Below are 41,307 nucleotides of genomic sequence, written 5' to 3'. Positions count from 1 at the left end.
TTTCGGGACACGCCGTGAATCCATCCATGGAGGCTCGTAGGCGACATCCATGTCGCCTACGGTCCCGAAAGGGCCCAGGCCCCGCAGGCCCCACATTCCCGCGCGACCGGATGGCATAAGCCACGTCGCGGCTGCAGGCATCCTGCCGGGCCTCGTTCGTCCGCCTCGCGCGCCATCGAGAAGAGCCAGCGCCGTCTGCGGCAACCCGACAGACCACCGGCCGGGGCTGTGGCTTTTTCCCTATCCGACCCCGGCGCGTGCCACCGAAGTGGGGAAACGGAGGCGCCCGGCGCCGGCGTGGCGTAGAGGGGCGTCAGCGGGCCATGGATGGCCCGCGGCGGCGAATCGGACAGGACGTCTGCTGAGCCGTGACGCCCCTCTACGCCACGCCGGGGCCCGCACCGCGAGCCGCACCTGCCACCGCATTCCGCCATGCATCCCTTACGCGCCTCACCATCCTCTTGCACCCAACCACTGTTAGTAGTAATACTACTAACCATGGACCTGACCGAAACCCAGCAAGCCATCCTGGCGATGATCGCCGAGCGCATCGAAGGCGAGGGCGTCCCCCCGTCCCAGACCGAGATCGCCCGTGCCTTCGGTTTCAAGGGCGTGCGTGCCGCGCAGTACCACCTGGAGGCGTTGGAGCAGGCCGGCGTCATCCGCCGGGTGCCCGGCCAGGCGCGCGGCATTCGCCTGGTGGCGCCGGCCGCCGAGGCCGCCGCGCCACCTTCCGCCGCCAACGACGAGACCCTGCGCGCCGACGACGTGCTGCGGCTGCCGGTGCTGGGCCGGGTCGCGGCCGGCCTGCCGATCGGCGCGGATATCGGCTCGGAAGATTTCGTGGTGCTCGATCGCGTGTTCTTCTCCCCCGCGCCGGATTACCTGCTGAAGGTGCAGGGCGATTCGATGATCGACGAGGGCATCTTCGACGGCGACCTCATCGGCGTGCACCGCACCCGCGATGCCCGCTCCGGCCAGATCGTGGTGGCGCGCATCGATGAGGAGATCACCGTCAAGCTGCTGAAGATCGGCAAGGACCGCATCCGCCTGCTGCCCCGCAACCCGGACTACGCACCGATCGAAGTGCTGCCGGACCAGGACTTCGCCATCGAAGGCCTGTACTGCGGATTGCTCAGGCCCAATCGTTGAGCCGGCGTCCCAGTCGCCGGGCCGTCTTTTTCCGACGGCAGGCCAAGGCCCAGGCCGCTACCGCGGGCCACCCTAGAAAAATAAATTGAATGCGTCGCCGGCAATCTCAGCCTTTGCGATACGCGACCCGTAGATTGACGCCATACCGAAATCACTGACGAGGACCACCCAGATGGACGAGAACAAGAAGCGCGCCCTTTCCGCCGCCCTGAGCCAGATCGAAAAGCAGTTCGGCAAGGGCTCGGTGATGCGCATGGGCGATCGGGTCGTCGAGCCCGTGGAGGCTATTCCGACCGGCTCGCTGATGCTGGATATCGCCCTGGGCATCGGCGGCCTGCCGAAGGGCCGCGTGGTCGAAATCTATGGGCCGGAGTCCTCGGGCAAGACCACCCTGACCCTGCAGGCCATCGCCGAGTGCCAGAAGATGGGCGGCACCGCGGCCTTCATCGACGCCGAGCACGCGCTGGATCCGATCTACGCCGCCAAGCTGGGCGTCAACGTCGACGACCTGTTGCTGTCCCAGCCCGATACCGGTGAGCAGGCGCTGGAAATTGCCGACATGCTGGTGCGTTCGGGTTCGGTGGACATCCTGGTCATCGACTCCGTCGCCGCGTTGACGCCGAAGGCGGAAATCGAAGGCGAGATGGGCGACCAGCTGCCGGGCCTGCAGGCCCGCCTGATGAGCCAGGCGCTGCGCAAGCTGACCGGCAACATCAAGCGCTCCAACACGCTGGTGATCTTCATCAACCAGCTGCGCATGAAGATCGGCGTGATGATGCCGGGCCAGAGCCCGGAAACCACCACCGGCGGCAACGCGCTGAAGTTCTACGCCTCGGTGCGCCTGGATATCCGCCGCATCGGTGCGATCAAGAAGGGCGACGAGATCATCGGCAACCAGACCAAGATCAAGGTGGTCAAGAACAAGCTGGCGCCTCCCTTCAAGCAGGTGGTCACCGAAATCCTCTACGGCGAGGGCATCAGCCGCGAAGGCGAGCTGATCGACATGGGCGTGGATGCCAAGCTCGTCGAGAAGGCGGGTGCCTGGTACAGCTACGGTGACGAGCGGATTGGCCAGGGCAAGGACAACGCCCGCGGCTATCTGCGCGACAACCCGCAGGTGGCGGCCAAGCTCGAAGCCGAGCTGCGCGAGAAGTTCCAGCCGGCCGAGGCGGCGCGCGGAGAAGGCGACGGCGACGACGAGTAAGTTTTCACCTATCGCGGGGCGGCGGAGTCAGTGCCGTCGTTCCCGCGGTAGCTTTTATGCAAGCCAGGAGGGCAGGCGCCACGGAGGGCGCGATGTCTTTGGATCACGGTGGGGGCATTCATGAACGACGAGGCGTCTGGCCGTCGTCGCGGTCGTCGGCCACGACCAGAACCCACGCCCGTGCAGCGGGCGCTCGGCCTGCTGGTGCGGCGCGAGCATTCGCGGCAGGAACTGGTGCGCAAGCTTCGCGTTCGCGGCGTGGAGGCGGAGGACGCGGACGCCGCCGTTGCACGGCTGGCGGGCGAGGGCTGGCAAGACGACACCCGTTTCGCCGAATCCCTGGTGCGTGCCCGCGCCGCCAGTGGATATGGGCCGCTGCACGTGCGCGCCGAGCTCGGCACGCATGGCCTGGACCGGGACGCGGTGGCCGCGGCCATGGAGACCTACGAAGGCGATTGGCGCGAGAATGCCCGCGACCTGGTCCGCCGCCGCTTTGGCGAGGCCGGGCCCCAGGACCTGGCGCAGCGGCGCAAGGCCGCCGACCTGCTGGCGCGCCGGGGCTTCGATGCGGACACCATCCGCGCGGCGAGCCGTTTCGATCCTGACGACTGAGCGGCCCAGGCCTGATAACCTTGGCGGTTTAGGTTGTACGGTACGTTCCGCCACCCCATATGGGAGGGAGGACACCGGCCACCGCCGCCCGCCTGACTGCCAGCCTCATGAACGCACCTGCCAAATTCACCACCTCCCAGATCCGCGCCGACTTCCTCGAGTTCTTCAAGGGGAAAGGCCACACCATCGTGCCGTCTGCGCCGCTGGTGCCGGGCAACGACCCGACGCTGCTGTTCACCAATTCCGGCATGGTGCAGTTCAAGGACGTGTTCCTCGGGGCCGAGAAGCGCAGCTACGTGCGCGCGGCGGACGTGCAGCGCTGCCTGCGCGCCGGCGGCAAGCACAACGATCTCGACTCGGTGGGCTACACCGCGCGCCACCACACCTTCTTCGAGATGCTCGGCAACTGGTCGTTCGGCGACTACTTCAAGAAGGACGCCATCGCCTGGGCCTGGGAGTTGCTGACCCAGGTGTTCAAGCTGCCGGCCGAGCGCCTGCTGGTGACGGTCTACCACACCGACGACGAGGCCTATGCGCTGTGGCGCGACATGGTCGGCGTGCCGGAAAACCGCATCGTGCGCATCGGCGACAACAAGGGTGCGCCCTACGCTTCGGACAACTTCTGGCAGATGGCCGATACCGGCCCCTGCGGCCCATGCACGGAAATCTTCTACGACCACGGCGCGCATATCGCCGGCGGCCCCCCCGGCTCGCCGGACGAGGATGGCGATCGTTTCATCGAGATCTGGAACCTGGTGTTCATGCAGTTCGACCGCCAGCCCGACGGCACGCTGATGCCGCTGCCGGCGCCGTGCGTGGACACCGGCATGGGCCTGGAACGCCTGGCGGCGATCCTGCAGCACGTGCACAGCAACTATGAGATCGACCTGTTCCAGACGCTGATCCGCCACGCCTCCGAGCTGACGGGCACTGCGGACCTGGAGAACAAGTCGCTGCGCGTGATCGCCGATCACATCCGCGCGTGCTCGTTCCTCATCGTCGATGGCGTGTTGCCGTCCAACGAAGGCCGCGGCTACGTCCTGCGCCGCATCATCCGCCGCGCCCTGCGCCATGGCTGGATGCTGGGCGTGCGCCAGCCGTTCTTCCACAAGATGGTCGGCACCCTGTCGGACCTGATGGGCGAGGCTTACCCGGAACTGCCCGCCGCACGCGACACCGTGGAGCGTGCGCTCAAGGCGGAAGAGGAGCGCTTCGCCGAAACGCTCGATGCCGGCATGAAGATCTTCGACGAGATCGCCTCGCGCTCCGGCCTCACCATCGCCGGCGCCGACGCGTTCCGGCTCTACGACACCTATGGCTTCCCGGTTGACCTGACCGCGGACATCGCGCGTGAGCGCGGGCTGGAGGTCGACATGGCTGGCTTCGAGACCTCGATGGAGCAGCAGCGCGAGACCGCGCGCGCGGCCGGCAAGTTCGGCGGTGGCACCGCGTTGCCGGCCGAGCTGGTCGCCCAGCTCAGCCCCACGCGCTTCCTCGGCTACGACCAGCTGGAGGCCGGCGAGCTGAAGGTCGTGGCGTTGCTCAAGGGCGGCCGCCCGGTGGAGACCATCGGCGCGGGCGACGAGGCCATCGTGCTGACCGACCGCACGCCGTTCTACGCCGAATCCGGCGGCCAGGTCGGCGATACCGGCCGCCTGTCCGGCGCCGGCATCGACTTCGCCGTCGAGGACACCCACAAGTTCGCCGGCCAGTTCCACGGCCACGTCGGTCGCTTGGTGACCGGCTCGCTGCGCGTGGGCGACGTGCTGTCGGGCAGCGTCGATGGCGCGCGCCGCGGTGCCACCATCCTCAACCACTCCGCCACCCACCTGTTGCACGCCGCGCTGCGCGAGGTGCTGGGCACCCATGTGCAGCAGAAGGGCTCGCTGGTGGCGCCCGATCGCCTGCGCTTCGACTTCTCGCATTTCCAGCCGCTGACCGCCGACGAACTGGCGGTGATCGAGCGCAAGGTCAATGCGCAGGTGCGTGCGAACAGCGCCGCCGAAGTGCACGACATGGGCATGCAGGAAGCGCTGGATTTCGGCGCGATGGCGTTGTTCGGCGAGAAGTACGGCGAACGCGTGCGCGTGCTGAAGATGGGCGATTATTCAACCGAACTGTGTGGCGGCACGCACGTGTCGCGCACGGGTGACATCGGCCTGTTCAAGATCACCAGCGAAGGCGGTGTGTCCGCGGGCGTGCGCCGCATCGAGGCGGTGACCGGGCAGGGCGCGCTGGATTACGTCAGCGACGAGGAGCGCCGCCTGCACGAGGCAGCCGAACTGGTCGGTGGCAGCGCGCAGGACGTGGTGGACAAGATCCGCCAGCTCGGCGAGCGCCAGAAGCGCCTGGAACGCGAACTGGAGGCATTGAAGGCCAAGGTGGCCTCCGGGGCCACGGCCGATCTCGGCAGCCAGGCGGTGGACGTGGGCGGCATCAAGGTGCTCGCCGTGCGCCTGGAAGGTTTCGATGCCAAGGCGTTGCGCGATGCGATGGATCGCTTGAAGCAGCAGCTCGGCGATGCGGTGATCCTGCTGGCCGGCGTGCAGGACGGCAAGGTCGCCTTGGTCGCTGGTGTGAATGGCGCCGCAACGGGCAAGGTCAAGGCGGGGGAACTCCTGTCCCATGTCGCCAGTCAGATCGGTGGCAAGGGCGGCGGCCGCCCGGATCTCGCCCAGGGTGGTGGCGAGGACGGGCCCGCCCTTGCGCCCGCCCTGCAGGGCGTGCTCGCCTGGGTCAATCCTCACTTGGCCTGAACGCTGCGCCCGCGAACCTTGATGGGGGGCAGGGGCGTAGTTAACATTCCTGCTCTTTATTCCCTTTATCCGCGACGCCTTCGGGAGTCGCGTGCTGGCGGCACCGCCGGCCCTTGGAGATTCTGGACATGTTGATCCTTACTCGCCGCGTTGGCGAAACCCTGATGATCGGTGACTCGGTCACGGTCACAGTGCTGGGCGTGAAGGGCAATCAGGTGCGCATCGGCATCACCGCGCCGAAGGACGTGGCGGTGCATCGCGAAGAAATCTATCAGCGCATCCAGCGAGGCGACGAGCCGGTAGCGTCGGGTGCGGGCGGTCACGACGAATCCGGCACCTGATGCGCGATAAAGGGTTTACCTCGACCCCCTCTTCCCGGTATTCTTCGCGGCCTGTCGCGTAACACCGCTGACAGGACGCAAAAACCCGGAGTGATGCCCGAGAGGCCGAAGGGGCTCCCCTGCTAAGGGAGTATAGGGTCAAAAGCTCTATCGAGGGTTCGAATCCCTCTCACTCCGCCACGATGAAAGCCGCTGCCTGCAGCGGCTTTTTTCATGCCCGCGCCACGGCGCCGGGTCCTCCGGCGGAGCGCGCCGCGCCGGCCGAGGCGCATGAAAAAAGCCGCCCGAAGGCGGCTTTCCAGTGCAGGCGAACACGCGCTCAGGCGTCCTCGCCATCCTCCTCGTCATCCTCTTCTTCCAGCTCGCCTTCGGCGCCAATGATCGCCACGCCTTCATCATCGGCGCCTTCGCGGATCAGGGTAAAGAAAGCGTCGAAGCGGTAGACCTGCAACTGCGGCACTTCCTCGAAACCGTAGTGGGTGCAGATCTCGCGGAAACGGGCGTAGACCGCGCGCCAGACCGTCGCGTCGATCTCCTCGGCACCGAACCAGGCGTACAGGTCGTCCCAGGCGCAGGTGGCGGCGCCGTAGCGGGCGACGCGATCGATCAGCTGGGAGAAGGCAACATCGTGATGCGTGAGCATGGCGGCTCCAGGTGGAAGAGACCGGCATGGAAGCAAGTCGAGCGGGCGAAGTAAAGCCTTCGCGTACCACGCGCAGAAGGCGCCGCGTCGCGGCGCCCTCTGCGCAGCCGGCTTAGTGCCAGCCCTGCAGCGGCAGGTCGAACAGCAGGAACTCAGCGTCGTTCGCGTTGGCGAACACCAGCAGCGACTCGTCGCTCACCTGCACCGCATCGCCGGCGGCCAGCGCCACGCCGTTGACCTCCAGTGTGCCGCGCGCCACCTGCACGTAGGCGCCGCGACCGTTCTCCAGCGCGTACTCCACGCGGTCCGCGCCATCGAGGATCGACGCATACAGGCGCGCGTCCTGGTGGATCTTCAGCGCCCCCTCGGCGGCGTCGGGCGAGGCAATCAACCGCAGCCGGCCGCGCTTGTCCTCGGGGCTGAAGTGCTTCTCCTCGTAGCTCGGGGTGATGCCGTTGCGCTCGGGGATCACCCAGATCTGCAGGAAGTGCACCGCCTCGCGCTGCGAGCCGTTGAACTCACTGTGGGTCACGCCGCTGCCGGCGCTCATGCGCTGGACATCGCCGTAGTGCAGCACCGAGCCGGTGCCCATGCTGTCCTTGTGCTCCAGCGCGCCATCCAGCACGTAGGAGATGATCTCCATGTCGCGATGGCCGTGGGTGCCGAAGCCTTCGGCCGGCTTCACCCGGTCTTCGTTGATCACCCGCAGCGGCCCGAAGCCCATGTAGCGGGGGTCGTGGTAGTGGGCGAAGGAGAAGGTGTGGCGCGAGGACAGCCAGCCATGTTCGGCGCGGCCCCGGGCATCGCTCTTGCGGATCTGCAGCATGATCGTTCTCCTTGATGTTCGATGGTGTCGATCGGAGGCGTTTCCTCCTTGGCGATAAGTCTGTGCGCTTCATGAGGAAAGAAAAAGCGAGTAGATTCGAGCGCCATCATCGATGGATTCGAACATGAAGCTGAGCCTGGAAGCCTTGCAGATCCTCGACGCCATCGACCGCCGCGGCTCGTTCGCCGGGGCGGCCAAGGTGCTCTACAAGGTGCCCTCCACGATCTCCTACACCGTGGCCAAGCTGGAGGAAGACCTGGGCGTGCAGCTGTTCGAGCGGCTCGGCCCCAAGGCCACGCCGACCGAGGCCGGGCGGGAGTTGCTCAAGGAGGGCCGGCACCTGTTGCGCGCCGCCGAGGAGCTGGAGGTGCGCGTGCGCCGGGTCGCCTCGGGCTGGGAATCGGAATTCGCGCTGGGCCTGGATTCGCTGTTCCCGCCGGCCCTGCTGGCCGAGGACATCGCCGCCTTCTACGGCGTGGCCGACAGCACGCGCCTGCGGCTGGTGGGCGAGTCGCTGTCGGGCACCTGGGAGGCGCTGCTGGACCGCCGCGCCGACCTGGTCGTGGCGGCGGGCGAGGGGCCCAGTGGTGGCGGCTACGTGGTGGAGCCGCTGGGCACGGTGCGCTTCGTCTTCGCGGTGGCGCCCACGCATCCCCTGGCCGGGCGGGCGCACGTCGACGCCGCCGAGCTGGCCCTGCACCGCGCGGTGGCCGTGGCCGACTCGGCGCGGCGGCTGCTGCCGCGCACCGTGGGCCTGCAATCGGCGCAGGACGTGCTCAGCGTGCCGGACATGCAGGCCAAGTACGTGCTGCAACAGGCCGGGCTCGGCTGCGGCTTCCTGCCCGAGCCCTGCGCGCGGGCCGCGCTGGCGGCCGGTACGCTGGTCGCGGTGGAGGTCGAGCAACCCAAGCCGGACGAGACCTTCTACCTGGCCTGGCGCACCGGCGAGCAGGGCGAGGCGCTGGCGTGGTGGCTGCGCCGCCTGCGCGCGCCGGGGCTTTTCGAGGCGTGGCTGGGCCGCCTCGCCGGAACGGATCATCCCGCCACGCCGGCTGGCCCGGCGCGATAATGCCCCCACGCTGCGGCAGTCCCTACTGGAAATTCCCATGCACGCCCTGGTCGAGCAGTTCGGTTTGACGCTGGTCTTCGTCAATGTGCTCGCGCTCGCGCTGGGCTTGCCCGTGCCGGCGATGCCGACGCTGGTACTGGTCGGCGCCACCTACACGCTTCAGGGCGGGCCGGCTGCCTGGGCGGCCCTGCTCGCGGCCTGGCTGTTGTCCATCAGCGCCAGCCTCATTGGCGACACCGCGTGGTTCCTCGCCGGCCGCCGCTATGGCAACCGCACGCTGCAATCGCTGTGCCGGCTGTCGCTCTCTCGCGACACCTGCATGAAAAAGACCGAGCGCTTCTACGGCCGGCTGGGTATCCGCGTGCTGGCGTTCGCCAAGTTCGTGCCCGGCCTTTCGCTGGTGTCGGTGCCGCTGGCCGGCGCGATGCAGGTGCGGATGCGTCCGTTCCTGGGCTACGACACGCTGGGCGCGGCGCTGTGGGCCGCCGTCGGGCTGGGGCTGGGCGTGGTATTCGCCGGGCAGGTCGACTACGTGCTCGACCTCCTCTCCGATCTGGGCACGCGCGCGTTCGGCGTGGTCGGCATCGCGCTGGCGCTGTACGTGGCGTGGCGCGGATGGCGTCGCCACCAGCTGATGCGTTCGCTGGAAGCGGCGCGCATCAGCGTGGATGAGCTTTATGCATTGATGCAGGACCCGCAGCATGCGCCGACGGTGCTGGACATCCGCGCGCCGGGTTATCGCGACCTGGAGCCGTACACGATTCCCGGCGCGCAGTTCGCCGACGAGCGCCAGCTCGCCGACATCCTCGCGCGCGTGCCGCGCGAGCGCGGGGTGGTGATTTTCTGCGCGTGCCCGAACGAAGTGTCGGCCGCGTGGCTGGCGGCACGGCTGCGCGAACATCGCTACCAGGATGTGCGCCCGTTGCTCGGCGGCCTGGATGCGTGGCGCGCGGCCGGCTATGAAACCCTCGCGCTCGCCCCGGTGGTCGCCGACGATGCATTGCCGCCGCCGGCATTGATGACCTGACGCACGCACCGCGTTCGCTTCAATTCGCAAGCGCAAAAAAAAAGACGACGAGGTAAACTCGTCGTCTTTCTTGACTAAATGGCGCGCCCGGAGAGATTCGAACTCCCGACCGCCTGGTTCGTAGCCAGGTACTCTATCCAACTGAGCTACGGGCGCGTCGTCAGGAGGAGAATTATGCGGGACTATGCGGTGGTCGTCAACGGTCCGTAACAAAAAATTTTCACGCGGTGTCCCGGACCAGCCGGGCGGCTACCGCGGCGGGTGTTTTCATCCATGAAAAATGGTCCGCGCGGGCGCCCAACGCCGCGGCCGACAGCACGTCCAACCGTGTTTCGCCGGCCATCTTCGCAGTGAGCGCGCGCATCGAACTGGCCGGCGCCATCCAGTCGTTCGCCAGCACCACGCTGTCGACCGGAATCGACAGCTGCGCCAATCCCGCTTCCAGGTCCGCGTCCAGGCCCTTGGCCGCGTAGCGGTTGCTCAAACCCACGCGTGCCCAGTCGGCGATCAACCCGCGTGCCTCGGTGCCGCCGAAGCCCACGCGACGGCCGGGCAGCACGCCGTGGCGGCGCGCCAGCCACGGCAGGAAGCGGTAGACCAGCGGCAACGCATAGCGCAGCGGCGCGGGAAAGCTGCGCCACCACGGCATGCCGCTGGCAACCAACCACACGCGTGCGAAAGCATGCGGATGCAACGCGGCGTGGCAGCACGCGAGCTGTCCGCCCAGGCTGTGGCCACCGATCAGCGAGGGAATGCCGGGCGCGATGTCGCACAGCACCTGCTGGCTGGCCGGCAGGTCGATGGTGAGGATCTCCCGGTAGCCCCAATCGCACGCACGCGAAGGCCGCAAGCTGCTCCTGCCATTGCCGCGCCACTCGTGCAGCACCACCGCGATGCCGTGCGCGGCGAGTGCATCGGCGAAGGCTTCGTAGTGGCGCGCGGCCACGCCCAGCGCCGGCAACCACAGCAGCGCCGCGCGCGGCGACGCCGGCACGCGCGCGATGAGTTTCCAGCGATGGCCGTCGTGGCCAGCGGCTTCGATCTCCCGCGGGGCCGCCGTCATTCGTGGCGGGCCGCGCCGAAGTGGTCGAGCACGAGCACTTCGCCGCGACCGGGGCGATAACCGCCCTGCAACGCACGGGCGACGTAGTCGATCGCCGCCTCGCAGGCGTTAGCCAGCGACAGCCCGTTGCACAGCTGCGCGGCGATCGCCGAAGCCAGCGTGCAGCCGGTGCCGTGCGCGTCGATCGGCAGGCGCGCATGGATGTATTCGTGCTGCGTCACGCCGTCGTCGAAGCGGTCGATCACGCGCTGGCCTTCGAACAGGTGCCCGCCCTTGAGCAGCACTGCCGTGGCGCCGAGGTCGAGCAGTTCGGCGCAGGCGCGCTCGGCGGCGCCGGCATCGGCGATGCGGTGGCCCAGCAGCAGTTCGGCCTCGGGAATGTTCGGCGTGATCAGCGTGGCCATCGGCAGCAGGCGCTGGCGCAGCGCGTCGAGCGCGTCGTCGGCGAGCAGCTTGGCGCCACTGGTGGCCACCATCACCGGGTCGAGCACGATGAAGGGCGGGCGGTGGCGTTGGAGCGCGTCGGCCACCGCATCGATCACCTCGGCGTTGGCGAGCATGCCCAGCTTCACCGCCTGGATCTCGAAGTCCTCGAAGCAGGCGTCGATCTGCGCGCGCAGGAACTCGATGGGCGGCACGTGCACCGCAGTGACCCCGCGGGTGTGCTGCGCGGTCAGCGCGGCGAGCGCGGACAGGCCGTGCACGCGATGCGCGGCGAAGGTCTTCAGGTCGGCCTGGATGCCGGCGCCGCCGCCGGAATCGGAGCCCGCGATGGTCAGGGCGGAAAGGACTTGGGCACTCATGCGGCGATTGTGCACCCGGCGGCGGCAGGGCGCATCACGCCGCTCGGCGCGCGCGTGCCAGTGTCCATTGCCGCCACGCCACGTAGCCGCCGCCGGCGATGCCGGTGATGGCTGCCGGCACGTACAACGCGCGGTAGTGCCATGCGGCGAACAGCCAGGCGCCGACGAGGCTGCCGCCCAGGAAGCCGCTGATGATCAGCCCGCTCAGCGTGAGCCGGCGCATCGGCAACGGCAGGCCGCGCAGCAGGTGGCCCAGGCCGATGCCCAGGTCGGTGAACATGCCGCTGAGGTGCGTGGTGCGGATCAGCGCGCCGCTGTAGGTGGTGGCCAGCGCGTTCTGCACGCCGCAGGCCATCGCCGCCAGCCATGCGCCGCCCATGCCGTGGCGTTCGAACAGCGGCACCGCCGCCAGCAGCAGCGCCGATTCCAGCAGCAGCGCCACGCCGTAGCGTCGTCCCAGCCGCAGCGTGCTGTCCTGGATGATGAGGCCGCTGCACATCGCGCCCAGGCTGAAGGCGATCAGCACGCCCCACAGGAAACCCACGCCGGGCCAGTCGCCCTGCGCCAGCGCCACGCCGAGCAGGCTGGTGGTGCCGGTGAGGTGGCTCACCACCTGGTGCGCGAAGCCGAGGTAGCCGATGACGTTGACCATGCCGGCCACGGCCGACAACGTCACCGCGCCGACCCACACCCAGGCGGGCAGGGCCTTCATCGGCGTCCGCCCCGGCCTGCGTGTCGCATCCTGCGCATGCGTTCGCTCAGGGTGGGCCGTTGCGTTCGACCGCCGAGAAGGTGCCGGTCTGCGGGTCGAAGATCGCGCCCCAGAACTGCGCGCCGCCATCGCACACGCGGATCGCCGTGCGCGCCGGGTCCAGCTCGCTGTCTTCCGGCAGGTGGAAGGCATTGATGTAGATCAGGCGCTTGTCGCCGGTTTCGATGCCCACGTACTGGCGGTCGAAGTCACCGGGGTTGGGAATCTGCGGCTGCAGCTGCGCCAGTGCCGCTTCCAACTGGTCCACCTGCTGCCGGCTCGGCGCCCAGTAGCCGGTGACCTCGCCGGGATGGCGCGCCGGGCTGTCGCGCGAGCAGGTATCGAGCACCTGCGCGGCGATGACCGGGCGGGTGATGACCCACGATTGGCCGGCGCGCACCGTGGTCGGCACGGTGCTGCCCGGTACGCCGCCGGTGGTGGCGCAGCCGGCGGCGAGGGTGGCCGCCAGCAGCAGCGGCGGCAGGCGAAGCAGTTTCACAGGACCTCCGAGGCATAGTCGGCCAGGCGCGAACGCTCGCCCCGGCGCAGGGTGACATGCGCACTGTGCGGCCAGTTCTTGAAACGGTCCACCGCATAGGTGAGGCCGGAGGTCGTTTCGGTCAGGTAGGGCGTGTCGATCTGCTCCACGTTGCCCAGGCACACGATCTTGGTGCCCGGGCCGGCGCGGGTGATCAGCGTCTTCATCTGCTTGGGCGTGAGGTTCTGTGCCTCGTCCAGGATGAGGTAGCGCGAGAGGAAGGTGCGCCCGCGCATGAAGTTCATCGAGCGGATCTTGATGCGGCTGGCAAGCAGGTCGTTGGTGGCCGCGCGGCCCCAGGCGCCGCCTTCCTGGTTGTGGGTGAGCACTTCCAGGTTGTCGGTCAGCGCGCCCATCCACGGCGTCATCTTTTCCTCTTCGGTGCCGGGCAGGAAGCCGATGTCCTCGCCCACGCTCACCGTCGCGCGGGTCATGATGATCTCGCGGTAGCGCTGCTGGTCCATCGTCTGCGCCAGGCCGGCGGCGAGCGCCAGCAGCGTCTTGCCGGTGCCGGCGGTGCCGAGCAGGGTGACGAAGTCGATTTCCGGGTCCATCAGCGCGTTGAGCGCGAAGTTCTGCTCGCGGTTGCGCGCGGTGATGCCCCACACCGCATGCTGGCCACCGCGGTAGTCGTCCACCAGCGAGAGCGTCGCCTTGCCGTCGCCGCCCACACGCGCCACGCGCAGTTCCACCTCGTCTTCGCCGGGCAGGTACAGGTACTGGTTCGGGTGCCAGTCCTCGTCGTCGGCCAGCACCACTTCGTAATGCGTGCGGCCCTTGTCCGACCAGCTGCGCAGGTCCTGGTTGTGCTTCTGCCAGAAGTTCTCCGGCAGTTCGACCGCGCCGGTGAACAGCAGGCTGAAATCATCCAGTGCGCGGTCGTTCTCGTAGTCCTCGGCCACCAGGCCGCTGATGGAGGCCTTGATGCGCAGGTTGATGTCCTTGGACACCAGCACCACCGGCACGTCCGGGTGCTCCTCGCGCAGTTGCAGCACCGCGGCCAGGATCTTGTTGTCCGGCACGACCTCGCCGAAGCTGCGGCCCGGCGCGGTGGGCGTGGTCTGGAAATGCAGCTTGCCGATCTGGCCCTGGCGCTTGAGCTGGATACCCTGCGGATGGGTGAGCGTGATGCCGGACTGAATCTGCTCGGCGCTGGCGCCGTCCAGCAGTTCGTCGAGGAAGCGGCTGACCTGGCGCGCGTTGCGGCTGACTTCGGACATGCCCTTCTTGGCATTGTCCAGCTCCTCGATCACCTGCATCGGCAGGAAGACGTCGTGCTCCTCGAACTTGAACAGCGCGGTGGGGTCGTGCATCAGCACATTGGTGTCCAGCACGTAGATGCGCTTGCCTCGGGTCATCATGTGTTCCTGGAAAAAGGACAGGGGCGAGCCATCACGGCCTGCGGGGCAGGGTGATGGCAAGTTCGGGTCGCGAGGGGTGTCACTTCTGCTTGTGCGCCTTCAGGGCCTGGAGAACCGCTTCCGCGTGGCCGGCCACCTTGACCTTGCGCCACGCCTGCACGATACGACTATCCGGCGAAATGAGGAAGGTGCTGCGTTCCACCCCCAGCACCTGTCGCCCATACATGTTCTTCATGCGGATCACGTCGAAGGCCTTGCACAGGGCCTCGTCGCCGTCGCTCACCAGCGGGAAGGCGAAACCCTGCTTGGCACAGAAATTGTCGTGCGAGCGCACCGAGTCGCGCGAAACGCCCAGCACCGCGGCGCCTTCGGCGGCGAATTCGGGCAGCAAGGCGTTGAAGTCCAGGCCTTCGGTGGTGCAGCCCGGCGTGCTGTCCTTGGGGTAGAAGTACAGCACCAGCCAGCGGCCGGCGTAGTCGGCGAGGGTGGCGTGCGCGCCGCCGGACAGGGCTAGCGGCAGGGTGAGGGTGGTGCGGTCGATCTGGGTGCTTTCGGTCATCGGGAACGGGTCCTGCGGGTAGGGCGATGTGGCATGGCCCTACATATACCGCGAACCGTGTCCGTGGCCACCCCATCCGGGGCGGCGGCGATCAGAACTTCATCGGGTCCATGATCGCGTCCAGGTTCAGGTGGTCGCAGAACTCGAGGAAATCGTCGCGCAGGGCGGCGATGTGCATGTTCGCCGGCACGCCGATGGTGACCTGCGCGGAGAACATCTCCGCCCCGGTCTGCATGGCGCGGTAGCGCGTGCTCTGCAGGTTCTCGATGGTGATGCCCTGGCGGTCGAAGAAGTCGGCCAGCTGGAACAGGATGCCCGGCTTGTCGGCGGCGATCACTTCCACGATGTAAGGCAGCAGGTTGGACTGCGCCTGCTTCGGCCCGGTGCGGTACCACACCAGCTTCAGGCCTTCCTCGCGCTCGAGCCGGCCAAGCATGGCTTCCAGCTTGGCCACCGAGTCCCAGGAGCCGGTCGCCAGCGCGGTCACCGACACGTCCCGGCCCACCGTGGACAGGCGAGCATCGACCAGGTTGCAGCCGCTATCGGCGATGCGACGGGTCACGGGCAGCAGCGGGGACTCCGGATGCGTCGTGTAGGCGTTGATCAGGAGGTGGTTTTCGGTCGGCGAAGGCCGGGGCGCGGTATCGGTCAAAGGGGGTTCCGGCATTGCGAACAGGCTGAATGGCGTCGGGACGGGCCGCGACGCAGCGCGCAGCATACTTGCCCGTGCTTTCGCGCCGCAAGTAACATTCGGGATGCCCTTGCGTCCGCCGGCTGGCGGAACGCCCAGGGCCCGCCCTTCTTCCCTCTCCCGCAAGAGTCAACGCCGCCTTGTCCCTCTCCGGCATCATCACCGCCCTGGCCACCCCTTTCGCCGCCAATGGCGATCTCGACCTCGACGCCTGGCAGCGCCTGCTGGACAAACAGATCGAAGGCGGCATCCAGGGCGTGGTCGTGGCCGGTTCGACCGGCGAGGCCTCGACGCTGGCCGACGAGGAATACGACGAACTGCTGCGCCGCGCCGTCGCCCGCATCGGCGGCCGCGTGCCGGTGCTGGCCGGTACCGGCCTGTCCGGCACCGCGCGCACCGTGGCGCAGACGCGCCGCGCCGCGGCCAACGGCGCGCAGTACGCGCTGGTCGTCACGCCGCCCTACGTGCGCCCGACCCAGGAAGGCCTGAAGGCGCACTTCCTGGCCGTGGCCGAGGAGGGTGGCCTGCCGGTGGTGCTGTACAACGTGCCCGGCCGCACCGGCTGCGACCTGCTACCGGACACCGTGGCCGCGCTGGCGAGCCACCCGAACATCGTGGGCATCAAGGAAGCGCGCAGCGAACCGGAGCGCATGGCGGCCCTGTTGCCGCTGCGTGGCGCCGGCTTTGCCGTACTCAGCGGCGACGACGGCACCGCCGCGCGCGCCATGCTGGCCGGCGCCGACGGCGTGATCTCCGTCGGTTCCAACGTGCTGCCCGCCGGCTACCGCCGCCTGTGCGACCTGGCCCGCGGCGGCCAGCAGGACGCGGCCACCGCCTGGGATGCGCGCCTGGCGCCCTACCATGCCTTCTGCGGCGTGGAATCCAACCCGATCCCGGTCAAGGCGCTGCTGCAGCGCCAGGGCCTGGGGCATGGCCTGCGCCTGCCGTTGACGACGCTGTCGGCACCCCATCATGCCGAGGCCGACCGCCTTGCCGCCGACGCATCCGCGTTGGAAGCACTTTCCAGCCGCGAAGCAATCGCGGCCTGACCCAGGAGATTTACCGATGCGTCATCCCGTTCGTTCCGCCCGCGTGCTGCCGTTGATCGCGCTGGTGGTCGCTGCCAGCGGTTGCAGCTGGTTCCACAAGGATGCCCGCGGCGACTACGCGCTGCCGGCGGAGAGCCGTCCGCTGGAAGTGCCGCCGGACCTGAACCTGCCCGACACCTCCGGCGCGATGAAGGTGCCGACCCTGGCCTCGGCCACGCAGCCGGCCAACGCGCCGTCCGCCGCTTCGCAGCAGGCGGCCACCAAGAGCGGCTTCGTCGTCAAGGGCGATCGCGACGCGGTGTTCTCGGCCGTGGGCGACGCGCTGGCCGACATCCCGGGCCTGACCATCGCCAGCCGCGCGCAGCTGCTGGGTTCCTACGATGTCAGCTACGAAGGCAACAACTTCCTGGTGCGCGTGGTCCAGACCGATGGCGGCAGCTACGTGTCGGCGGTCGACCCGCGCGGCCTGCCGGCCGTGGCCGAGGCCCCGGTCAAGCTGATCGCCACGCTGAAGACCAAGCTGGGCGGCTGAGCAACAACTGGCCGCAAACGCGAACGGGCGCCGAAAGGCGCCCGTTTTCGTTGCAGCCCGCCGCGCGGCTCAGCGCTGCAGCAGCGGCAGCTTGTCCGGCTTGCCATCCCATTCGGCGGCGTCGGCGGCCGGCTCCTTGCGCACGGTGAGCACCGGCCAGGCCTTGGCCAGCTCGGCATTGAGCGCGACGAACTGCTCCTGCCCGGCGGGCACGTCGTCCTCGGGGTAGATCGCGTTGGCCGGGCACTCCGGCTCGCACAGCGTGCAGTCGATGCATTCGTCCGGATCGATCACCAGGAAGTTCGGGCCTTCATGGAAGCAATCGACCGGGCAGACTTCCACGCAGTCGGTGTATTTGCACTTGATGCAGTTTTCGGTGACGACGAAAGGCATGTTGGAATCCGGCGATAAGCCGCGCAATTCTAGAACAGTCGGGCCGGGGACGGGTGAGGGCACGCCCCGCCGGCCCCGGCGAGATCAAGCCGGGGCGATGCCGCGCGCGGACGCCATCGCATGCAGGCCGCGCGCGGCCAGGTCCTCGCCGTGCGCGTGCGCGCCGATGTCCAGCAGCGCCAGCGCGTGCGCATAGCGCGCGCCCAACCCCGCGCTGCCGACCAGGTGCACGTCGCGTGGCGCCGGCGTGCGGTGGCGGATTTCGTGCCCGATCAGCAGGCCCGACAGGTACGAGGCCAGTGCGTCGCCCGGCAGCCGCTCGAACAGCGCCAGCGTGCGGGTGCCGAACAGGTGGTGGCTCAGCCCGCCGTCCTCGCCGCTGCGCGCCACGCCTTGCGCGAACGCCGCCTCGTCGAAGGCGTGGCCGTCGTCGGTCATCAGGCGGCCGAGCAGGCTGTGCTGGCGCAGCACCGCGTACAGCTCGCCGGTCATCACGGTGGCGAACTCGACGATGCGTCCGTCTTCCAGCCACGCCCATTTGCTGTGCGTGCCCGGCAGGCAGACCAGGTGGCGGCCGCCGCCCAGCGCGGCCGCCAGGCCGACCAACTGGGTTTCCTCGCCGCGCATCACGTCGGGCACGCCGGCGCCGGCATGGCACGCCACGCCTGGCACGAACCACAGCGTGCGGCCGGGCAACCGCGCATCGGTGTGCGCGTGCATCGCCGCGGCCAGCGCGCCGGCATCGGCCGGGCAGGGCAGGTAGGGCAGTTCGATCCAGCCGTTGCGGCTGCCGATCATGCCGCACAGCACGATCTCGCCCGGCCATTCGCCGACCAGTTCGGCCAGCACGTCGGCAAAGCTCCCGTCGCAGGCGAGGATGCCGCGCGGATCGCGGCGCTGTTCCAGGATGCTGCCGTCCTCCGCGAGCCGGTAGGCGCGCAGGCTGCTGGTTCCCCAGTCGACCGCGATCATGCCGAGGCCACGCGGCCTTCCGGCAAGCCAGCCACGCCCGGCGCGCATACGAACAGGCCGCCGGCCTGCGGGGTGTTCCGCAGTTCGTCTTCGGTGTGGTCCAGGCGCGAGCTGATGATGTAGAGCTGGTCCAGCGCGGGGCCGCCGAAGGCCACGCAGGTCGGGTTCTTCACCGGCACCGCCACGCTGCGCTCCAGCGTGCCATCGGCGCGGTAGCGCTGCACGCGCCAGGCGCGCCATTGCGCGTTCCACAGCAGGCCTTCGGCATCGATGCCCGACCCGTCGGGCTCGGCGTCGGTGCGGTCCAGGCGCGCGAACTCGCGCACGTTGGCGGCTTGCGCGGTGGCGGCGTCGTAATCGCAGCACAGGATGCGCGGGCTGACCGAGTCGCACCAGTACATGGTGCGGCCATCGTGGCTGAAGCAGATCGAATTGGGGATCGACACGCCCGGCAGCGGCAGCCGGCGCAGGCCATGGCGCAGCGAGTACTGGTAGAAGCTACCGCGCGCGGCCTTGTGTTCGTGCTCGTCCATGGTGCCGAACACGAGGCAGCCATCGCGGTCCACGCGGCCGTCGTTGCTGCGCGTGTGCGGCTGGTCGGTTTCCACCTCGGCCAGCAGGGTGAACGGCAGCGCGTCGGCTTCCAGGTCCGGCGTCACCACGCCAATGGACTTGGCCAGCACCACCAGCAGGCGGCCGTCTTCGACCAGGCCCAGGCAACCGGGACGGTCGGGCAGGGCCCAGTCGCGGGTCACGCCGCTGTCCGGCACGTGCGCCCACAGCCGGCGGCGGCTGATGTCGATCCAGAACAGCGCCTGGCGGCGTTCGTCCCAGATCACGCCTTCGCCGTGCTCGCAGCGGCTGTCCACCGCGAGCGTGGCCTGCAGCGGGGCGGCGCTCACCATTCGGCGATGCTGCCGTCGGCGTGGCGCCACACCGGGTTGCGCCAGTCCGGCGGATTCTGGTTCGCGCGCACAAGCATCTCCTCGTCGATCTCCACGCCCAGGCCGGGCTTGGGCAATGCGGCAATACTGCCACCGATGCAGCGGAAATCGTCCTTGTTGACGACGTAGTCGAGCAGGTCGGCGCCTTCGTTGTAGTGGATGCCGATGCTCTGCTCCTGCAACACGGCGTTGTGTGCGACGAAGTCCAGCTGCAGGCAGGCCGCCAGCGCCACCGGGCCGAGCGGGCAGTGCGGCGCCAGCGCCACGTCGTAGGCTTCGGCCATCGCGGCGATCTTCACGCACTCGGTGATGCCGCCGGCGTGGGAGAGGTCCGGCTGCAGCATCGACAGCCCGCCGGCCGCCAGCACGTGCTTGAACTCGAAGCGCGAGTACATGCGCTCGCCGGCCGCCAGCGGGATCGGGCTGGCCGCAGCCAGGCGCGGGTAGTATTCGGCCAGTTCCGGCAGCACCGGCTCCTCGACGAACAGCGGCTTGAACGGCTCCAGTTCGCGCAGCAGCACCTTGGCCATCGGCGCGCCGACGCGGCCGTGGAAGTCGATGCCGAAGTCGATCTCGTAGCCGAACGCGGCGCGGATCTCGGCCACCTTGGCCACCGCCGCATCGACCGCGCGCGGGCTGTCGATCAGCTTCATTTCCTCGGTGCCGTTGAACTTGAACGTGTCAAAGCCCAGTTCGCGGTAGCCGCGCATCTGCGCGATGATGTCCGCCGGCCGGTCGCCGCCCACCCAGCGGTAGGTCTTCATGGTGTCGCGCACCAGGCCGCCGAGCAACTCGTACACCGGCTTGCCGAGCGCCTTGCCCTTGATGTCCCACAGGGCCTGGTCGATACCGGCGATGGCGCTCATCAGGATCGCGCCGCCACGGTAGAAGCCTGCGCGGTACAGCGTCTGCCACAGGTCGTTGATGCGCGCCGGGTCCTTGCCGACCACATAGCCGGCCAGCTCGTGCACGGCGGCCTCCACGCTGCGCGCGCGGCCCTCGATGACCGGTTCGCCCCAGCCGGTGATGCCCTCGTCGGTCTCGACCTTGAGGAACAGCCAGCGCGGCGCGGCGTGGTAGGTGGTGAGGCGGGTGATCTTCATCCCTGGGTTTCCTGGAAGGCACGCACGAACGCGGCGGCCTGGGTCTGGGTGGTGTCGAGGGGTTGCCCGGGGCGGTACAGCTCGCCACCGATGCCGGCGCCGGCGGCGCCATGGGAGAGGAATCCGGCCAGGCTGGCCGGGCTGACGCCGCCGACGACGTACACCGGCACGTGCGGCGGCAACACCGAACGCAGTGCGCGGACATGCCCGCTGCCGTAGGTGGCGGCGGGGAACAGCTTGAGGATCTGGGCGCCGGCGTCGATGGCGTCGAACGCCTCGCTGGCGGTGGCAAAGCCGGCCACCACCAGCAGCCCGCGCTCGACCGCATGGCGGATCAGCGACGGCCGCGTATTGGGCGTGACGATGAAGCGCGCGCCGAGGCCGGCCAGCGTATCGACGTCTTCGTTGCGCAGCACGGTGCCGGCGCCGATCCAGGCGCGCTCGCCAAACTGGCGCTGCGCCAGCGCGATGCTCTCGGCCCAGCGCGGCGAATTGAGCGGAATCTCGATGGCGTCGAAACCCGCCTCGATCAGCGCGCCCACGTGCGCCGGCGTTTCTTCCGGCGTGATGCCGCGCAGGATGGCGACCAGCGGCAGCTTGAACGGGCTGGTGTGCGGAACGTTCGGCGGGGTCATGGGCTTACTCGTGATAGAGCTGGGAGCGGCCGCCATCGACGAGGATGTCGGTGGCGTTGATGAAGCGCGCTTCGTCGCTGGCCAGGAACAGGGCGGTGTAGGCCACTTCCTCCGGCGTGCCGATGCGCTTGGGCGGCAGCAGGTTGGCCTGCTCCTGGCGCTTGGCCTCCGGGTCGGGGCTGCTGGCGAACCAGGCCTCGATGCGCGGCACCAGGATCAGCCCCGGCGAAATGGAATTCACGCGGATGCCGCGCGCGGCGTACTCGATGCCCAGCGCGCGCGTCAGGCCGATCAGCCCATGCTTGGCGACCGGGTAGGGAAACGCATGCGGGATGATCTTGTGGCCGTGCACCGAGGCGATGTTGACGATGCTGCCCGCCTGCTGCTCGACCATCGCCGGCAGCACGGCGCGGCACAGGTTCCAGGCCCCCTTGAGGTTGAGGTCCAGGCAGCGCTGCCACTCGCTGTCGGGCAGTTCGAGCGGGTCGGAGAACACGTCGGCGCCGGCATTGTTGACCAGCGCGTCGATGCGGCCGGTGCGCTCGCGCACCGCGGCAACGGCCGCTTCGATGCCGGCCACGTCGGTGATGTCGACCTGGTGGTAGGCCACGCGCGCATCGGCCTGGGCCGGCGCATTGCGGTCGAAGCCGGCCACCTGCGCGCCATGCTCGGCGAACAGCCGGGCGGTGGCCGCGCCGATGCCGCTGGCGGCGCCGGTGACGATGACGGACTTGCCCTGCAGGCGGGCGGCGCTCATGCGCAAGCCTCCGGCGGGCCCGGGTGACGGCCGCGACGCGGCAAGGGGTGGATCCCCATCTGGTTCCTCCTGACTTTCCTGGCGTCGGCGCGTTGCCACCCCGGCGTGGGGGAGGGGTGGGTCGCGCCTGTTATGGCCGCCGATCCGGAGGTGGGGGTCTCCTGATTCAGCGTCCGATAGCCTCGCGCGGGCGAGATATGTGCGGCAAATGAAATTTTCGGCATATTCTATTCCCCTGGCGAATACGGCTGTCCTATAAAGAATCCTTTCATGGCATCTCCCAGCACCCCCTGGTTCAACGCATCGCGCCTCAAGACCCGCCAACTGCTCCTGCTGCTGCACCTGTACGAACAGCGTTCGGTACTGCGCGCGGCCGAGGCGGCCAGCATGACCCAGCCGGCGGCCTCCAAGCTGCTGGCGGAAATGGAGGACCTGCTGGGGGTCAAGCTGTTCGAGCGCCATGCGCGCGGCGTGGAGCCGACCTGGTACGGCCAGGTGCTGGTGCGCCGGGCCCGCGCGGCGATGTCGGAGATCGGCCGCGCGCAGGAGGAGATCGCCGCGCTGCGCAGCGGGCGCATGGGCCAGGCCTCGATCGGCACGGTGGTCAACCCGGGTACCACGCTGGTGCCGCAGGCCATTGCCGAGGTGAAGCGCGAATTCCCCGACATCCTGATCCGCGTGGAGATGGATTACAGCCGGCACCTGGTGGCCAAGCTGCTGGACGGCCAGCTGGACATCGTGATCGGCCGCATCATGGGCCCGGAAGGCGCGGGCGAACTGGACTTCGAGCCGCTGGCCGACGAGCCGCATTCGGTCATCGCCCGGGCGGGCCACCCGCTGGCCAACCGCGGCACGCTGCAGCATGCCGACCTGGTGCGCTACGGCTGGGTCCTGCCGCCGGCCGACAGCGTGTTGCGTTCGCGCCTGGATTCGATGTTCCTGGAGCACGGCGTGCAGGCGCCGATGAACGTGATCGAGACCGCCTCGCTGCCGGTGACCACCAACCTGCTGCGCGGCAGCGACCTGCTCACCGCGCTGCCGGTGGACTCGGTGGCGCCGCTGATCCAGGCCAAGCTGCTGACCGTGCTGCCGATCGAGCTGGGCGTGCGGATGGAGTCGTTCGGCATCATCCTGCGCCGGGACTACGTGTTGCCGCCTGGCGCCGACCGCATCCTGCAGGCATTGCGCAGCACCGCGCGGCGCCTTTACCCGGATACGCGCGCGTAAACCGGTAACCGTTTTCCCCCGCGCATGACGCGCAGCCATTCCAGGACGGCATAGCGCGCGCCAATTTTTTCATTGGTGCGCGTCGTGTGGCCCTGCGTATACGTCGGCTGCGGAAGGCGGCCGAAGCGACGTCCAAGTCGGGCACACCGATCCGCCGCCACAGGGGGCATGCCACGCGAGCGCGTCGGCATGGCGAGGCGGCGCGACGGCCTTCCGCGCACATCACAACGCCATTCATCGTTCGTCCTGGGAGGGAACCGCGATGTCGATCGTATTGAGCCGTATGCCGGCAGGGCCGCGCGTGCGTCGTAATCACCTGGTTCGTTGTTCGCGCGGCGTGCTCGCCGCGGCCATCGCGCTGCAACTGGCCGCGCCTGCCTGGGCGCAGGATGCCGGCGTGCAGGACACCGCGGCCGACAACGCCAAGCCCCGCACTTCCACCGGCCAGGGCGGCAAGCGCGAGGCGGTGGACCTGGACACGGTGGAGGTGCGCGGCGTGAAAGCCAGCCTGATCGCCTCGCAGGTGATCAAGCGCGACTCGGAGCAGATCGTCGATTCGGTGAGCGCCGAGGACATCGGCGCGCTGCCCGACCGCAGCGTCACCGAGACGTTGCAGCGCGTCTCGGGCGTGACCATCGACCATTTCATGGCGCGCAACGACCCGGACCATTTCTCCGCCGAAGGTTCGGGCGTGATGATCCGCGGCCTGACCCAGGTGCGCGGCGAACTCAACGGGCGCGATATCTTCAGCGCCGCCAGCGGGCGCGGGCTGAGCTTCGAGGACGTGCCAGCCGAGCTGATGGCCGGCGTGGACGTGTACAAGAACCCGTCGGCGGAGATCATCGAGGGCGGCCTGGGCGGCACGGTGAACCTGCGCACGCGCAAGCCGTTCGACCAGGAAGGCGCGTTGATCGGCGGCACCGCCGACGTCAACTACGGCGACTTCAGCAAGGAATACAAGCCCTCGGCCTCGTTCCTGTACTCCAATCGCTGGCAGACCGGCATCGGCGAGATGGGGTTGCTGGTGGACGTGGCGCATTCGGAACTGGCCACGCGTTCGGACGGCATCCAGGTGGAGCCATTCGTGCGCCGCACCGATGACGCGGTGCGCGCCGGCACCGATTTCGACCAGGTCTACGTGCCCGGCGGCATCAACTGGCGCGAGCTGGATTTCAACCGCAAGCGCGACGGCGTGGGCGCGGCGTTCCAGTGGCGCCCGAGCGATGCCACCGAGGTCTACGTGCAATACCTGCGTTCGAAGTACGACATGAACTGGCAGGAGCGCGCCGCGTTCTTCAACGACACCAGCGATGCCATCGTACCGGCGGCCGGCACCACGTTCGAGTACGACGACCGCGGCGTGTTCGTCAGTGGCTCGCCGGTGTCCAGTTCCTGGCGCGGCAACCTCACCACCGATGGCGTGCGCTTCAACACCGACAACCGCTATGCGCAGCAGAAGACGACGACTTCGGATCTGTCGGCCGGCTTCAGCCATTACCTCAACGACAACCTGGTGCTGAAGGGCGACATGCAGCTGGTGCAGTCCAAGAGCGACAACCTGGACTTCACCGTCTTCACCGCCACCTACCTGCCGGGCCTGCGCTACGACCTTTCCGGCCGCTACCCGAGCGTGGCGATCGACGATCCCGCTTACGCGGCCGACCCGGCCAACTATTTCTGGGCCGCGGCGATGGACCACCTGGCGCAGAATCGGGGCCGGCAGTTGTCCACCCGCGTGGACCTGGAATACACCTTCCAGGACAGCAGCTGGCTGCGCTTTGCGCGCTTCGGCCTGCGCGCCACCGACCGCACGCAGACCAACAAGAATTCCGGCTACAACTGGGGCGTGCTGAGCGACAACTGGGCCACCCTCCCGACGACGGCGAGCGGCCTGGCCACGCTGGATGCGTACCTGGACGGCTCGGCGCACCTGTACACGTTCCCGAATTTCTTCCGCGGCAAGGTGAACCTGCCGGGCAACCTGCAGTTCCCGCTCGATTCGCTGCCCAGGCACTACACGGCGACCTCGCAGATGCTCCAGCAGTTCTACGACCTGCGCGGGTGGGGCTGGGCCCCGGACCAATACAACCTGCAGGACACCAACCGCCAGTTCGAGCGCACCGAGGCGGCCTATGCAGCGGTGTACTTCGGCAACGACGAGGCGCTGGGCGTTCCGGTGGACGGCAACGTCGGCGTACGCGTCGTGCAGACCAAGACCCAGGCCGATGGCTATGGCCTCTATCCGGACCTGTCGGCGACGGCGGCCTCGGACGCGCTGAAGGCGCTGTACCACGGGCAATACTTCAGCGCCAACTCGCGCGGCCAGTACACCGACGTACTGCCCAGCCTCAACGTGCGCTTCAAGCTGCGCGAGGACCTGCAATGGCGCATCGCCGCCTCGCGCGCGATGGCGCGGCCGGATTTCACGCAGCTGCAGGCCTACCTGCAACTGGCGGCGACGACCGAGGACGATGGCACGGTCTCAGAGTGGACGGGCACCGCCGGCAACCCGGACCTGAAGCCGATGACGGCCAACCAGTTCGACACGGCGCTGGAGTGGTACTTCGACAACAGCGACCTGCTGTATGCGACGCTGTTCTACAAGGACGTGAAGAACTATTTCTCCACGCAGACGCGCACGGAAACCTACGGCGGCCAGGATTGGCTGGTGACGCGCCCGTACAACATGGACAAGGGCCGCATCCAGGGCTTCGAGCTGGGCTACACGCAGTTCTTCGATTCGCTGCCGGGCTGGCTGAGCGGCTTTGGCGTGACCGGCAACTTCACCTTCGTGGACAGCTCGGGCGGGGTGAACACGGCCACCGATCCGTACAGCAACACGACGGTGACGGGGGTGAAGCTGCCGCTGGAGGGCTTGTCGCGGCGCAGCTACAACGTTGCGGGCATCTACGAGAAGGGGCCCTGGTCGATCCGGCTGGCCTACAACTGGCGTTCGCGCTACCTGCTGACGACGAGCGATGCGGCCACGCATCTGCCGACCTGGGCGGACGACTACGGCCAGCTCGACGGCTCTGCGTTCTATCGCTTCGACGACCACTGGCAGTTGGGCATCCAGGCCAACAACCTCACCGATTCGACGACCAAGGTGCTGATGGGGCCGACGTCCTACGCGGATGGGGAGGTGGATACGCGGTTGTACACGCGCGGATGGTTCGTCAACGACCGGCGGTATTCGTTGGTGCTGCGGGCTAGTTGGTAGGTGGGGGTTTGGGTGGGGCCGCTTCGCGGCCCCTTTTTATGTCTGGATTCGCGATGCATGGCTTGCATGGCTTGCGCGGCTTGAACAGCTCGCACATCTTGCACGGCGCCCGGTGGCGGACCCTTGCCGGGACACGCCGTGAATCCATCCATGGAGGCTCGTAGGCGACATCCATGTCGCCTACGGTCCCGGCAAGGGTCCGCCACCGGACGCCCGATCGTCCACCGAGACCGATCGAAGATCAAAAACACGGCCGCTTCGATGAGTGCCCGCGGGTGTTACCGCGACGCATGGCTTATCCGCATGAACGAGAAGTGGTCTGAGGGTGGTTGTTTTTGAAGTTCGGTCCGTGGTGTGGAGGGATCGGGCATTCGGTGGCGCCCCCGGTTCGGGACCGTAGGCGACATGGATGTCGCCTACGAGCCCCCATGGATGGGTTCACGGCGTGTCCCGAACCGGGGGCGCCACCGGATGCCGCGCGACGCCCCCGCAGGGCCGTGTCTCAGCAAGCCGGCGCACCAGCCGCCAAAGCCACCACATCCGCGACCCATTGCCACGCCTGACCGATACGGCAACGGCAGGACATCCGCGCAGCCATCGCCAGGACAGCCATCCAACCGCTGTATACGAAATGTTTATACTTCGCGCCCAATATTTCATTGGTATGGCATGGGAGGCCGAGCCTATCCTGCCGCCGCAGCTGAACATGGGTAGGGGACCATCCGTCCCGAACCCGCGCCGATACCGACGCCATTAGAGCCTGGGCCGGACCAGCCGCAGACAAAAATCGAGGGCAGGGCACGCATCCCGTGTGACCACCGCCAAAAAATTCAGTACATGCGTCCTGGGAGGGAGCACCATGTCAGTGCAATACCGCCACGTTCCGGCAGGCTCGGTCGTGGGTTCGCGTTCGATCCGCAACTTCCGTCGTTCGGTCATGGCTGTCAGCGTCGCCGCGCTGCTGAGCGCGCAGGCCTACGCCCAGGACGCCACCCAGGAAGACAAGCCGGCCGATACCGCCGCCACCCAGCTCGATACCGTCCAGGTCACCGGCACCCGCAGCTCGGTCACCAAGGCCCAGCTCGTCAAGCAGAACGCCGAGCAGATCGTCGACTCCATCGTCGCCGAGGATATCGGCAAGCTCCCCGACAATAACGTCGCCGAAGCCCTGCAGCGCATCTCCGGCATCCAGATCGCCCGCAGCTACGGCGAAGGCAGCACCATCGCCATCCGCGGCCTCACCCAGGTCCGCACCGAGCTCAACGGCCGCGACATCTTCACCGCCAACGACGGCCGCGGCCTGAGCCTGGAAGACGTCTCGGCCGAACTGCTCGCCGGCGTCAACGTCTACAAGAACCCCTCGGCCGACATGATCGAAGGCGGCCTGGGCGGCACCGTCGACCTGCGCACCCGCCTGCCGTTCGACTACGACGGCATGAAGATCGCCGGCAGCGCCCAGTACAACTACTACGACCTGGCCGACAAGGGCGAGACCGCGTTCTCCGGCCTGTTCTCCGACCGCTGGCAGACCGGCATCGGCGAGATCGGCCTGCTGGTGAACCTCTCCCAGCAGGATGGCTCGTTCCGCCAGGACACCATCTCCATCGAACCGTGGTACACCCAGACCAACATTCCCGGCTACGAAGGCCAGGAGGTCTACGTTCCGCACGGCGCCGGCATCAATACCACCGAAGGCGACCGCAAGCGCAAGACCGGCGCGGCCGCCCTGCAGTGGCGCCCGAACGACGACGTGGAGGTCTACGCGCAGGTGATGCGCTCGGACTACGACTTCCAGTGGCATGACTACTCGATCTTCGGCTACAGCAGCGGCGCGGACATGATCCCGGCCGCCGGCGCCAACGACTTCGTGGTCAACGACCGCAACGAGTTCGTCAAGGGCACCTTCCAGAACACCCCGGTCGACTCGAACACCAGCCTCACCACCCGCCACTCGATCACCACCGATTACTCGGCCGGTGCGACCTGGCGCGTCAACGACCGCCTGAACCTGAGCACCGACTTCCAGTACGTCGATGCCACCACCAAGGGCACCCGCTACATCGTGGCCACCGGCCTGGATGAAGTGGCCGCAGGCAACGCCCTGTACACCATGGACCTGAGCGGCGACCTGCCCAGCCTGGTCTTCACCGGCAAGGATGGCAGTGCCAACTACCTGGGCAACCCGGCCAACTACGTCGGCTGGAAGTGGCACCTGGACAACAAGGACGACAACAAGGCCAAGCAGTTCGCCTGGCGCACCGACATGGACCTGGCGTTCGACGACGGCTTCGCCCGCAGCTTCAAGGCCGGCGTGCGCTACACCGACCGCGACGCGACCAACAAGGGCAACGTATGGCGCTTCATGTGCCTCAACGGCTGTGCCGGCGCCGCGTTCTCCGACTACCCCAGCGTGCAGCTGGTGCAGAACCCGATCAACGACTTCTTCCGCGGCGACAGCTTCCTGTTCGGGCCGACCTACACCGCGGCCGACTCGGCGGTGGAGAACTACGAGCAGACCCTGAAGGCGTTCGGCGCCGACCCGCTGGTGTTCGGCCCCAACAACATCAACACCCAGGGCGAGAAGACCTACACCGCGTACGGCCTGCTGCGCTTCGGCGTGGACGACGCCTCGGTGCCGTTCGACGGCAACATCGGCGTGCGCATCGTGCGCACCGAGGTCAGCTCCAACGGCGTGCGCACCGCGACCGACGCCGAGGGTGGCGGCCTGCTGCCGATCTCGGTCGACAAGACCTACACCGAAGTGCTGCCGAGCCTGAACCTGCGCTGGTTCCTCAAGGACAACCTGCAGTGGCGCTTCGCCGCCTCGCGCGGCATCTCGCGCCCCACGTTCGACAAGATGAACCCGAACCTCAGCCTGAGCACGACCGATACCGGCACCGGCACGCTGCGCACCGGTTCAGCGGGTAACCCCGACCTCGACCCGATGACCGCCGACCAGTTCGACACCGCGCTGGAGTGGTACTTCGGCAAGGGCTCGATGGTGTACGGCACGGTGTTCTACAAGAAGGTCAAGGGCTTCATCGCCAACGCGGTGTTCGAAGAGGTCTACGACGGCCAGCTGTGGGAAATCAGCCGCCCGGTCAACGGCGACGAAGGCACCATCAAGGGCGCCGAAATCGGCTACACCCAGTTCTTCGATTTCCTGCCGGGTTGGCTGAGCGGCTTCGGCCTGCAGACCAACTACACCTACGTCGATTCGGAAGCCCCGAGCCCGAACGCGACCGATACCAACGGCAACCAGTTGGTTGTGCCGCTGGAAGGCCTGTCGAAGAACAGCTACAACGTGATCCTCAGCTACGAGCTGCCGAAGTTCCAGGCCCGCGTGGCCTACAACTGGCGCAGCGACTGGCTGGTGACCACCGCCGGCAACGGCACCGGCAACCTGCCGGTCTACAACAAGGGCTTCGGCCAGCTGGATGCCTCGATCCGCTACAACATCAACGATGTGTGGTCGGTCTCGCTGGACGGCACCAACCTGCTGGATACCCGCAACGAAAGCTACACGGGCTTCGAATCCCGTTACCGCGACTTCGTGATCAACGACCGTCGCTACGGCTTCACCGTGCGGGCCAGCTACTGAACGCGCCGTAGGAAGTGCGTCTCCGATCCGGCGTGCCTCGCGCCGCCGGATCGGTGTTTTACCCTCCGATGGCCCCGCCATCGGCCAGCTAGGGGAGCCTGACGACCGATGGGCAAGTCCATGCCCCGTGCCTGCCAGACTTTTGCCGACGCGTGCCGAAGCCTCGCGTGGCTCGGGCTGTTGTGGCTGTGCGCCGTGCCCGCCTGGGCGGTGGATGCGGTGCCGTATCAATGGCGCAGCGTGGCCATCGGTGGCGGCGGGTTCGTCAGCGGCCTGCTGTTCCACCCCACCGAACCGGGGCTGCTGTATGCGCGCACCGATGTCGGCGGCGCCTATCGCTGGGACGACGCCCAGCAGCGCTGGATCGCGCTGACCGACTGGATCGGCGCCGAGGACGAGAACCTCATGGGCATCGACGGCATGGCCGTCGATCCGAACGACCCGGACGCGCTTTACCTGGCCGCCGGCACCTACATGCACGAACGCGCCGGCAACGCGGCGATCCTGCGTTCGCACGACCGCGGCCGCACGTTCGCGCGCACCGACCTGCCGTTCAAGCTCGGCGGCAACGAACTGGGGCGCGGCAACGGCGAGCGCATCGCGGTCGATCCGCACGACGGGCGCATCCTGTTCCTGGGCTCGCGCGATTCCGGCCTGTGGCGCAGTACCGACCGCGGTGAAAGCTGGCAGCGCGTGGCCGCGTTCCCCGAAGCGGCCACCGCGCCGGGTTCGCGGGCGCGCAACCATGTCGGCCACGAGCAGAAGATCGGCATCGTGTTCATCGCCTTCGATGCGGCCAGCGGCCAACCCGGCCGCGCGACGCCCCGCCTGTATGCCGGCGTCTCCACGACCGGGCAAAGCGTGTTCGTCTCCGAAGACGGCGGCGCGCACTGGCAGCCGGTCCCCGGCCAGCCGACGCGGTTCCGCCCCAGCCACATGGTGCCCGGCGGCGACGGCAGCTGGTACCTCACCTACGGCGACGAACCCGGCCCGGACCTGATGGCCAACGGCGCGCTGTGGAAATACCAGCCGCGCAGCGGCCGCTGGACCGATATCAGCCCCGCGCCGCAGCCGGCGCAGGGCCCCGGCTTCGGGTGGGGCGCCGTCGCGGTGGACCCGCACGACCCGCGCGTGCTGCTCGCCAGCACCTTCCGCCGCTATTCGCCGCGCGACGACCTGTTCCGCAGCCTGGACGGTGGCAGCACCTGGCGGCCGCTGTTCGACCAATCCGAATTCGATCATTCCCTTGCACCGTGGACGGTACAGGCCACGCCCCACTGGATGGCCTCGGTGGTCATCGATCCCCACGACAGCGACCACGCGCTGTTCGTCACCGGCTACGGCATCTGGGCCTCGCGCAACCTGGGCGCCGCCGACGACGGCCACACCCCCCTGCAATGGTGGTTCCAGGACGCCGGCCTGGAAGAGACGGTTCCCCTCGACCTGCACAGCCCGATGGCCGGCGCGCACCTGCTCAGCGCGCTGGGCGACATCGACGGCTTCCGCCACGACGACCTCGACCGCGCGCAGATGCAGTACGACGGCCCGCGCCTGACCAACGGCGAGAGCATCGATGCCGCCGGCCAGCAGCCGCAGGTGGTGGTACGCAGCGGCACCGTGCGCAACCGGCGCCACAACGAAATCCGCGCGCAGTTCTCGCGCGACGGCGGCGCGCACTGGCAGGCGTTCGCCAGCGAACCGCCGCAAGGCGAGGGCGCCGGCCACCTGGCGATCGCCGCCGACGGCCGGCGCGTGATCTGGGCGCCGGTCAACGCACAAGGCGCGTGGGCCACCGACGACTTCGGCGCGCATTGGCAGGCCGTGCGCGGCGTGCCGGCGACGATCCTCATCGAGGCCGACCGCGTCGATCCGCGGCGCTGGTACGGCGTGGATGCCGCGACCGGCGATTTCTTCACCAGCACCGACGGCGGCGCTTCCTTCACCGATACCGGCCTGCAGGTCGGCACGCCATCGCGCGTGGAGCGCACGCGCCCGCAGCTGCGGCCCGATCCCTGGCGCGCGGGCGTGGTGTATCTCGCCAGCCCGCAGGCCGGCGTGCAGCGCTGGCAGGACGGCCAGCTGCGCACGCTGGCGACGATGGAAGAGGCGCGCGCGCTCGGCCTGGGCGCGCCGCTGGCGGCGGGCGCACCGCCGGTGTTGTACCTGGCCGGCCGCATCGACGGATTGAGCGGGGTGTTCCGCTCGACCGACGAGGGGGCACACTGGCAGCGCATCGACGACGACGCGCACCGGTTCGGCCGCCCCTACGCCATCACCGGCGACCCGCGCCTGCCCGGGCGGGTGTATTTCGCGACCGGTGGCCGTGGCATTTTCTATGGAGATCCCCGATGACGTTCCCGTTCCGCCGTGTCCTCCTGGCCGCCGCCTGCTGCGCGGCCTTGCCGGCCGCCGCCGCGCCGCGCCTGCCGCTGCTGTTCGGCGAAGGCGCCGTGCTGCAGCGCGACCAGCCTATCCCGGTGTGGGGCTGGGCCACGCCCGGCGCCACGCTCACCGTGCGCCTGGATGGCCAGCAGGCCACGGCGAAGGCCGATGCGCGCGGCCAATGGCAGGCCACCTTGCCGGCGCACCGCGCCGGTGGCCCCTACGTGCTGCAGGTGCAGGGCGACGGCGGCACGCTGAAGGTGGATGACATCCTCCTCGGCGATGTGTGGCTGGCGAGCGGGCAGTCGAACATGGAATTCCCGCTGGTGAAGTCCGACGGCGGTCCGGCCGCGGTGGCCTCGGCGGCCGACGCGAAGATCCGCCATTTCAAGGTGCCCAAGTCGTGGTCGGCCAAGCCGGAGGACGAACTGGCCGGCGGCAGCTGGCAGGCCGCCAGTCCCGCCAACGCGGCCGAATTCTCCGCGGTGGGCTATTACTTCGCGCAGGACCTGCGGCGCAGCACCGGCGTGCCGATCGGCATCATCGACAGCACCTGGGGCGGCAGCGCCATCGAGGCGTGGATGGACGCCGCGTCGCAGGGTATCGACGCGGCGGCGCTGGCGCGGCAGGGCGAGCAGATGCGCCAACGCGACGAAGCCGCGCTGGTGGCCACGCGCGAGAAGCTGGCGCGCTACGCCCTGCCGGAAGGGCAGAGCAGCGAGGGCTGGCGTGAACCGCAGTACGACGACAGCGGCTGGGACAGCATCCGCGTGCCGGCGAACTGGGAAGCCGCCGGCTATGCCGGCATGGATGGCGTGGCATGGTACCGCACGTCCTTCACCCTGAGCGCGGAAGAAGCGCGCCGCGGCGTGACCGTGGGCGTGGCGCGCGTGGACGATACCGATACCACCTACGTCAACGGCCAGCGCGTGGGGCACATCGAAAACAGTTACGACACGCTGCGCGCCTATGCCGTGCCGCCGAGCGCGCTGCGCGCCGGCCGCAACGTACTGGCCGTGCAGGTGGTGGACACCGGCGGCGGTGGCGGCATCCACGGCGAAGCCGACGAGCTGTACGTGCAGCCGGCCGGCGGCCAGCGCCGCCCGTTCGACGGTGCCTGGAAGTTCCGCCCCGCGCAGGGCACGGTCGGCATGATCGACGACAAGAACCAGCAGCCCACGCTGCTCTACAACGTGATGATCCACCCGCTACAGCGCTTCCCGGTGCGCGGCGTCATCTGGTACCAGGGCGAGAGCAACGCCAAGCTCGCCGGCAACGCGGCGCTGCGCTATCGCGAGCAATTCCCCACGATGATCCGCAGCTGGCGCGCGGACCGCCACGCGCCGCAGCTGCCGTTCCTGTGGGTGCAGCTGGCGAACTTCGATGACAAATCCGACAACGGCGACATCAGCCCGTGGTCGATCCTGCGCGAATCGCAATCCAGGACGCTGTCGCTGCCGGCCACCGGCCAGGCGGTGACCCTCGACATCGGCAATCGCGACGACATCCACCCCACCAACAAGCGCGAGGTTGGCCACCGCCTGGCGCTGGCGGCCCGCCACGTCGCCTATGGCGAAACGCTGGTCTACAGCGGCCCGGTGTTCACCAGCGCGCAGTTCGCCGACGGCGCGGCCACGCTGGGCTTCGACCTGCAGGGCAGCGCGCTGGCCGTGCGTGGCGGCGGCGCGCTGGAAGGCTTCGCCGTGGCCGGGGCCGACCGCAAGTTCCATCCCGCGCAGGCACGCATCGAAGGCGAACGCGTGGTCGTGCGCAGCGACGCGGTGCCCACGCCGGTCGCCGTGCGCTATGCCTGGCAGGGCAGCCCGAGCGCCAATCTCGTCAACCGCGAGCAGCTGCCTGCTTCGCCGTTCCGATCCGACAGCTGGTAAACGGAGACCTTCCGCATGATGCCCACTTCCTCCCGCTCCCCCCGCGCCCTGCGCCGCCTGGCCCTGCCGGCGATGCTGCTGCTGGCGCTGTCGGCCTGCCAGCGCGCCGAACAGGCGGCGCCGGCCAGCGCCGATGCGCCGGCCGCCGCCCAGCAGCCGCAGGGCCAGGAGGCGCCGATCCCGCAGTTGGTCAGCGAGGACGGCAAGCACGCGCTGCTCGTGGACGGCAAGCCGTACCTCATCTTGGGCGCGCAGGTGAACAATTCGTCCAACTATCCCGCAGCCCTGGAGCAGGTGTGGCCGGCGGTCGCCGACATCGGCGCCAACACGGTGCAGGTGCCGATTGCCTGGGAACAGGTCGAAGCGGAAGAGGGCAAGTTCGATTTCTCCTTCGTCGATACCTTGCTGAAGCAGGCGCGCGAACATGACGTGCGCCTGGTGCTGCTGTGGTTCGGCACCTGGAAGAACAACGGCCCGGCCTACACGCCGCACTGGGTGAAGACCGACAACCAGCGCTTCCCGCGCGTGGTCACCGCCGACGGCCGCAGCATCGGCTCGCTCTCGCCGCTGGGCAAGGAAACGCTGGACGCCGACCGCAAGGCGTTCGTCGCGCTGATGAAGCACCTCAAGCAGGCCGACCCGCAGCGCACCGTCATCATGGTGCAGCCGGAGAACGAGCCGGGCACCTACGGCAGCGTGCGCGACTTCTCGCCCATGGCGCAGGAGGCCTTCAACGGCCCGGTGCCGGACGCCCTGCTGAAGAAGCTCGGCAAGCAGCCTGGCACCTGGTCGCAGGTGTTCGGTGGCGATGCGGACGAGTTCTTCCACGCCTGGCACATCGCGCGCTTCATCGACCAGGTGGCCGAGGCCGGCAAGGCCGAATACCCGCTGCCGATGTACGTCAACGGCGCGCTGCGCGGCCCGTTCAACCCCGGCCAGCCGGGCAAGTACGCCAGCGGCGGCCCGACCGACAACGTGCTCGACGTATGGAAGGCCGCCGGCCCGCACATCGACCTGCTGGCGCCGGACATCTACATGCCCGAATACCTGATGTACACCACGGTGCTGGAGCGTTACGCACGGCCGGACAACCCGTTGTTCGTGGCCGAGACCGGCAACCGGGCCGAGTACGCGCGATACCTGTTCCCGACGCTGGGCCACGACGGCATCGGCTGGTCGGCGTTCGGCATCGACTACACGCGCTACAGCAACTATCCGCTGGGCGCCAAGCACGTGGACAAGGACGCGCTGGCGCCGTTCGCGCTCGGCTATCGGCTGGTGAAGCGGGGCTTGCCGGCGTTCGCGCAGGCCTCCCGCGAAGGCAAGCTGCACGGCGTGGCCGAGCAGCCGGGCCAGGCGGTGCAGGAAATCGCGCTCAATGCGCGCTGGTCGGCGACGGTCACGTACGGCGTGCCGCAGTTCTGGTTCCAGGGCGAGCCGCCGGGCAATCCCGAGCCGGTGGGCGCGGCGCTGATCGCCGAGCTGGGCCCGGACGAATTCCTGGTCACCGCCTACCACGCGCGCGTGACCCTGCACCCGGCCAGCGAGGCCACCGCCAACATGGTCTACGACCGCGTCGAGGAAGGGTATTACGACGCGCAGGGCCAGTGGGTGTTCCAGCGCAACTGGAACGGCGACCAGACCGATTACGGCGTCAATTTCTCCAGTGCCGACACGCTGCTGAAGATCAAGCTGGCGACCTGGAAGTAAATCCAAAAGGCGCGCCGGCAAGCATCGACGCGCCGCTCACGCATTACCGATAGGGAGAGAACATGCGACACGGCAATCAGGGTATCCAGCGGCGCACGCTGGCGCAGGGGCTGGCGATCGCGCTGGCGGGCTTGGCGCTGGCCGGCACCGCAGGCGCGCAGGAAGTGCAGCGCAACGCCGAAGGCGTGGTGGTCAAGCCGGCGCAGGCCGGCGCGGCCGCGGTGCGGCTGCAGGTGGTCGATGAGGGCATCATCCGTGTCAGCGCCGATCCGAAGGGCGAGTTCAAGCGCTCGGAGAGCCTGATGCGCGTGCCGGCCGGCAAGCCGGTGCCTGCCTTCCAGGTGGCCGAGCAGGCGGGAGAAGTGCAGCTGAAGACCGCCCAGGTCACCGCGCATGTCTCCACCGCCGATGGCCATGTCAGCTTCACCGATGCCAACGGCAAGGAAATCCTTTCCGAAGTGGCCGGCGGCCGCACGTTCACCCCGATCCAAGTCGACGGCAAGGACGGCCTGCTGAGCACGCGCCAGCGCTTCAGCTCGCCCGACGGCGAGGGCCTGTACGGCTTCGGCCAGCACCAGCAGGGCTGGATGGACCAGAAGGGCCGCAACGTCGAGCTGCTGCAGAGCAATATCGACCTGGCCGTGCCGTTCCTCGTCTCCAGCCGCAACTACGGCATCCTGTGGGACAACAATTCGATCACCCGCCTGGGCGACCCGCGCGGCCTGCAGCCGTTGAACAAGTCCCTCAAGCTGTATGACGCCAAGGGCAAGCCCGGCGCGCTCACCGCGCGCTACGCGGTCAACGGCAAGCAGGTGGTGGAGCGCCGCGAAAGCGAGGTCAACTACCAGTACATCAAGGACCTGGTGAAGTTCCCCGCCAAGGGCAAGCCGGCCAAGGAAGGGCGTGCGACGGTCAGCTGGGAAGGCGACATCGAGGCGCTCAGCGGCGGCGAGCACAGCTTCTCGCTGTATTCGAGCGAATACGCCAAGCTGTGGGTGGACGGCAAGCTGGTTCTGGACCGCTGGCGCCAGAACTGGAACCCGTGGCACCACGAGTTCACCCTGGAACTGGCCCCGGGCAAGCGCCACCACGTCAAGGTGGAGTGGGACCTGATCGACCCGAGCTACATCGCGCTGCTGCATCGCGACCCGTTGCCGGCGGCCGAGGCCAAGGACCTGTCGCTGTGGTCGGAAGCCGGCCAGATCATCGACTACTACTTCGTGGCCGGCGCCAATGCCGACCAGGTCATTGGCGGCTATCGCGAACTCACCGGCAAGGCCGTGCTGCTGCCCAAGTGGGCCTACGGCTTCTGGCAGAGCCGCGAGCGCTACAAGAACCAGAAGGAGATGGAGGACGTGGTGGCCGAATACCGCCGCCGCGACCTGCCGCTGGACAACATCGTGCTCGACTGGTCGTACTGGCCGGTGGATGCGTGGGGCTCGCACGATTTCGACAAGCAGTTCTGGCCCGACCCGGATGCGATGGTCAAGTATTTCCATGACCACAACACCCACCTGATGATCTCCATCTGGCCGAAGTTCTACCCGAACACGGAGAACTACAAGGAGCTGGCGTCCAAGGGCTACATGTTCACCAAGAACGTGGAGGCCGGCGAGCTGGACTGGATCGGCAAGGGCTACCTCAACGCGTTCTACGATCCCTTCGCCGTGGAGGCGCAGAAGATCTACTGGCGCCAGATCAACGAGAAGCTCAACAGCAAGGGCATCGACGCCTGGTGGATGGACGCCGACGAGCCGGACATCCATTCCAACCTGGACATCGACACCCGCAAGGAACGCCTGACGCCCAACGCGCTGGGTTCCTCGACCGAGTACTTCAACGCCTATCCGCTGCCGCACACCCACGGCGTGTACGAGGGCGACCGAGAGGCCGACAACAAGCGCGTGTTCATCCTCTCGCGCAAGGGCTATGCCGGCACGCAGCGCAATGCAGTGGCGGTATGGAGCGGGGATATCGTCTCGCGCTGGGACAACATGAAGGAGCAGATCTCCGCCGGCGTGAACACCTCGATGTCGGGCCTGCCGAACTGGACCTTCGACATCGGCGGCTTCTCGGTGGAGAAGCGCTACGAGGACCAGGACCCGGCGCACCTGCCGGAATGGCGCGAGCTGCAGACGCGCTGGTTCCAGTTCGGCGCATTCGTGCCGCTGTTCCGCTCGCACGGCCAGTTCCCGTACCGCGAGATTTGGAACATCGCGCCGGAAGGCACGCCGCACTACGCCTCGATGGCCTACTACGACCGCCTGCGCTACACGCTGATGCCGTACATCTACACGCTGGCCGGCGACACCTACCACCGCGACGGCGTGATCATGCGCGGGCTGGTGATGGACTTCCCGAACGACGCCAAGGTCGCCGACCTCAACGACGAATACCTGTTCGGCCCGGCGTTCCTGGTCGCGCCGGTGAGCGAGTTCGGGGCCACCTCGCGCCCGGTGTACCTGCCGGCCGGCACCTCGTGGCTGGACTTCTACACCGGCCAGCGTTACGAGGGCGGCCAGTCGATCACCGCCGCCGCGCCGATCGAGCGCATGCCGCTGTTCGTGCGTGCCGGCGCCATCGTGCCGACCGGCCCGGTGCAGCAGTACGTCGACCAGCAGGCCGACGCGCCGGTGACGATCGTGGTGTACACCGGTGCGGATGGCACGTTCTCGCTGTACGAGGACGATGGCCTGGGCTACGGCTACGAGAAGGGCGAGTTCAGCCGTATCCCGCTGGCGTGGGACGAGGCCAAGGGCGAGTTGCGCATCGGCGCGCGCGAAGGCCAATGGCCGGGCATGCAGGCCAAGCGCACGTTCAAGGTGCGCTTCGTCAGCGGCCCGCGCGAGGACGCCGGCCAGCTGGAGCCGAAGGCCGACGCTCAGGTGCAGTACGCCGGCAAGGCGGTCGTCGTGAAGCGCAAGTAAGCGGAGCGATCCCTTGGCCTTGGAACTGAGTCGTCGCGAACTGTGCAAGGCCGTGGGCCTGGGGGCTGCCGCGCTGGCGGCGGCCCCTGGCGCACTGGCGGCGCGCCGTCCCCTCCCGACGGTGCCGCCGCCGGTGCCGCCGCCGGTGGCGCCACCCGGCGAACTGGTGTTGTGGTATCCGCGCCCGGCCACCGAGTGGGTGGAGGCGCTGCCGGTCGGCAACGGCCGCCTCGGCGCGATGGTGTGGGGCGGGTTGGCGCACGAGCGCCTGCAGCTCAACGAGGACACGCTCTACGCCGGCGGTCCTTACGACGCCACCAACCCGAAGGCGTTGGAGACGTTGCCGAAGGTGCGTGAGCGGGTGTTCGCCGGCCGCTACGCCGAGGCCGAGGCGCTGGCCGATGCCGGGATGTTGTCGCGCCCGCTGAAGCAGATGCCGTACCAGCCGCTGGCCGACCTGCTGCTGGATTTCGACCGCGCCGATGGCGCGGCCGGGTATCGCCGCGAACTGGACCTGGACAGCGCCACGGCGACCACGCGCTTCCGTTCGGAAGGGCGCAACCACCTGCGCGAAGTGTTCGTCTCGCCCGATGCGCAATGCATCGTGGTGCGGCTGAGTACCGACCAGCCCGGCGGCATCTCGCTGCGCGTGGGCATCGACAGCCCGCAGGACGGGGAGATCACGGTCGATGGCGAGGGCCTGCTGTTCGCCGGCCGCAACCAGGGCCGCGAGGGCATACAGGGCCAGCTGTCGTTCGCGCTGCGCGTGTTGCCGCTGGCCCAAGGCGGCAAGGTGATGCTGCGGCGCGACCGCATCCGCGTCGAGGGCGCGGACGAACTGGTGCTGCTGCTCACCGCGGCGACCAGCTACAAACGATTCGACGACGTCAGCGGCGACCCGCTGGCGATCACCGCCGCGCAGCTAGCCGCGGCGCGGGCGGTTCCGTATGCGAAGTTGCGCGAAGACCACCTGGCCGCGCATCGCACGCTGTTCCGGCGCGTGGCGATCGACCTGGGCCGCAGCGAGGCCATGCAGCGGCCCACGCACGAGCGCGTGCGCGATTTCGCCGCCGGCGGCGATCCGCAGCTGGCGGCGCTGTACCACCAATACGGTCGTTACCTGCTGATTTGCAGTTCGCGCGCGGGCAGCCAGCCGGCGAACCTGCAGGGTATCTGGAACGAGCTGATGTCCCCGCCGTGGGAGAGCAAGTACACGGTCAACATCAACACCGAGATGAACTACTGGCCGGCGGAGGCCAACGCGCTGCACGAGTGCGTGGAACCGCTGGAACGCATGCTGTTCGAGCTTTCGCAGACTGGCGCGCATACGGCGAAGGCGATGTACGACGCGCCGGGCTGGGTGGTGCACAACAACACCGACCTGTGGCGTTCGGCCGGCCCCATCGACGGGGCGAAGTGGAGCTTGTGGCCAACCGGAGGCGCGTGGTTGCTGCAGCAGTTGTGGGACCGCTGGGATTACGGGCGCGACCGGGCATACCTGGAAAAGATCTATCCGCTGTTCAAGGGCGCGGCGGAATTTTTCGTGGCTACGCTAGTGCGCGATCCGAATACCGGGGCGATGGTGACCAATCCGTCGATCTCGCCGGAGAACCAGCATCCGTTCGGTGCGGCGCTGTGCGCGGGGCCGACGATGGATGCGCAGATCCTGCGCGACCTGTTCGCGCAGTGCGTGGCGATGGGCAAGATGTTGGGGGTGGATGCGGACTTCGGGGAGAAGCTGGTGGCGCTGCGCGAGCAGCTGCCGCCGAACCGCATCGGCAAGGCGGGCCAGCTGCAGGAGTGGCAGCAGGATTGGGACATGGACGCGCCGGAGATCCATCATCGGCACGTATCGCATCTGTACGCGCTGCATCCTTCCAGCCAGATCAACGTGCGCGATACGCCGGCGCTGGCGGCGGCGGCGCGGCGTTCGCTGGAGATCCGCGGGGACAATGCCACCGGTTGGGGAATCGGCTGGCGCTTGAACCTGTGGGCGCGTTTGCGCGATGGCGAGCATGCCTACCAGATCCTGCAACTGCTGCTGGCGCCGGAGCGCAGCTATCCGAACCTGTTCGATGCGCATCCGCCGTTCCAGATCGACGGCAACTTTGGCGGCACCGCGGGGATCACCGAGATGCTGCTGCAGAGCTGGGGCGGGAGCGTGTTCCTGCTGCCTGCCTTGCCGAAGGCCTGGCCGGCGGGCGAGGTGAAGGGGCTGCGGGTGCGGGGGGCGGCGTCGGTGGATCTGCGTTGGGCCGAGGGGGCGTTGGTCGAGGCGGTGTTACGCAGCGATTCCGGTGGGCGGTACGAGTTGGTCTACGGGGAGCAGGTCGTCTCCGTCGAACTGAGGACGGGGCGGGGTGCTTCGTTGCGGGTAGTCGAAGGGCGGTTGGTTCGGGTGTGAGGGTGGTAGGGGCGGCTTCTGCTTGGTTGATGGGCTTTCGCTCTTGCTGATGCGCGGCCCAGGGGGCTATCGCGCGGCGCCCGGGGGCGGGCCCTTTCCGGGACACGCCGTGAATCCATCCATGGAGGCTCGTAGGCGACATCCATGTCGCCTACGGTCCCGGAAA

32 protein-coding genes and 2 tRNA genes are annotated in these 41,307 nt (G+C 68.4%); 18 read left to right on the top strand and 16 right to left on the bottom strand.

What is annotated here, in order from left to right; genetic code table 11:
* Positions 1 to 498: 498 nt before the first annotated feature.
* The 6 genes from lexA (at position 499) to P6166_RS16245 (ending at position 6,245) form a co-directional block, all read left to right on the top strand.
* Positions 499 to 1,152, top strand: a complete 654-nt coding sequence (gene lexA, locus P6166_RS16270; RefSeq protein ID WP_277765482.1) for a transcriptional repressor LexA — start codon at positions 499 to 501, stop codon at positions 1,150 to 1,152.
* A 172-nt stretch (positions 1,153 to 1,324) separates the two neighbouring features.
* A complete protein-coding gene (recA, locus tag P6166_RS16265) occupies positions 1,325 to 2,356 on the top strand; it encodes a recombinase RecA (protein ID WP_277765481.1) in 1,032 nt (343 codons plus the stop codon).
* Between the two features lie 120 nt (positions 2,357 to 2,476).
* Entirely contained in the window at positions 2,477 to 2,968 is a 492-nt protein-coding gene (recX, locus tag P6166_RS16260) for a recombination regulator RecX (RefSeq protein ID WP_277765480.1), read from the top strand.
* Positions 2,969 to 3,075: 107 nt separating this feature from the next.
* Complete coding sequence (gene alaS / locus P6166_RS16255; RefSeq protein ID WP_277765479.1) at positions 3,076 to 5,724, top strand: alanine--tRNA ligase; 2,649 nt, start codon at positions 3,076 to 3,078, stop codon at positions 5,722 to 5,724.
* A gap of 128 nt (positions 5,725 to 5,852) precedes the next feature.
* Positions 5,853 to 6,065: a carbon storage regulator CsrA gene (csrA, locus tag P6166_RS16250; protein WP_277765478.1), complete on the top strand. Its 213-nt coding sequence runs from the start codon at positions 5,853 to 5,855 to the stop codon at positions 6,063 to 6,065.
* A gap of 87 nt (positions 6,066 to 6,152) precedes the next feature.
* Positions 6,153 to 6,245: transfer RNA gene (locus P6166_RS16245), tRNA-Ser, on the top strand.
* A 139-nt stretch (positions 6,246 to 6,384) separates the two neighbouring features.
* Here the strand turns inward: P6166_RS16245 and P6166_RS16240 are convergent.
* Together P6166_RS16240 and P6166_RS16235 are read right to left on the bottom strand one after the other, a co-directional pair.
* A complete protein-coding gene (locus P6166_RS16240; RefSeq protein WP_277765477.1) occupies positions 6,385 to 6,708 on the bottom strand; it encodes a hypothetical protein in 324 nt (107 codons plus the stop codon).
* Between the two features lie 112 nt (positions 6,709 to 6,820).
* The gene (locus P6166_RS16235; protein ID WP_277765476.1) at positions 6,821 to 7,534 is read right to left on the bottom strand and encodes a pirin family protein; all 714 of its coding nucleotides are present in this window, start codon (positions 7,532 to 7,534) and stop codon (positions 6,821 to 6,823) included.
* Positions 7,535 to 7,658: 124 nt separating this feature from the next.
* Here P6166_RS16235 and P6166_RS16230 point away from each other — a divergent pair, with 124 nt between their 5' ends.
* Together P6166_RS16230 and P6166_RS16225 are read left to right on the top strand one after the other, a co-directional pair.
* The gene (locus tag P6166_RS16230) at positions 7,659 to 8,603 is read left to right on the top strand and encodes a LysR family transcriptional regulator (protein ID WP_277765475.1); all 945 of its coding nucleotides are present in this window, start codon (positions 7,659 to 7,661) and stop codon (positions 8,601 to 8,603) included.
* Positions 8,604 to 8,640: 37 nt separating this feature from the next.
* Positions 8,641 to 9,630 carry a DedA family protein/thiosulfate sulfurtransferase GlpE gene (locus P6166_RS16225; protein WP_277765474.1) on the top strand — a complete coding sequence of 330 codons (990 nt, stop codon included), beginning with the start codon at positions 8,641 to 8,643 and terminating at the stop codon, positions 9,628 to 9,630.
* A gap of 79 nt (positions 9,631 to 9,709) precedes the next feature.
* Here the strand turns inward: P6166_RS16225 and P6166_RS16220 are convergent.
* From P6166_RS16220 to P6166_RS16185, 8 genes are all read right to left on the bottom strand, one after another.
* Positions 9,710 to 9,786: transfer RNA gene (locus P6166_RS16220), tRNA-Arg, on the bottom strand.
* 64 nt (positions 9,787 to 9,850) lie between these two features.
* Complete coding sequence (locus tag P6166_RS16215) at positions 9,851 to 10,693, bottom strand: alpha/beta fold hydrolase (protein WP_277765473.1); 843 nt, start codon at positions 10,691 to 10,693, stop codon at positions 9,851 to 9,853.
* A complete protein-coding gene (gene thiD, locus P6166_RS16210; protein ID WP_277765472.1) occupies positions 10,690 to 11,496 on the bottom strand; it encodes a bifunctional hydroxymethylpyrimidine kinase/phosphomethylpyrimidine kinase in 807 nt (268 codons plus the stop codon). Before thiD ends, P6166_RS16215 begins: the two co-directional genes overlap by 4 nt.
* A gap of 34 nt (positions 11,497 to 11,530) precedes the next feature.
* Positions 11,531 to 12,208 (bottom strand): YoaK family protein, encoded by a 678-nt coding sequence (locus tag P6166_RS16205; RefSeq protein WP_277765471.1) that lies wholly within the window; start codon positions 12,206 to 12,208, stop codon positions 11,531 to 11,533.
* 46 nt (positions 12,209 to 12,254) lie between these two features.
* A complete protein-coding gene (locus P6166_RS16200; RefSeq protein WP_277765484.1) occupies positions 12,255 to 12,740 on the bottom strand; it encodes a hypothetical protein in 486 nt (161 codons plus the stop codon).
* A gap of 2 nt (positions 12,741 to 12,742) precedes the next feature.
* On the bottom strand, positions 12,743 to 14,143 hold the full coding sequence (locus P6166_RS16195; RefSeq protein ID WP_277765470.1) for a PhoH family protein: 1,401 nt from the start codon (positions 14,141 to 14,143) through the stop codon (positions 12,743 to 12,745).
* Positions 14,144 to 14,225: 82 nt separating this feature from the next.
* Positions 14,226 to 14,705, bottom strand: coding sequence for a peroxiredoxin (locus P6166_RS16190; RefSeq protein WP_277765469.1), 480 nt, complete (start codon positions 14,703 to 14,705; stop codon positions 14,226 to 14,228).
* Between the two features lie 91 nt (positions 14,706 to 14,796).
* A complete protein-coding gene (locus P6166_RS16185) occupies positions 14,797 to 15,372 on the bottom strand; it encodes a glycine cleavage system protein R (protein ID WP_130319899.1) in 576 nt (191 codons plus the stop codon).
* A 164-nt stretch (positions 15,373 to 15,536) separates the two neighbouring features.
* Between P6166_RS16185 and dapA the strand changes: the two genes are divergently transcribed.
* On the top strand, positions 15,537 to 16,445 hold the full coding sequence (dapA, locus tag P6166_RS16180) for a 4-hydroxy-tetrahydrodipicolinate synthase (RefSeq protein ID WP_277765468.1): 909 nt from the start codon (positions 15,537 to 15,539) through the stop codon (positions 16,443 to 16,445).
* Between the two features lie 16 nt (positions 16,446 to 16,461).
* Entirely contained in the window at positions 16,462 to 16,977 is a 516-nt protein-coding gene (locus P6166_RS16175) for a hypothetical protein (protein WP_277765467.1), read from the top strand.
* Between the two features lie 69 nt (positions 16,978 to 17,046).
* On the opposite strand, the gene fdxA is transcribed toward P6166_RS16175, so the two are convergent.
* From fdxA to P6166_RS16145, 6 genes are all read right to left on the bottom strand, one after another.
* Positions 17,047 to 17,370, bottom strand: a complete 324-nt coding sequence (fdxA, locus tag P6166_RS16170) for a ferredoxin FdxA (RefSeq protein ID WP_057644502.1) — start codon at positions 17,368 to 17,370, stop codon at positions 17,047 to 17,049.
* 84 nt (positions 17,371 to 17,454) lie between these two features.
* Entirely contained in the window at positions 17,455 to 18,342 is an 888-nt protein-coding gene (locus tag P6166_RS16165; protein WP_277765466.1) for a 2-dehydro-3-deoxygalactonokinase, read from the bottom strand.
* Positions 18,339 to 19,247, bottom strand: coding sequence for an SMP-30/gluconolactonase/LRE family protein (locus tag P6166_RS16160; protein ID WP_277765465.1), 909 nt, complete (start codon positions 19,245 to 19,247; stop codon positions 18,339 to 18,341). Before P6166_RS16160 ends, P6166_RS16165 begins: the two co-directional genes overlap by 4 nt.
* Positions 19,241 to 20,389 (bottom strand): galactonate dehydratase, encoded by a 1,149-nt coding sequence (dgoD, locus tag P6166_RS16155; RefSeq protein WP_277765464.1) that lies wholly within the window; start codon positions 20,387 to 20,389, stop codon positions 19,241 to 19,243. Before dgoD ends, P6166_RS16160 begins: the two co-directional genes overlap by 7 nt.
* The gene (locus P6166_RS16150) at positions 20,386 to 21,024 is read right to left on the bottom strand and encodes a 2-dehydro-3-deoxy-6-phosphogalactonate aldolase (RefSeq protein WP_277765463.1); all 639 of its coding nucleotides are present in this window, start codon (positions 21,022 to 21,024) and stop codon (positions 20,386 to 20,388) included. The genes dgoD and P6166_RS16150 overlap by 4 nt, the downstream gene beginning before the upstream one ends.
* Before the next feature lie 4 nt (positions 21,025 to 21,028).
* Positions 21,029 to 21,781: an SDR family oxidoreductase gene (locus P6166_RS16145; RefSeq protein ID WP_277765462.1), complete on the bottom strand. Its 753-nt coding sequence runs from the start codon at positions 21,779 to 21,781 to the stop codon at positions 21,029 to 21,031.
* A 270-nt stretch (positions 21,782 to 22,051) separates the two neighbouring features.
* Here P6166_RS16145 and P6166_RS16140 point away from each other — a divergent pair, with 270 nt between their 5' ends.
* From P6166_RS16140 to P6166_RS16105, 8 genes are all read left to right on the top strand, one after another.
* Positions 22,052 to 23,008 (top strand): LysR family transcriptional regulator, encoded by a 957-nt coding sequence (locus P6166_RS16140; RefSeq protein ID WP_277765461.1) that lies wholly within the window; start codon positions 22,052 to 22,054, stop codon positions 23,006 to 23,008.
* 283 nt (positions 23,009 to 23,291) lie between these two features.
* A complete protein-coding gene (locus P6166_RS16135; RefSeq protein WP_277765483.1) occupies positions 23,292 to 26,228 on the top strand; it encodes a TonB-dependent receptor in 2,937 nt (978 codons plus the stop codon).
* A gap of 859 nt (positions 26,229 to 27,087) precedes the next feature.
* Positions 27,088 to 29,829 carry a TonB-dependent receptor gene (locus P6166_RS16130; RefSeq protein ID WP_277765460.1) on the top strand — a complete coding sequence of 914 codons (2,742 nt, stop codon included), beginning with the start codon at positions 27,088 to 27,090 and terminating at the stop codon, positions 29,827 to 29,829.
* 120 nt (positions 29,830 to 29,949) lie between these two features.
* Complete coding sequence (locus P6166_RS16125) at positions 29,950 to 32,181, top strand: cellulase (RefSeq protein WP_345781882.1); 2,232 nt, start codon at positions 29,950 to 29,952, stop codon at positions 32,179 to 32,181.
* Complete coding sequence (locus tag P6166_RS16120) at positions 32,178 to 34,100, top strand: sialate O-acetylesterase (protein ID WP_277765459.1); 1,923 nt, start codon at positions 32,178 to 32,180, stop codon at positions 34,098 to 34,100. The genes P6166_RS16125 and P6166_RS16120 overlap by 4 nt, the downstream gene beginning before the upstream one ends.
* A gap of 18 nt (positions 34,101 to 34,118) precedes the next feature.
* Positions 34,119 to 35,810, top strand: a complete 1,692-nt coding sequence (locus P6166_RS16115) for a DUF5597 domain-containing protein (RefSeq protein WP_277765458.1) — start codon at positions 34,119 to 34,121, stop codon at positions 35,808 to 35,810.
* A 62-nt stretch (positions 35,811 to 35,872) separates the two neighbouring features.
* The gene (locus P6166_RS16110) at positions 35,873 to 38,737 is read left to right on the top strand and encodes a TIM-barrel domain-containing protein (RefSeq protein ID WP_277765457.1); all 2,865 of its coding nucleotides are present in this window, start codon (positions 35,873 to 35,875) and stop codon (positions 38,735 to 38,737) included.
* Positions 38,738 to 38,750: 13 nt separating this feature from the next.
* The gene (locus tag P6166_RS16105) at positions 38,751 to 41,141 is read left to right on the top strand and encodes a glycoside hydrolase family 95 protein (protein WP_277765456.1); all 2,391 of its coding nucleotides are present in this window, start codon (positions 38,751 to 38,753) and stop codon (positions 41,139 to 41,141) included.
* Positions 41,142 to 41,307 lie beyond the last annotated feature (166 nt).

Origin of the sequence: Stenotrophomonas sp. HITSZ_GD (assembly GCF_029543105.1) — a bacterium.
Lineage (GTDB): Bacteria > Pseudomonadota > Gammaproteobacteria > Xanthomonadales > Xanthomonadaceae > Stenotrophomonas_A.
Note: the sequence above shows the minus strand (reverse complement) of the source record. Positions and strands in the feature narration are given on the sequence as shown.

Excerpts from the sequence above, each read along its gene's own strand:
- lexA (WP_277765482.1), top strand. The coding sequence starts at position 499 with ATGGACCTGACCGAAACCCAGCAAGCCATCCTGGCGATGATCGCCGAG.
- recA (WP_277765481.1), top strand. The coding sequence starts at position 1,325 with ATGGACGAGAACAAGAAGCGCGCCCTTTCCGCCGCCCTGAGCCAGATC.
- recX (WP_277765480.1), top strand. The coding sequence starts at position 2,477 with ATGAACGACGAGGCGTCTGGCCGTCGTCGCGGTCGTCGGCCACGACCA.
- alaS (WP_277765479.1), top strand. The coding sequence starts at position 3,076 with ATGAACGCACCTGCCAAATTCACCACCTCCCAGATCCGCGCCGACTTC.
- csrA (WP_277765478.1), top strand. The coding sequence starts at position 5,853 with ATGTTGATCCTTACTCGCCGCGTTGGCGAAACCCTGATGATCGGTGAC.
- P6166_RS16240 (WP_277765477.1), bottom strand. The coding sequence starts at position 6,708 with ATGCTCACGCATCACGATGTTGCCTTCTCCCAGCTGATCGATCGCGTC.
- P6166_RS16235 (WP_277765476.1), bottom strand. The coding sequence starts at position 7,534 with ATGCTGCAGATCCGCAAGAGCGATGCCCGGGGCCGCGCCGAACATGGC.
- P6166_RS16230 (WP_277765475.1), top strand. The coding sequence starts at position 7,659 with ATGAAGCTGAGCCTGGAAGCCTTGCAGATCCTCGACGCCATCGACCGC.
- P6166_RS16225 (WP_277765474.1), top strand. The coding sequence starts at position 8,641 with ATGCACGCCCTGGTCGAGCAGTTCGGTTTGACGCTGGTCTTCGTCAAT.
- P6166_RS16215 (WP_277765473.1), bottom strand. The coding sequence starts at position 10,693 with ATGACGGCGGCCCCGCGGGAGATCGAAGCCGCTGGCCACGACGGCCAT.
- thiD (WP_277765472.1), bottom strand. The coding sequence starts at position 11,496 with ATGAGTGCCCAAGTCCTTTCCGCCCTGACCATCGCGGGCTCCGATTCC.
- P6166_RS16205 (WP_277765471.1), bottom strand. The coding sequence starts at position 12,208 with ATGAAGGCCCTGCCCGCCTGGGTGTGGGTCGGCGCGGTGACGTTGTCG.
- P6166_RS16195 (WP_277765470.1), bottom strand. The coding sequence starts at position 14,143 with ATGACCCGAGGCAAGCGCATCTACGTGCTGGACACCAATGTGCTGATG.
- P6166_RS16190 (WP_277765469.1), bottom strand. The coding sequence starts at position 14,705 with ATGACCGAAAGCACCCAGATCGACCGCACCACCCTCACCCTGCCGCTA.
- P6166_RS16185 (WP_130319899.1), bottom strand. The coding sequence starts at position 15,372 with ATGCCGGAACCCCCTTTGACCGATACCGCGCCCCGGCCTTCGCCGACC.
- P6166_RS16175 (WP_277765467.1), top strand. The coding sequence starts at position 16,462 with ATGCGTCATCCCGTTCGTTCCGCCCGCGTGCTGCCGTTGATCGCGCTG.
- fdxA (WP_057644502.1), bottom strand. The coding sequence starts at position 17,370 with ATGCCTTTCGTCGTCACCGAAAACTGCATCAAGTGCAAATACACCGAC.
- P6166_RS16165 (WP_277765466.1), bottom strand. The coding sequence starts at position 18,342 with ATGATCGCGGTCGACTGGGGAACCAGCAGCCTGCGCGCCTACCGGCTC.
- P6166_RS16160 (WP_277765465.1), bottom strand. The coding sequence starts at position 19,247 with ATGGTGAGCGCCGCCCCGCTGCAGGCCACGCTCGCGGTGGACAGCCGC.
- dgoD (WP_277765464.1), bottom strand. The coding sequence starts at position 20,389 with ATGAAGATCACCCGCCTCACCACCTACCACGCCGCGCCGCGCTGGCTG.
- P6166_RS16150 (WP_277765463.1), bottom strand. The coding sequence starts at position 21,024 with ATGACCCCGCCGAACGTTCCGCACACCAGCCCGTTCAAGCTGCCGCTG.
- P6166_RS16145 (WP_277765462.1), bottom strand. The coding sequence starts at position 21,781 with ATGAGCGCCGCCCGCCTGCAGGGCAAGTCCGTCATCGTCACCGGCGCC.
- P6166_RS16140 (WP_277765461.1), top strand. The coding sequence starts at position 22,052 with ATGGCATCTCCCAGCACCCCCTGGTTCAACGCATCGCGCCTCAAGACC.
- P6166_RS16135 (WP_277765483.1), top strand. The coding sequence starts at position 23,292 with ATGCCGGCAGGGCCGCGCGTGCGTCGTAATCACCTGGTTCGTTGTTCG.
- P6166_RS16130 (WP_277765460.1), top strand. The coding sequence starts at position 27,088 with ATGTCAGTGCAATACCGCCACGTTCCGGCAGGCTCGGTCGTGGGTTCG.
- P6166_RS16125 (WP_345781882.1), top strand. The coding sequence starts at position 29,950 with ATGCCCCGTGCCTGCCAGACTTTTGCCGACGCGTGCCGAAGCCTCGCG.
- P6166_RS16120 (WP_277765459.1), top strand. The coding sequence starts at position 32,178 with ATGACGTTCCCGTTCCGCCGTGTCCTCCTGGCCGCCGCCTGCTGCGCG.
- P6166_RS16115 (WP_277765458.1), top strand. The coding sequence starts at position 34,119 with ATGCCCACTTCCTCCCGCTCCCCCCGCGCCCTGCGCCGCCTGGCCCTG.
- P6166_RS16110 (WP_277765457.1), top strand. The coding sequence starts at position 35,873 with ATGCGACACGGCAATCAGGGTATCCAGCGGCGCACGCTGGCGCAGGGG.